The sequence below is a fragment of the Rufibacter sp. JT20002 genome (assembly GCF_056491185.1).
In genome coordinates, this window is record NZ_JBSZJY010000001.1 from 1672468 (window position 1) to 1730138 (window position 57671).

Here is a 57671-nt window from a genome sequence, read left to right on the forward strand (position 1 = left end):
ACCCAGCCCCAAAAGGAACTATCCTCCACAAAATCCTCAGAAGAGTAATGGCTATATTCCTGAAATTGATCCATCACCAAATTTAACGCCTTAGTTCTACTTACCAAGAGCGGCCTTTGGCAATAATTGGACAGCGTTTGGCAACTATTTTCAGAAAAGAGACCAAAAGCCAAGCCTTCTCCTGAAAACAGCCGCTAGTTCGCAGCACACCAGGCTTACCCCAAGTGCAGGTTCTTGACGTTTTTCCGTAGCGCCAGCAAGCCCCGGCTAACGAGTTTATAGACATTGTCAATGCTCATATCCATTGCCGCGGAGATCTCCTGAAAATTGAGGTCTTTGTAAAATTTCAACAGAATCGCTTTTCGCTGATTCACCGGCAACAAAAGCAAGCCCTTCTTGAGGGAGGCTTTCTGCTGCTCCTTGCTTTGGGCTGTGACCAACACGTCCTCCATGGAGGCATTTACCTCAGAACATAACCTGTCTATCTCCTGAAAATCGTCTACGGCCAGCTCTTTTCTTTTCTGCACCTCTTTGTGGATTCTCCGCTTGAGGGAGGCGTACAGGTAAAATCTGACCGAGGAGGGCAATGACAAGTTTTCCCGGTTTTTCCAAAGATCCAGGAACAACCCATGGATGCAATCTTCCAGCAGGGCCTCATCGTCTGAGTACTTACGCCCATAATTATAGATTACCTGGACATAGGTTTGGTAGAGCTGAGCGAAGGCATCACTGTCACCGGCCTGGAAACGTTTCCATAATTCTGTCTCAAAAGCATCTTTCGCCTGAACGGTAACCTGAAGTTGGGGGGAAGAGGTAGAAATCACTTTCATAGGTTTAATTATTCAAGTTTCTGGAAACGTTTCCATAAAGAGCTTAAAAATTAGCAATAGCTTAGTTGGCCATTGCATTTCATGAGCACCTTTGAGGATTTGATATAAAACTAGTTTTCTTTTGTCATTTATGCAATAGGTGTTAAAAAAACATTTATTCTTTTTCAGGTTTTAAATTCGGTGGGTACATCAAAGGGCTTTCACAGACTTCTGTTACTTCCAAGACCTTAGGGAATTGTAGTGATTGCCTTAAGAGAAGTAGTTTCCATAAAGGCAATCGCCTCTGTTTTGGGTCTCTCCTCTAGAGAAGGAGCCCAAAACAGAGGCGATTGCCAAGAGTACTTTCAGGTTTTTACATTACCCTAGCGTAACTAACAATTTAAAAGGAGACTTCCAACGGGGAAGAGATACGTTTGGCAAAATTGGCCAGGTAAGCATCCCATTCCTGCACGGTTTTAAACTGCCCGCTTTTAGCCCAGCCAAACCCCGCGTAATAGAGCACCTTTTCCTCTTTAGGCGAGGCCATGACGTATAAGTGGCTCATGTCTTTTGTTTTCACCCGGTGGTCTTTGAAGGACTGTACCGCCGCTGGGGTCATGACAATTCCCGTACCCAGGTAAGAGTCATCCATGGGCTCCCAGTAGCGGAACCAACCGGCCTCTTTGTTTCCATTCACTTCGCCTTTCTTGTCGTGCAGGGTGATGCCGGCGGTCACGTTAGGTAGTGGCTTGTCGCTCTTCACAGATACCTCAAAGCGAGTCATGTTGCTTCCCAGATCCAGGCTGATGGTCTTTTTCTCGGTGACGGTTTTGCCGTTGGCTTGCCAGGGAGCATAGGTTAGCTCAAACACTGTCCTGATGGGACCATCGGCTATTTTGCGGTAGCTTGTGAAGTTTCTGGAGACATACAGAGAATCGTTTTCCCAGACACCTATTCCACCAATACCCCTGCTAGGCCCCACGTGGTACGGGTCGTAGCCTTCTCCCCTGTCGGTGTGGTAGTAATTGGAATTGGTCTGATAGCCTTTGTACCAGGCATCGATAATTGAGTAATTTACGCGCTTTAACCAGGCATCCATCCCGCTGGTCAGGGTTCCGCCGGCAACGCCCTGCTCTACCATTTGTTGCGCCACGGGCCCGTAGGTCCGGAAGGCAACCCGGTCATTCTCCCAGGTATAGTCATCGGTGCGTTCCGGCACAAAGCGGGAATACGTTCTCACGTCGCTCTTCGGCTGAGAGGCGGCTCCGTTGGAGGTGCCTTGCACATAGAACTTCCGGGTGGCGTTGGCTTTGATATCGGTTTGAAACAGGATTTCATCAATGGTCCCGTCCAGGTTCTGATCCATCGGCTGGCTCACCAGAACTTTCCCAGTTTCGGCGTCCTTGATCAGGAGGTTCTCGGCCCCAAATTGTGTCACCAGAGCCTTCACCCTGGAAACAGGCACCGAGATGGTTTCGGAGGGGCGGTCCAGGTCCAGGCGGTTTTTGACGGTGATGGTATGCGCCCCGGGCATTTTCTGGCAGGACGCCAACAGACCGGTGGCCAGTAACAGCCCGGCCCAGGCGGTTTTCTGTACTTGTAAGGATATGACCATTGTCATCTAAGGTAATGTTTGCTTTGTTTCAGCGGAAAGCTATTGGAAAGAACGCTTCCCTTTCACAAGCTCCCTCGAAATAGTTAAGGTTGTATAGCCTCCTTCGGTTCCTGAAAGAAGCCCTGGGTATTGGTTTGCGCTTAGGCATTAGGGGAATCAAAGCCTGCGTTTTGAGGGTGTTTTGGGGAAAACAGGCCTAAAACGCCCCAGTGCTTGGGTGTCGCTACTCGCCCATCGGTTTCCCGATGGTAGCCAGGATGCCTCCGTCTACGTACAGGATTTGCCCGTTCACGAAGTTACTGGCCTGCGAAGCCAGGAAAACGGTGGCGCCGCCCAATTCATCGGGGTCTCCCCATTTGCCGGCGGGGGTACGGTTCACAATGAACTCATGGAAGGAATGGCCGTCTACCCTGAGGGGTGCTGTCTGCTCTGTGGCAAAGTATCCCGGCCCGATTCCGTTGATTTGTATCCCAAACTTAGCCCACTCGGTGGCCATATTTTTGGTGAGCATCTTCAGGCCTCCTTTGGCGGCGGCATACGCCCCCACGTTCTGACGGCCCAACTCACTCATCATGGAGCAGATGTTAATGATCTTGCCGCTGCGGCGCTCTATCATGCCTTTTACCACTGCCTGCGTCACAATGAAGGGTGAGGTTAAATCCACGGTGATGACTTCCTGCCAATCCTCCAAGCTTATTTCTGCCAGTGGGATGCGTTTAATGATTCCGGCGTTGTTTACCAAAATATCAATCAAACCTACCTCCTGCTCTATCTGGGTGACCAGTGCCCGAACCTGTTCCTGATTTGTGACATCGCACAGATACCCGTGCGCTGAAAGTCCATCGCTCCGATACGTTTGCACCGCCCGGTCTACTTTCTCCTGGGAAGAGTTACCGTTCACCACAATGGTGGCCCCGGCCTGACCTAATGCCCTTGCCATGGCCATGCCCAAACCGTGGGTACCACCCGTAATCCAGGCTACCTTGCCGGTCAAGTCAAATTGCTGTAAAATCATAGAAACTGGCGTTATCTTAGGTCTGTGTTAAGGCAGGCATCCATGTCTGAGTAGTCCAGGTTCTCCCCGGCCATGCCCCAGATGAAGGTGTAATTGGAGGTTCCGGCACCGGAGTGGATAGACCAGGGTGGTGAGATCACAGCTTGGTCATTCTGCATCCAGATATGGCGGGTTTCCTGGGGCTGGCCCATGAAATGGCACACCGACTGCCCTTCAGGGATATCGAAATAGACATAGACTTCCATCCGACGGTCATGGGTGTGCGCTGGCATGGTGTTCCAGACGCTGCCACTTTCCAGTTCGGTCATGCCCATCTGCAATTGGCAGGTTTGGATGACGCCGGCAATCAGTAGCTTGTTGATGGTTCTTTGGTTGGCGGTTTCCTTGGTTCCCAGTTTCACCACTTCGGCGTCTTGCCGGGAGACTTTTTTGGAAGGGTACGTCTGGTGCGCTGGCGCCGAGTTAAGGTAGAACTTGGCGGGCCTCTCTGTCTCTTGACTCTGGAACGTCACCTTCTTCACGCCTTTCCCCAGATACAGGGCCTCCTTGTACTGTAACTCATAAGTAGTCCCGTCGGCCTCCACGGTTCCTGTTCCGCCAATGTTAATGATACCCAGTTCCCTCCTTTCCAGAAAGTACTCTGATTTGAGAGGTTCTATGGTGTCTAGTAAAACCGTCTGGTTCACCGGCATAACGCCCCCGGCGATGTACCGATCATAATGGCTATAGGTCAACTGAAACTTATCTGCCTGAAAAAGATTCTCGATCAGGAAGTTCTGGCGCAGGGCTTGGGTGTCCATGGCTTTGGTTTCAGCAGGACTCACCGCATAGCGCACATCATATTCAATGTTCATAAAGATTTGGTTGAGGGAAACTATGGAAACGTTTACATAAGGAGGCGCTTCTTACGACACGCCTCTTTATGGGGTGTTTTTGGGAAATTGGTTATAAAACGAGTTGGTGGTCTGCAGAAAGCGGCGCGGGGAGGTCTTCCCCATCTTCTGCCCCGGTAGATTTGCGGGTTTTGACCTCTACCGGAGTGGTGAGGGAAATGTAGTTCTCATCATGCTTGATCTTTTTCTGTATCAAATCCATCATCAGCGCGGCTGCCTGCTCCCCTACCAAGTAAGGAAACTGCTCTACGGAGGTAATGGAGGGCTCGATGATCTCAGACCTTGGATCATTTGAATAGCCGGCCACCTTCAGCTGACCCGGAATCTCCACCTTGTGCTTCTTGGCGTACTCCACCACGGCAATGGCCGCCGTGTCATTACAAGCGAAAACGGCATCGGGCAGGGTGGCTGCCGTGAAAAGGATTTCACAGTCAAGCAGGGTGTTTTCCTTGGTCAATTCATGAAAGAACAACAGATTTTTCTCTATTTGGGCGCCAAACTCATTCATGGCGTCTCGGTAACCCGCGAACCGGTCTCGGTAGATGCTGCAACTGAGAGGACCTCCAATATGGGCGATGCGGCGTGCGCCTTTTTCCAGCAGATGCCGCGTGGTCTGGTATCCGCCCTGGTAATCATCGCCCTGGATTTTATGCACCGGATAGTTTAACGGTACCCGGTCAAAGAACAGCAAAGGGGTATTGGCGTTGGTGAAGACATCAAAATGGGAGAAATCCTCGGTATGCAAGGTGGTGGACACAATCAGCCCCTCTACCCGGGCGGCGTACATGGCATTCACCAGTTGTTTCTCCAGTTTCACCGAGTCATTGGACTGGCACACCATGAGGTTATATTCATACTCCTGCAGCTTGTTCTGGATGGCGGTAATCACCGTGGAGATGAAATACATGGAGATCTTGGGCACAATCAGCCCGATGGTGCGGGACCGGTTGTTGCGCAGGCTGGCTGCTACGGCGTTGTGCCGGTAGTTGAGTTTCTCCACCGCTTCCCGTACTCGCTGCTTGGTGCTTTCGCTTTGGTGGGGGTGGTCGTTTAAAGCCCTAGAAACGGAAGAAATAGACATCCCCAGCTCGGCAGCTATATCTTTGATTGTATATTCAGGGCGTTTTTTCATGTAATCTTCTTCAATACGTATATCTCTTTCCGGCACCTTCCCTTTCCCATCGCCAGGAATAAACTTAAAGAAAGCGAGGGACTTCTCCTTGAATTTCCCTCCGGAGATTTCAAACTAGGAGGCCTTTATCCGGTATCTCGCCTTTTTTCCTCTTCTTTCCTTACTAGCACACCTGAAATGAAGTAGAGTGTACCGCGGCCTTATCCCGAAGGTTCTTTTTGGCTTCTTCCTCTATATTTCTTGTGACCTAAGATCAGCCACGTGAATCTTAGTCTGCCCAAGACACCTTTGCCTCTTTTGGATCGGTTTAGGCAAAAGACCCACTTAATAGGATAGCCTTTCGTCCTCCTGTTACTAGAGAGGCAAAGCAGGCAGATTAGACAAAGTACTCTTAAAATTTTACTTCTCCGAACTGGATAGACCTTTAGCAGAACACACCCCTGCTGCTTAAAGGATGATGCAAATGCAACGTATAAAAAAGGAAGAATGCTGGTAAAAGCAGATGCCCCAAAACCTACATAGCAGTGGGGGCAAAAAAGATGCGGCAAAGCAAAGGCCCGCCTAAAACTTGTTTGAGAGAATGTAGAAAGCGGCAGAGAAACTGTCTTCACTTTGGGTGTTTCAGCAGGAAGACTACAGTACTAGGCTACTTACCTCATGGTCACCAGAAATGGCATAATGTCCTGATTGGTAACCAGCAGTACTGTTTCATTTTCTACTTCTGCGACCTGCGTTGCTGGGGTGAAACCCGGGAAAGGACTCAGGTTGGTTATCATCTTTTCAAACTCTCCCACATACCCTTTTTCCAGTTCGGGAAGTTTTGTTTCTTTCCTTTTCAGGACGACTCCCACTATTTCTACTGTGTTAGACAACCTCCTGCTTACATTGACACAGTCGTTGAATAGCGTCTGCTCTTCCGGCTGAAGCGGTTCTCCTTTCTTTTCTCTTGTTTCCAGAAAATACTGACAAAGGTCAAATATCAGTTTGGCAACGACAACGGCAGATTCTAACCGCCAAAACTCCCGCATCCGGTTCGCCTTTGACCCAGTGCCTATCTTGTACTTTTCATTACTGAAGTCAACTCCCACACTACTGAAGACAAATGCGTTGAGAGAGGCATCGGAGAAATTCAGAAGGAAACCCTGCTTCATTTTCAGAAGGCTTTCTAGTTTATGCTTTTCTGAGGCGGTTAAATCTGCCATACTTTTATAGATTTAGGGGGAGATCTACTTGATTTAGGTACGCTACGTTTGGTGCCCGTTTTACAAAAGTGAGCGTTAAACTGGCCTTCTTTTCACCTCCTTACTTTTTTGTTTTGAGCCGGAAAACCGAGATGGAATAAGGCTTCACGCCCACCTCAAAAGAAGGCGCCACCTGTGTAAGTTTGGAGGTCTGCGGAACATACTTTTGCGGCGACTCAAACGAGTTCTCCGCCTGGTAGCTTTCTGAGGATAGCGTCACAACTTCCCCCTCCGGCGACAAGTTGGCCACACCTTCCAGGTTGATATTGGTTTGGTAAGTTTCTGAAGAGCCGTTCACTACCTTTACAATGATGTCGCCGGTTTTCTCGTCTACGCCCGAGATGCTGTAGAACATGTCCGGGGTGGTGTAGCTCATCAGCAACTTATCGTTAAGGTAGCAGTCCACTTTGTTAAGACTTACCTCCAGCCGGATGTCGTACCACTTGCCGGTCTCAATTTTCTCAGGTAGTTTGGTGGAAGAGGATAAATTCGCTACTTCTGTGCCTTCGGTGACCTGTTCAAAAACGGCATATTGGTTCCAGTAAGAGCCTATGTGCGCCCGCATCTGCGTTTTGCCGCCATCTTTCACCGCGAACGGAATGATGAATGCGTTGTAACCGCTGAGTTTGCGGCCTTTCAGTTTGAGGGTGTAGGTGTCATAGGATTTATCTTTGAGCATGGCAAAAAGCTGCGCTCCCTCCGCGGTTTGGCCCATGGCGCCTTCCTTCACGCCCCAGGTGCCCCGCACCTTTTCCCACTCGCCTTCGACTTTGTCAAAATTGCTGCTGTAGACCACGTTTCCCTTCTGGATGACCTGAATGTCTTTGTACTCGGTCTGCGTGTCCCAAGTGCTCAAGCCGATGCCTCCGGCAAATGCCGGCTTGGTTACCTTGGCGGGCTGCACCTGAACCGAGGTAGCCAGGTTCTGGTCGGCGCGGTGTTGGTTCAGCATCTGGATGGCGTAGTAGGAAATCCGCGCGAAACTCTGCGAGTTGTTGAAGTTGATCAGGTTCACCGGCCAGTCCACGTCATTGGTATTGACCAGCAGCGGCGCGTAGCTGGACATGGTCACCAAATCGCCATTGCGCTCCATGGCCAGGATGTACACGGCATCATTGAGCGCTGCGAGCATGTTCCCGCTGCCTACGCCGGCATTGGTGGCATACTCGCCCACGTACAGTTCCCAATCACCCCGTTTGTATTTGTCAAAGTGGTCATAGTTGTTCATGGCCCAGTACGCCGATTTGTAAGCATGTTCATCGGCGATATCCAGCTTCTTCATTCCAGACAAGGTGTGCTGGTTCACATCGGCAATGCCCATGCTGGCGATCACTTTCAGGTCTGGGTACTTGGCTTTGATAGCGTCGTAGAACAGGTTGAACCGGTTGGCGTACCAAGGGCCGTGCTGCTCATTACCTACCTCCACGTACTTCAAAGGGAAAGGTGCTGGGTGTCCGTTAGCGGCTCTTACCTTCCCCCACTTGGAGGTGGCGGGCCCCACAGCATATTCAATGGCGTCCAGCACATCGGCAATGACCTCGGGCACCTGAGCATCGGGCACAAACGTCCCGCTTCTGAACTCACAGGCTACCCCAGCATTGAAGACGTACATGGCATCGGCACCAGTATCTTCGCAGAATTGCAGGAACTCATGGTACCCTAATCCGTCGCTGGACCAGTAGCCCCACGGGCTGAACGTACCCGGCCGTTTCTCCACCGGCCCAATGCTCTCTTTCCAGTTGGGCGCACTTTCTACAGTGATGCCTTCCACAAAGCAACCGCCCGGCCACCGAATGAACGAAGGCTTCAAGTCGGCTAGGTACTGCGCCAGATCGGGCCGCAAGCCGTTCTCCCGGTTCTTGTAGGTTTCAGCGGGGAAAAGCGAAACGAAGTCCAGAAACAATGTTCCAGTACTGCCGAAGCTGATAACGAATTTGGCTTTGGAATCAGCGGCATTCGCTACCAGATCACAGCTTAACTTTTGCCATTCTCCGGCTTTGAGCGGGATTTCAAATACGTGACTGGCCAGGGTTTTCCCGTCTTCGCTCTGAAGCGCCACGGTCAATGGTCCCTTGTATTTTTTCTCAGAGCGGGCGTAGAAATTAAGTTTGTAGGTTTTGCCCTGATCTACTTTAATGCCCCAAAATCCTTCATTGACCAGACTGACTTTATCCGATTTGTCCAGATCAGCAACCGTTACTTTCAAGGAATTGGGCGTAGCCTCGTTCAGAGGCTTTTCCTGAGTTAAGGTAAGCATTACCTTGGCTCCACCACTGGTCTGGCTTGACCAAGCCGGCCAATTTGATTTCAAGGTCCAGGGCATTTTCCAGTCGCTGGCCTGTCCTTTAGGCAGGTTGTAGTGCGGAGCCGAGTTAGGGACCAGGAACCCGTTCTGCAAAGTGGTGCCTTTCGGGATGCGTACTTCCTCAAACCCCCGGTTCTGGATCAGCTCGCCGTACAAACCGCCTTCGCCCCCGTGGCTGATTTCCTCAAAGAAGATCCCGTGCAGCGTAGGCGACACCTTCTTTTCCCGCTTCTGGGCATCAATAGAGATGGTAGCCTGTCTCTGCCCGAAACAGACAGAAAACGAAGCGATCCAAAGAAGAAGCGTTCCAACTCTAGCGTTCATTCGAAAACTGTCTTTTAGAATTCATTCCGGGGAGAGGTGTGGGATTACGGCATATTTTTAGGAAAGGAACCCTAAACCTGACTTGGGAAACTCAAAGTTCCTTTGAGTTTCCCAAGTCAGAATCAATTGGACGAGTTACTTCACGGCCCACTCGTGGATACCAGTGGCGGCTTCCTTGGGCAACTGGATTTCCATCCGCAAGGCAGTGGTTTTCACCGGGGCAAACTTGACCATGTTGTACTTGTCCTTGGCCACCTCGTAAGCCGTGGTATTTTTCACCGGCACCCACTTGTCGCCTTGCTTGTAGAAGATTTGGTAAGAAGCTGGAATAGTGCAACCGCCCCACGGACTGTCATCAAACCAGTACACCTGCGACTCAGACACGGTATGCTCCCCGTCAAAATCCAGCTGCACAAACTCCTTGGTATTTTTGTTCGGCCACCAGTGCAGGTAAGGGTAGTTGGAGTCGCGGGAATCCTGCGGATCATACTGGTCTACCAAAGCGGCCAGCGTCCTAGCATTTTTGAGAGAGGCTGTAATCTTGCTGGTGGACGCGATGGTGGGTGCCGGTTGTGGCTTGGCGGCCGAGGCCTCGTAAGGTACCCACACCGTCATGTCTACTGAGCCGCGGTTGGCCCAGGCGAAGTACGGGATGGCTTTTACGGTTTGGTCGGTTTGCAACAAAGCGGTGGTGTTAGTCTGACGTTTGGTACCTACCCCGTTGGTCTTGATCACCGGCACGCCTTTCAGCAGACTCGCTTCGAAGGTCTCCTCCACGGGGGCATTCTTGTCCACCAGGATGTTGTGCACCAGGTTGTCTTTGTTATCGGGTCCTTCCAAGCAGTACACCAATGGTCCGCGCTGGAACGAGAACTTGCCTAGGTCGTCTTTCACGTTCTGGTTCGCCAGCACTTTCTCGGTTTCCATGGGCAGGTCCAGCGTGATTTTGTCACCCTTTTTCCATTTCCGCTTCAAAACGGCATAGCCTTTCTCGGTGCTATATTGGATAGGCTTTCCATTCACTTTCAAGACGATCGGCTTCTTCGTAGCATCGGCGAAGGTGTACAAATCACCGGGAACGGGCTGCTGTTGAGCCCAACCTGGTATCCTTACTCTGAGGGTGAAATCCTTGTTTTTCTGAGGGTCTACTTCCAGATCTACGGTGCCTTTGTATGGGTAATTGGTGGTTTGCTTCACGTTCACAGAACCACCGGGCAGGCTGATGTCGCTGGCGCTGGTCATGAACAAGTTCACGTACAAGTCATTGTTATTCTGCGCGTACACATACCCCGGAACTGAAGGCAGGAAGCGGGTCATATTGGAAATGCAGCAGGCACAGCTGAACCACTCGCCCCGCTGGTGCTGCCCCATGGAGGCCAACGGATTTGGATAGAAGAACCGGTTACCAGTAAGCGAAATACCCGAGAGCAGTCCGTTGTACAGCGTTCTTTCCAGCACGTCTATGTACTTGGCGTCGCCGTGCAACAGGAACATGCGGTTATTCCAGTACACATTGGCGATGGAGGCGCAGGTCTCGGCGTAGGCCGACATGTTGGGTAGGTCATACGCTTTTCCGAAGGCCTCTCCATTACCCGTCGCCCCGATGCCGCCGGTGATGTACAGCTTTTTGTTCACCACATCGTTCCAGATGGCATCGATGGCTTTCAGATAGCTTTTGTCCCCAGTGAGCGCCGCGATATCAGCCATGGCCGTATACATGTAAGTTGCCCGTACGGCGTGGCCTACCGCTTCCTGCTGATCCACTACCCGGGCGTGCGCCTGGTTGTACTCAGTACCTTTAGGACCGCGTACGTCCAGGAAGAACTTAGCCAGATCCAGGTACTCTTTCTTGCCTGTGATCCGGTACAATCGGGCCAGCCCGATCTCCACCACCTGGTGGCCCGGGTACTTCTCCTCTTTGCCGTACCCAAAATCCTTCACCAGCAGGTCGGCATTCTTTAAGGCGATGTTCAACAAGGACTTCTTCCCGGTGGCCTGGTAATGCGCAACCGCCGCCTCAAACAAGTGCCCAGAGTTGTACAGCTCATGGCTTAGCTCCTCCTCCTTCTCCCATCGTTTGGACCCGATCCAGTCATGCGGCTTGGCGGCCTTCACCGTACGGAACGTGAACAAATACCCATCAGGCTCCTGCGCATCCCCAATGATGGTGATGAGGGAATCCACATAGGCGTCCAGCTTGGGATTTTTCTGCACCTGCATGGCGTAGGAAGCTCCCTCTATGACTTTGTAGATATCCGTGTCATCAAAGGTAAACTGGCTGAGTTTGTCGCCGCCCAGCTTGCCTGCAGCCCTTAGGAAGTTGTCGATGCGGCCCTGCTCCCGGCTTTTCTCCAGCGTGTGCGGGATGGTCACCGTGGCGTTCACCAGCATCTTGGGCGCCCAGAATTCGTCCTGTACGTGCACATGCGTGAACGGCACCGGCTGGATGGGGTAATCGTTGTGTTGGTGCTGCGCTACCACGGGTTTTGCCAGGAGAGCAAATCCGGTTACAGCAACGGCCATGAATCTGTTTATGAACATAGTATCAAACATTAAGGCTTTGGATAATGGAGAAGGATGGAAAACTGAAATAGGTTTGCCAGCGAAAAAGCGTATCTAACAGACACCTTTCATTAAACCAAATTTAGATTTCTCATAGCACTTCCCCTGACCGGATATTAGCCGATGCTTCCACCATATTAACATGAATCCCAACGAAGTACCTGAAATACCGGTTAAGTCTGTTTTACAGTTCTAAGCACATTTATCAGAAACGGCTTCAAAACAGCAGAAGTAACTTCGCAACGGCCTAGCAGAGGATAACTTCCAAATCCCAAAAAGTGAATAATTTAGTAAGGAAGGCTCCCTCTTTAGTCAATATTCTTAAATGCAAAACGGTCACCTACCCATGGGCAGGTGACTGTTTACGGTTCATGACTTATGTTTTGCTTTAGGCCTGTTTTATGAGAAACAGGTAGTAAACACATTCCTTAATCTCAAGAGCTCTTCTGCATAATCTAAGACAAAAACTTCTGAAAATTTCAGGGCAGAAAAGCTTTTACAGCCAAAAGGTCTCAGCTAATAGCCTTCCGGAACTCCTCCATATTTCTGGGCAGCGGATTTCCCAACAGCCTGCTGCCCTCCGGAGTAATGAGAAAATTTTCCTCAATCCTGATGCCGCCGAAGTCTTTGTAGCCTGTTACCTGTTCATAGTTGATGAAGTCTGCGTGCATCTTCTCTCCCGTCCACAGGTCAATCAAGTAGGGGTTGAAGTAGAGGCCGGGTTCCACCGTCAACACAAAGCCGGATTCCAGAGCACGGGCAAGCCGCAGAGACTTCAGCCCGAATTGGGTACTTTTTTTCTGATCCTCGGCGTAGCCCACGTATTCCTCACCCAAGTCTTCCATATCATGGGTATCCAGGCCCAGCATGTGGCCCAGACCGCAGGGGAAAAACAAGGCGTGCGCTCCCTGCGCCACCGCTTCCTGCGCGTCACCCTTCATCAGGCCGAGTCCTTTTAAACCTTCTACTAGGTGAGCACAAGCCTGCAGGTGCACATCTTTGTACCGCACACTGGGTTTGAGCATGGCCACGGCTTGCTCAAAGGAGCGCAGGATAATCTCGTACACTTCCCTTTGCCGGGCCGTGAAGGTTTGGCTTACAGGGAAAGTTCGGGTCATGTCGCCGGAGTAGTGCATATTGGTCGCAGCGCCGCAGTCCACCAGCACCAGTTGCCCTTCCTGCAGCACAGTGGAGCTGTAGTGGTTGTGCAGGATCTGGCCGTTCACCGTCAAGATGGTAGGAAACGCCAAGTTCCCGCCGTTTTTGATGGCGATGGCCTGCAACAGACCCGCCAGTTCGGCCTCGGTCATCCCTGCCCGGGCCAGTTTCGCCGCAGTAGCCTGCATCTCTACGGTGGTGTTGATGGCTTTTTCAATTTCCACCACTTCTTCCTGCGTTTTAATGGACCGCTGCGCAATCACTGCCTTGATCAACTGCATCGAGGCCATGGATTCGATGGCTGCTGGAGACGTTTGCAACCAGGCGCTTAGCTTGAGCAGGTTCTCAGGGCGGTACGGCGGCAGGAAGTGGATTTGGCGCTTTTTACTAAAAGCAGCCTGAAAATAGGAGTCTAGAGAAGCTAAGGGTTGGGTGCTGGAAACCCCTACTTCACTGGCTTGTTCTTGAATGGATTTCTGTGGTCCCATCCAGACGATATCATCCGGCGTGAGTTCATCCCCGAAGATGATCTCCGTATCTGCTTCTACATCTATCACCGCCACCAACCCGGCACGGTCAATCCCGAAGAAGTACAGAAAGGTACTGTCCTGCCTGAAAGGGTACCAGTTGTCTTTGTAGTTCATGCTGCTCTGCTCGTTGCCCAGCAGCACAATCAGCCCACTTCCTACCTGTTTTTTCAGCCGTTCTCTCCGGCCTACATACGTTTCTTTAGTAAACATTTTTTTGATTTTTTACTGTCAGACACCCGCGAGGTATTCCGCATTGGCAAGCTCAGGGAAAATCTTTTCTAAAGGCGAAGCTAAGATCGTTTTTGTGCTATTTTACAGAAAACTGCCCAAAAACAGTTCTCAAAATTACCTGTTTCTCAGCTGAGCTTGTGCTTGGGTTCTACCCTTGACAGGCTTTATCATGAACTGCATTTCATAAGAAGCATACGGCAACCGGTATTTTTCCAGTGGCCAGGAGCGCCAGCTGTCCACCCCTCCTACACCCATCTGGTCAGCATCTATGCTGAGCTGCGTTTGGGGTCTGGGTTTCAGTTCGCCGGCGTGCCGTTGCTGTTTCTCGTCACCGTCGTCTAAATCCTGATCAAAGTAATGCAGGGCACTGATGCTGAGCGGGGTCTCTGCCGTTACCAGCAACCCGTTTCCAGCACTATTGGTCACTTTGTACCAACGGATGTCAGTTTTATTCCCGGTTTCTTGCGGGCGTACATACGGGAAGTACTGCTCCGCTACGGTTTGCTTGTACACGCCTAAATGGGCGCTGTAATTCCGGTCCTGGTAGTTCTCGTGCGGACCACGGCCGTAAAACTCCACGGCGTTGAAGCCAGCCGGCAAGATCCACTGCATCCCGAACCGGGGCAGCATGGCTACTTTCTTGGAGGTATCGGCTTGCAGGTGCTGCCGAACCAGTATTTCGCCGGCACTGTTCAGAAGATACTGCACCGAAAGCTGGCCTGACACTTCCGGAAGCGTGTACACAGCCTCCACGGTCACTACCTTGTTCTTTTCTGAGGACGTGAGTTTCTGCAGTTTGGCCTGCTGCGGAACGTTTTTACAGACCTTCAGCTTGGTTTGCAATCCGGCCCCGAAGTCATTGTCGTTAGGGGCCCGCCAGAAGTTGCTTTTCAGGGCAGCGCCGGCCTCCAGGTAATTCACACCCTCTACCACATACTGGCTTAACCAACCGGTTTTCTTGTCAAAACTGATAGAACCAGATGCAAGCGGAATGGTGAGGGTGCTGGCCGAATCTTTTACTTTCAAGATTGCCTGCCCTTTTAAGGCCAGCTGTTGCGGACTGTTCTTGCGCAACAGTAATTGCTCCGTGGCCACTACATGGCTTGCAGGTAATAGTGGTTCAGCTTGCTTGAGTTTATAGGTAAGATTCAGGAAGGCTTCGCCGGCGGAAGAAAGTTTGGCGGGCACTTTCACTTGGGTTGTTTTCTGAGGCCCAACTCCAAGATTGGAGATTACACCGGATTTTTTCTTTACGCCATCTACTACCAACTCCCACTCTAGCTTTACGTTCTCCAACCCGGTAAACAGCTTCTCATTGTACACTGCAATGGTAGTAGGGTTCACCAACGTAGAGTGGATGTCCTGGTACACTTTCTTCATTTCCCAAGCGTGGGGATACGGTTGTCGGTTGGCATAAAAGATGCCATTACAAAGAAAGTTCTTGTCTGAGGGCACGCCTCTGTCTTTGGGACCGTAGTCACCGCCGTACGTGTAAATGGTATCACCCGCAGCATTCACTTCCTGAAAGGCTTGGTCTACGAAATCCCAGATAAATCCTCCCTGGAACGCGTGTTTGTTCTCCCGGATCAGCTTCCAATAGTCAGTGAAATTACCCAGGGAGTTCCCCATAGCGTGGGCATACTCACACATGATGAAGGGCCGCACGGGTGTGGGATTGGCTTTGGCGTACGCTGCCATTCCTTCGGGCGTAGGGTACATAGGCACAATCGCATCTGAGTTCCACTCCCAGGTAAAGGTCTTGTAATCTGCCACGGCACGTTCATATTGAACCGGACGGGATGCATCCCGGGCTTTCATCCAAAGGTAAGACTGGTAGAAATTGTACCCGTTCCCGGCCTCGTTCCCCATACTCCAGACAATAATGGAAGAGTGATTTTTGTCGCGTTCCATCATGCGTTGCACCCGCATCAGATGCGCATCTACCCAAGTGGGTTTATTAGCGATGGTCTTGGTGATGTCATAGCCCATGCCGTGTGACTCAATGTTGGCTTCATCTACCACGTACAGGCCGTACTCATCACAGAGCTCGTACCAGTACTCGTCGTTAGGGTAATGGCTGGCGCGCACCGCGTTAATGTTAAACTGCTTCATGATCTTGATGTCACGTAGCATGGCTTCTTTAGAGATGGTCTGCCCGGTTTTAGGATCAGTCTCGTGGCGGTTCACCCCTTTTACTAAGACCGGCTTACCGTTTACCAGCAGTTTTCCGCCTCTGATCTCCACCTCTCTAAAACCAACTCGTTGCGGAATAATCTCGGTAACGTTCCCTTGCCCATCTTTCATCCGGATAACGGCATTGTACAGATTAGGTGTCTCAGCAGACCACAACCTGGGAGCTGTTACCGCTAAATCAAAGACGGTTAAATCTGAGGTAAAGGTGATCTGCTGCTGTTTAATGAGCTTCTTGCCGTCTAGCAATTGAAAATCGGCGGAGATGGGTTGCGCGGGTTTCTGGTTAAGTTTAAGTTTCACCCGGAGCGAGGCGTCTTTATAAGCTTCGTCCAGATCAGGGGTTAGCTCCACGTCATACAGGTGCACCGGGTTACGCGCCAACAAGTAACAGTCACGCGTGATGCCGCTGACGCGCCACATGTCCTGGTCTTCCAGGTAGGTGCCGTCACACCAGCGCATGAGCTTTAGGACAACCAGGTTTTTGCCGGGTTTGAGGTAAGACGTGACATCAAAATCGGAGGGGAGTTTGCTGTCTTCGCCGTAGCCCACGTAAGTGCCGTTCACCCATACCGCCAAGTTCGATTTAGCCGCCCCGATGTGCAGCACCACCTGCTTGCCTTTCCAGTTCTGGGGCAAGGTGATCTCGCGACGGTACACGGCCGTGGGGTTTTCCTGCATAGGCACCACCGGCGGATTGGGTTGCATGAGGTAGGTAAACTCAAACCCGGCGCTGGAGTAGATAGGAAAGCCGTAGCCGTTCACTTCCCAGTTGCCCGGCACCGGAAAGGTTTTCCATTGGCTGTCGTTAAAGTCAGTCGCCTCAAAACGGGCAGGCAGATCGGCGGGGTTCTCCACCCACTTGAATTTCCAGTCGCCGTTCAGATTTAGGTAATTGTTAGACAATTTCCAATCTGCTTTCTGCAAAGCCGCCTCTGATTCATACACGTTGTACGAACTGCGCATGGCCATGCGATTCTCTTCGTTCCGGCGCTCATCCAACCACATAGGCACCTGAGCCTGAGCCGCAATAGAGGTAAGCAGCAATACAACCGGTGCAACTCTTTTTGTGACAGAGTGAAACAAAGAGGGGGAAAAGGAAATCATGGTATTGGAAATATTTGCGTCTTCGTTTTAGGCCTGATTTCAAAAAACCAGGCCTAAAACAGACAATCGTTAAAATAAAATTGTAAAGGTTAGCGTCCACCAGGAGGGCAATACTGCCTCAGGTAATTGGTGAACAAGGTGGCCAGGTGTTCTGAAGTGCCTTCACCCTCTGAAATGCTGTGCGACCGGTTGGGGTATGGCATCATCTGGAATTGCTTGTTGTGCTTGATCAACTCGTTGATGAGCTGCTCGGCGTTGTTGTAGTGCACGTTGTCGTCGCCGGTGCCGTGAATGTAGAGCAGGTTGCCTTTCAGGTTTTTGGCGTGCGTGATAGGCGATCCATTCACGAAATCCTCCAGGTTCTCCTGCGGCAGGCCCATGTAGCGCTCCTGGTAGATGTTGTCATAGGTGAGTTGGTTACCCACTGCGGCCACCGAAATGCCGGTTTTGTAGATCTGCGGATATTGGAAAAGCAGGTTAAGAGTAGCCGAGCCGCCGCCGCTCCAGCCCCACACCGCCACCCGGGAAGTATCCAGGAATGGTTGTTTCAGGATCTCCTGCGCCGCCATCGCCTGGTCTTTGATGTTCAGGACTCCCACTTTCCGGTAGATGCTTTTTCGCCAGTCTCTGCCCTTCGGCCCCGGAGTGCCCCGGTTATCCACGGACACGGACACGTAGCCATCGGCGGCCATGTTGCCATTGTACAGATTGTTCATGCCGGTGCCGTAGGAGTCCAGCACTGTTTGGCCGGCAGGCTCAGTATAGACATGGAACACGACGGGGTATTTCTTCTTCGCGTCGAAGTTCGCGGGCTTGACCATCCAGGCATCCATCTCCACGCCTTCTGAGGTTTTCACTTTGAAGAACTCTACCGGGGAATTCGCTTTGTTGGCTTGGGCCAGGGCCTGCTCTACCGCACTGGTGCCGCCCAAGGCTTTATGATCGGGCAGGGAGATGGATTCAGAGGCGGGTCTGGTGTAATGGTTGGAAAAACTGTGGAAGGCGAATTTGGCATTGGGCGACACGGTGTATTGGTGCGTACCGGGTTGAGAAGCCGGGGAAAGCTGTTCCAGTTTGCCTTTTCCGTTCAACTTCACGCGGTACAGGTATTTCTGCGTGGCGTTCTCCGGGGAGGCCATCACGTATACATAACCCTCGGGCTCGTTCACGTTCACAATGGACATCACGTCATAGTTGCCCTTTGTAATTAGAGTTTCCTTTTCCCCGTCGCGGCTCACGCGGTATAGGTGGCGCCAGCCGTCTTTCTCGCTCGCCCACAGGAACTCTTTGCCGTTGCTGAGCCAGTCCCAACCGCCGTTGTTGTAATTGCTATCCCAGGTAGAAATCACATCAATCCAGGCCTGGTCTTTCTCCGAGTGGATGTTGTTGGCTTTGCCAGAGATAGCGTTGCACAAAAACAGCTTGCTTTCATTCTGCTTGCGGTTCAGTTGCTGCAGGATGATCTCATTGGCGTTGGCGGCCCACTCCATCCGGGGCACATAATTCTGGCGGGGGTCTCCGGGCACGTCCATCCATTTGGTGGCGCCTGCGGCTACGTCAATCACCCCTATTTTGTAGGGCGACGGCGCTTCTCCGGCTGAGGGATATTCCACGGGTAAGACTTTGGAATACACGCCATCAGTGAGGTTAAACATGAAGTAATCTTTCACGTCTGAGGCATCTATCTGCCAGAACGCGATCTTCTTGCTATCAGGGCTCCAGCGGAAACCGTCCCGGCAGGCAAACTCTTCTTCATAGGCCCAATCAAACGTGCCGTTGATGCGTTTTCTAGTACCGTCAGTGGTGAGTTGTTTTACCTGTTGCGAGGCGATGTCCTCAGAATAGATATTGTTCTCGCTCACGTAGGCCACCTGCTTGCCATCGGGCGAGAACTTAGCGAACATCAGCGAGGAAACCGGACGACCCGCGCCCAATTGCTGCAGTTTCTTTGTTTGTCGGTCATACACCCAATAGTCGCCACGGGTATGGTAGCGCCAAACTTTCTGGGTGTTGGTGAACAGGAGTACTTTCTGCTCGTCCGCAGAGAAGGCGAAACTGCGTACCTGCAACGGTTCGGTTTTCCCAGCGGGCACCAACTGCCCCTTGTCCACCAGCACCTGTTTGGTTTTACTGGGCAAGGTATAGGCGGTGATGTTCCCCTCCTCCGGCACTACATAAATATTCCCGGACTTGAGCCAAAACACCCCGCCCCGCTGCTGCGCAAAACCCGGCAGCCCCAACGTCAGCCAAAGAAGAAGTAAAAGGAAAAGCGGTTTCCCGGATGTGGTATGCGACCTGTTCATATCTCTTGAGGTTGATTCACCTGCAGTATCGTGTTTTTTGAAAGAGCCTCCAAGTGCTGTTTTCGGACAAGCCCTGTTTCGGGCCTACTTTCCTGAAAACTAGCCTAAAACAGGGTTTAAAAGGAGAACTTAGGTTGAGCTTTCCGCTCTTTCTACCTATTTTTTGGAAGCGGATTTATCGTTGGTGTTGCCGTAAAAGCGCCAGTTGGAGGTAAAATCTTTGGGCAAAGGCTGGTTTAACAGAATGGCGCGCACCATCTCCACGGGCATGTTGTTTTCCTGGATAATAGCGTCATGGAACTGCTTGTTTGTCATTTTGCCGGTCTGCACCAGTTCTTTCTGCAAGGCGTAGAACTGCAAGCCCCCTATCATGTACGCCAACTGGTAAAGCGGACTGTACCGGCCTTCAAAAGAGCGGCGCACTTCGCCCTCGGCGTTCGCGCGTTCGTGGCCCACGCGGTCTACCAGAAAATCAATGCACTCTTGCGAAGTCCATTTGCCCAGGTGGTAATTGAGGGAGAAGATGATGCGGGCGCAGCGGTGCATGCGCCAGAAAAGCATGCCTACGCGGTCCTCGGCGGAACGCGGAAACTTCTGGTCCCAAAGCAACATCTCCCAGTAGAGCGACCAACCCTCGGTCCAGAAAGGCGTGAAAAAGGTACGATAGGCTTTGTAGCGGTCGTTCATGAAGCCCTGCAGGTGGTGCCCGGCGATGAGTTCATGGTGCACGGTGGCGCGGGAGAAGTGCGGGTTGTTGCCACGCATGCTCATGATTTTGTCTTCATGGGCCATGGTGCTGGTGGGGTACGAGATAATGAACGTTTCCCCGCCCAGGAAAAACGGGTTCACCAGTTGCCGTTCGGGGCTCATCATCTGCATGCGCCAGGTTTCCTCAGCCACAGGCGGAATGGTGATCAGGTCTTTCTCTTTCAGGAAGGCCACCGACTGGTTGTAGAGGTCCAGCATGGCCTCGGGCTGCTTGCCGGCGGGCACGTACAGGTTCTTGACTTTCTCCAGCGCCGCGTGCCAGTCTTTGCCGAAACCTATCTCCTGCGAGGCTTTCAACATCTCCTGGTCGCACCAGGCAAACTCCTTGTTAGCAATGTCAATCAGTTCCTCGGGGGTGTAGGGGATCATCTCATACTGCAGCTGCCGGATGAGCTCGTCTTTTCCGATAGGGTTGCCCACGATGCCGCTCTTGTCTATCTTCTGACCTTTGGCGGGAACCTTGCCTTTCTTCTCCGCCAGGGCAGCGTACTGCACCAACAGGGTATCTACCTTTTTGTAAGGCTCTTTGGTCCACCAGGAGAAGCTGGGCTCGTAGTCATAATAGAACGTGTAGACACTTTTGAGCGCATCTTTCAAGTCCAGCGTTACGCCTTGTAAGCGGTAGGCCAGTTCCCGGTCTAAACGCGGTTCAGCCTCCAAAGCGGTTTTGGAGGCGGTTAGGCTTTTCTCAATCAGGTTCAGTTCAGCGGCGATTTTCTGCCCGTCCACGTTGAGGCCGCGGCGGCGGGGTTTCTCCAGCGCATAGATCTTCTCGGCGAAGGGTACCCACTTGCTGATCTGGTTGTACTCTTTGGCGGCCACGTCCAGCAGGCGCAACTCCTCGGCCAGGTTCCGTTTGGTGAGCAGGTAGTCTACCCGGCTGCCGGTGTTCAGCTGGTCGTAGTTGAGGGTGTTGAGCTGCTGCTGGTATTCCCCGTACAGTTTCTGAAAACGGGCCGTAAACTCGGGCGAGTTCTCCATGAAATAGAAACGCCGCAAACTCCCTTCATCGGCTTTCAGTTTCACCAGCAGATTGTTCACCTCGCTTGTCTGCTCATACAAAGCATGGGGGCTCTGGGCGAACGTGGCCCCCGAACTTAGAAGGGTAAAAACAATCGGTAAACAGGAAAACGTGAGGAAACGAGGTAAGCGGCGGAACATAGCTTAGAAAGGGCTTAAAGGTCTTGGGTGAGCAGGGTAAGCGCAGTTCAAGGTTCCCCTCTTCCTGGAAGAGAGGAACCTGCAAAGAGGTTAACTGTAGCGGTCCGGCGAGAAGGCGTCTATGCCCACCGAAGATTTCCGGTTCATGATTTCTTCGGTGAGCAGCTTGCCGGTGGCGGGCGCCAGGCTGAGGCCCATCATACTGTGGCCGGTGCCAAACAGCACATTGTTCCAGCGGCTGGTCGCGCCAATGTAGGGCAAACCATCTGGCGAGCACGGACGCAGCCCGCTCCAAATTTTGTCCTTTTCCGGAAAATCGGCCTGAAAACCGCCGTAGTATTTGGAAATGGAGTTGTGGATGCCTTTTACCCGGTTCAGGTTGATGCTGGTGTTGTCATTGGTGATTTCCATGGTGCCGCCAAACCTGATCTGATCCCCGAACGGCGTCACCGCCACGCGGGCCTCAGTGAGGATAGCAGGTCGCTGGATGGCAGGCGAATTCTTCGTGAGGAAGCTGTAGCCTTTGCCACCCAGCATGGGCATGTTGATCTTGAGTTTACGGGCCACTTCACCGGCCCAGTTACCGGCGGCAATGATGACCTGGTCAGAAGCGAACTCCCCTTTGTCGGTGATGACGGAAGTCACAGAACGACTTGAGGTGGCAAAGTCCCGCACCTCGGCATGGCGTACTATTTTCACTCCCTTTTTCTCTAGGTGCCTGATCAGATAGGCGTGCAGTTGCGCCGGGTTCAGGTGGGCATCTCCGGGAAAAAAAACCCCGCCACGTACGTCCATTCCGGCATACGGCTCCATTTGCCTTACTTCATCTGGGGACATGATGTCGGTTTCCAGGCCGTGTTTGCGGGCCAGGTGCGCGAACTCTATTTCTTCGTGGGCAGCCTCCTCGGTTTTAAACAGCATCAAGAGTCCTTTTTCCTGGAAACCCACTTCCGGGGAGTTATGCTGTCCGGCAAATTCTCCGTACAGGCTTCTGCTGTAGAGGCTCAGGTTCTTTAGGTACGGAATGCTGTATTCTACGTGCTTTTTGGTGGCCGCCTTGTAGAAAAGCAAACACCACTGGGCCAGGCGGTAATCCAGCCGGGGATGGATGTAAAAAGGGCTGGTAGAGGAAAGCATCCACTTCATGCCTTTGGCGATGATGCCCGGCGAGGCCAGCGGCACGATGTGGCTGGGCACAATCATGCCGGCGTTGCCAATGGAACAGCTATTGGCCATATCCCCTTTGTCCAGGATGGTGACCTCAAAGCCTTCTTCTACTAAGTAATAAGCGGTAAAAAGGCCAATGATGCCGCCTCCTACAATGGTAACTCTACTCATATCAAATCACTTGGAATCCGTGAACATAAGGGTCTTCGTCATCAAAGAAGATGGTGTTGAGCCCTGTGACAATGGCCCAGCCTTCAATGCCGGGCAGAATGGCGGGTTTGCCGGCCACCGTAGTTTCGCCCTCAATGGTACCATTGAAGATAGACCCAATGTAGCTTTCATGCACAAACACATCGCCGGGTTTCAACTTGCCTTTGGCGTACCATTGGGCCATACGCGCCGAGGTTCCGGTGCCGCAAGGCGACCGGTCAATGGCTTTGTCGCCGTAGAACACAGCGTTGCGGGCCGTGGAAGTCGGTTGCAGGGTATCGCCGGCCCAAAGCACATGGCTCATGCCTTTGATGGTAGGATTGTCTGGGTGCACGAAGCTGTATTTTTCGTTCATACGCTCCCGAATGACCCGACTCCAAGCAATCAGCTTATCGGCGGTAAATTCCTGCAGGCCCGGAAAATTCTGCTGCGGGTCAATGATGCCGTAGAAATTTCCACCGTAGGCCACGTCAATGGTCAGTTCGCCTAGTTCCGGGCATTCCACCGTGAGACCTTCGGCCGCTAGGTAGGAGGCCACGTTGGTCAGCTTTACTGATTTTACCTTTTTGCCTTCCTGCTTATATTGAATTTTCACCAGACCAGCTGGAGCTTCCAGACGCAATTCACCGGGTGTTTTGGGTGTGATCAAGCCTTCTTCAATGGCAATAGTCACAGTCCCGATGGTGCCGTGACCGCACATAGGTAAGCAACCGCTGGTCTCAATGTATAAAACTGCGACATCGTTCTCAGGGTCATGCGGCGGATACAAAATACTCCCCGACATCATATCATGGCCACGCGGCTCAAACATGAGGCCTTTCCGAATATAATCAAATTCCTGTAAGAAGTGCTGGCGCTTTTCGCTCATGTTGGCGCCCTGCAAAACGGGTCCGCCACCGGCTACCAGGCGCACCGGGTTTCCGCAGGTATGGGCATCAATACAGAAGAAGGTTTTTCTTGCCATAGGGGGTTAAATGCTGTCTTTGGTGAGTTGTCCATCCACGGTACGCCAGATGGAAAGGGGGTTCTGATCTTTTAGTTCATCGGGCAGCAATTCCTGCGGCGCCGATTGGAACGTAATTGGTCGGGCAAAACGCTTGATGGCGTTTGTACCCACCGAGGTACTGCGGCTGTCTGAGGTAGCAGGGAATGGTCCGCCGTGGGTCATGGCTGGGCTTACCTCCACTCCAGTAGGAACACCGGCAAAAAGTAATCTTCCGCACTTCTCGCGCACAATATCCACTAGGTTTCCGGCTGCAGCTAGTTCATTTGTCGTTCCCCAGATGGTACAGGTGAGCTGGCCTTGCAGCACTTCTGCCGCTTGCTCCAACTCTGCCATATCTCCATAGGTCACCACTAAGGTAAACGGCCCAAAGATTTCTTCCTGCAAGGCAGTGTTTTTGAGCCACTCATTTACGGTAGTTCTGGCCAGGGCTGCGTTGCCGGTTAAAACATCTTCCTCCGCCGTTACTAAGGTCTCCACTCCGCTTTCGGCCAGTAGCCGGGTCAAGCCTTGATAGTAATTCTTGGAGATACCCTCGTGCAGCATTTTATCGCCGGCAGATTCGCTTAGCTTTTGGGAAAGTAAGTCTAAAAAGGCTTCCGTGGTCTGGGATTGAGGATAAAACACCAACCCCGGGCAGGTACAAAACTGCCCTACGCCCATTAATACCGAGGCTGCTGCCTGCTCTGCCAAGGCTGCTGTTTCCGCTTCCGCTTTCTCATGTAAAACCAAGATGGGGTTGATGCTTCCCATTTCGGCGTACACCGGAATGGGTTGCTCCCGCTGACAGGCCAGATCAAAGATGGCCTTGCCGCCTTTGTAGGAACCCGTGAACGCCACCGCCTTGGTTTTAGGATGCTTTACCAATTCCTGCCCAACCTCAATGCCGCCGCTTACGTGCTGGAAAACTCCAGCCGGCAAGCCGCAAGAGCCCAGCGCCTGTTGGATTGCCCCGAACACCAGTTGAGAGGTTTTTGGGTGACCCGGATGCTCCTTGTACACCACTGGGCAACCAGCAGCCAACGCTGAGGCTGAGTCACCGCCAGCCGTAGAAAAGGCTAAAGGGAAATTGCTGGCCCCAAACACTACTACCGGGCCCAACGGGAACAGCATGCGGCGCAAATCTGGTCTGGGCAAAGGTTTTCTGCCTGGCATGGCCGGGTCAATGGTGGCTTTCAGCCAATTGCCCTGGTCCAGGAGATCGGCGAAAGCCTTGAGCTGGTTCATGGTGCGGCCCCGTTCTCCCGTCAGCCGGGCCAAAGGCAGATTGGACTCTTGGCTGGCCACCTGTAGCAGTTCCTCACCTAAAGCTTCTATCTCGGTGGCAACGGCTCTCAGGAAAGTAGCTTTTACCTTTGCAGGTGTTTTTTTGTAGGTATGAAATGCTTCCTCTGATGTTTGCAGTACTTGGTCAAGCGGCATGCTTTGCATTGATTATCCTCCGTTTTAATAAATTCTCTTCCTTTCAGCGCAAGCCATCTTACCAGATGGCCCTATAACACCTAAGCCCATGTTCAATTACATGGGCTTAGGTGTTTACAAGGAGATAAGTTCTTTTTCTTTTTTGAACTCGGGCAGGGCCGGACGGTTTGCAAGGGCCTCATTGATAATGCCCAGAACTTCTTCGCGTTCTGCGCCTTCCAAAGGCAGGCGTGGCAGACGAACAGCTTCGGTTCCCAGGCCAGTGCAGACTTCGGCGAGTTTGATGTTCTGCACCAGTTTAGGGTGTATGTCTAATTCCAGCAGCGGGTAGAACCATCTGTTGATGGCTACGGCTTCTTCCAGACGTCCGGATTTCACCAGATTGTAAATGGCTACGGTCTCGCCCGGGAAAGCGCAAACTAAACCCGCTACCCAACCATCTGCACCCAGCACCAAACTTTCCAGGGCGATTGTATCCACGCCGGAAAGGACTTTGAATCTGTCTCCGAAACGGGTCTTCATCTTGGTGATATTTCCTACATCGCGGGTAGATTCTTTCACCGCCTGAATGTTGTCTTCGGAGGCCAGCTCTGCAAACATATCCAGTGTCACCAGTATGCGGTAATCAACGGGGTTGTTGTAGATCATGATAGGAAGCGGCGTTGACTGGGCTACGGCCTTGAAATAGGCTACGGTTTCCTTATCATCCGCCTTGTAACGCATGGGAGGCAACAGCATGAGTCCGCTGGCTCCGTTTTTACGAGCTTCCTCGGCCGCCTGAATGGCCTTAGCAGTAGACTGCTCGGCTACGTTCATGATCACGGGCACCTTCCCGCCTACGAAAGCAACGGTTTCTTTCACCAGAGTTGCTTTTTCTTCATCTGTTAAGGTGCTGGCTTCCCCTAAGGTGCCCCCTAAAATAATCCCGTCCACCCCGGCATTCAGCTGAGCTTCAATGTTGCTCAGAAACGCAGGTATGTCAAGTCGGTCATGCTCCGTGAACTTGGTGGTGACAGCAGGGAAAACTCCTTTCCATTGTACATTCATGGCGTGCTTTTTTAATGTTACTGTATTTGATTTTATGATTTCTAGACCTGTATAAGAGCTTAACAAAACTACCCTATCGGGTTTGAAGGCAATTCCTACATTTTACCCATTGGTGATACAGAATTATCAATTAGGTTACTTGTGCCGATTTATCAATTATGTTAGTTAAATTTAGGTAGGTTCCTACTCCTTATTTTCTTACCCGCACCATGAAACCTTTACATTTCAAAATCCCGAAAACATCAGGTGAATCCGTTAGGGTTCAGTATGATGAGCAGCGCCATTTCTACGAGAACCTGCATTTCCACCCCGAGCTGCAGATCATGGTGATCTGCGAAAGCACTGGCACCCGGTTCATTGGCGACAGCATTGGCAGTTTCAGTTCTGGGGACATTGTGGTGCTGGGTTCTAACCTGCCGCACGTGTTCCGGAACGATAAAAAGTACTATGAGCCAGACTCTGAACTACAAGCCAAGAACATCTCCGTTTTTGTAGACCTTGCGTCTTTTGAAGATAACCTTTTCTCGCTTCCCGAGGCACATGACCTGCAAAGATTCTTACTCAACAGCAAGCGCGGCCTGCTCATCAAAGGCGAAACCCGCAAAAAGGTGATGGCCCTCATTCAGGACATGCGTACCCTCAAGGGCTTTGAGCGCATCATCCAGGTGTTGATCATCTTCAATCTTCTCTCCCACTCGACTGAACTGGAGATGCTCTCCTCGGTAGGATTCAACGCCAATCTCAACGAATCTGACAACCGCAAAATCAACGATGTTTTCAACTACATCATGAACAACTTCTCTGAGGACATTAAACTCAGCGATGCCGCCAACGTGGCCAACATGAGCGTGAATGCGTTTTGCCGGTATTTTAAGCAACACACCCAAAAAACGTACTCCCAGTTTCTGAACGAGATCAGGATTGGCCATGCCTGCAAGCTCCTGATTGAGGACAAATGGAACATCCGGGAGACTGCGTTTGAATGCGGCTACGATAACATCTCCTACTTCAACCGCCAATTTAAAGACATCACCAATTTCACGCCCACTGAGTTTGTGAAGCTCCACAATACCCGGTTCACCAAAGACTTTTCGTTGGTGGAAACAGCCCAGGAGTAACGGTTGTATTCTTGGGTTGATTGAATTCAACCAGCTCTGTTTTAAGGGCTGTTTTCGGGATTTCAGGCCTAAATCAGGTTTTGGACTGTTCCTGGTTCTTCATCTCCCAAGCCGGCGGATCTACGCCCAGTAAATGCTTCACGAAGAAGTCGCGGCGTTTGTGCTCGCCGTAGTCTCCGCCGGACGAATGGCCCATGCCGGGCACCATCAGAAAGTCGAAGTTCTTGTTCGCTTTGATGAGGGCGTCCACCAATTGCAGCGTGGAAGCCGGGTCTACGTTGTCGTCCATTTCGCCCAGGATCAGCATCAGTTTGCCTTGCAGTTTATGGGCGTTGACCACGTTAGAAGAGGCGGCGTATTCAGGCCCGATGGGGAAGCCCATCCACTGCTCGTTCCACCAGATCTTGTCCATGCGGTTGTCATGGCAGCCCGCTGAAGAAACTGCTACTTTGTAGAACTCGGGGTGGAACAACAGGGCCCCGGCCGAACTCTGCCCACCGGCGGAAGTCCCGAAAATGCCCACCCGCGTCAAGTCCAGAGAAGGATATTTCTGGGCGGCGGCCTTCAACCAGGCAATACGATCCGGGAAACCCGCGTCTTTGATGTTTTTCCAGGCAACATCCTGGAAGGCTTTGGACCGGTTGGAGGTACCCATGCCGTCAATCTGCACTACCACAAAGCCTAACTCCGCGAGTTCCTGCATGTGCCTTGCTCCGGAGTTGAACGTCTTGGGCACAAACGCACTGTGCGGACCGGCGTAGATGTACTCAATCACCGGGTAAGTTTTGGCCGGATCAAAGTTGGTAGGCCGCACCACAATGCCCCAGATATCCGTCTGCCCGTCGCGGCCCTTGGCGGTAAATACCTCCGGCGCTTTCCAGCCGGCTTTAGGCAACTCAGCCGCATCGGCTTTCTCCAGTTCCATCACTACTTTCCCGTCGGTGGCGTTTCTGAGCACCGTCACGGGCGCTACATCTACCCGAGAGTAATTGTCTACGAAGTACTTGAAATCAGAGGAGAAAGTGCCGGTGTGGTGAGCGTCTTCCTTGGTGAGCGCAGTTAGGCCGGATCCGTCAAAATTCACCCGGTAATACTGCACCAGGTACGGGTCCTGCCCCGCTTCCAGACCGCTGCCTTCAAACAAGATGCTGCGGCCTTTCTCATCTACGTGGATTACCCTTCTCACTACCCAGTCTCCTTTGGTGATCTGGTTTTTGACGTTGCCGGTTGCGCCGTCGATGAGGTAGAGGTGGTTCCAGCCATCGCGCTCCGAGGCCCAGATAATCTCCTTCTCATCCCCCACATCTTGCCTAAACCGCTTGCCGCTGTAATCGATAAAGGTCTTGCTTTCTTCTTTGATCAGGTCCCGCACCTTGCCCGAGGTGGCATCAACCTCCAGCACCTTATAGGCCTGGTGCCCGCGCTGGTTATACTCCACCGTGAATGCTTGCCCATTTTTCCGCCAGCTGGGGTTAGACAGGTCATATTGTTGCCCCACCCCGAAGAGCGCCGGGTCCACCAGCACCTGCCGTTTCTCCTCCACCAGGAAAAGCTGGGGTGCCCGTTGCGGCAGCGCGTCACCGGGTTTGAGGTAATTACGCGAATGGAGCTTAGGTTGTAGTTGGTCCAACGGTGAGGACTCAATCAGATACACCAAATGCTCTTTGTTGGGCCGGACGCGATTGGTGGCCAGTTTCTTTGAGTCCGGGGACCACTCCAGAAAGGAGGAATAGTACTCCCCTGCCGAACCGTCAAAACTGAGTTGATACTCCTGCTTTTTGTCTTTAGCCGAGCGAATATAGACATTGTGGTTCTTGATAAACGCTTCCCATTGTTTATCCGGAGAAGGAACGGGTTTGTTGCCTTGGTCGCTTCCCCTATCACCCCAGTAGCGGTTCGGGCGCTCTTCGGCTTTGCCCAGGTTCTGCAATTTGTAGGAGTTCAAAGGACTGCGCCACTTCGTTCCGTAGGCGGTAAATTCCAAGGCTTTGCCGTCTTCTACAAACGTGATCTCAGTGAAAGGAAGGTTGTACGCTTCCACGGGCTTGCCCAAAGCGGCTGATAATTCCTTGGCGAGTTTCTGCTGATCGAAGGCTGGTTTTTTAGAGCGCTTCTGGGCATTGACCAGCATGAATTCCTTGCCTTTGGGCGTCTGCCGCACATACCAGAAAGACTCTTTCCCCTCCTGCCAATTGAAACGGGACGGCGCATAATACACCTTCGTATTCATGGCGACCTTCAGCTTCTCCGCGCGTTCATAATCAGCCTTGGTTCCCTGCGCCCGAAGTTGGGCCGAACTCAGGACAACGATGGCACAAACCAGCAGCTGTTTCAAGGTGACGTTGTGCCCGCTTGGCTTGGCAAAAGGAAGGCAGGGGAAGTGAAACATGTTAGGGCTGGATTTGGTGGAAATGTACTGCAATTTGTCTGTAATACCGGTAATTTCTGTTCAGCATATTAGCATCTCCTGATACAATATTAGCAGGTCTACTGTAGCTGAAACTTTATACTACCAGCTTATAAATCACTAGCAACCAGCTTCTAGCAACAGAGTCAAAACAAAATCTCTTTTCGATCTCTGCGAAATTGCTATTCCCGTTTGGAGCCTAGTTCTGGAGAATCAGCCTTAAATCAGCTGTAAGCGCATGTGGTAATAGACGCAGCTTTTTCCTCTCCCTTTCCAAGCGAAGTTCACCTTACTTTAAGCCGTATTTAAGTAAATAAGCTCAAAAACAAGTTAGGGTGGTCAAGGTCACTTAAATGCTCTCTTTACCCGCAACCTCCACGTAGAAATTAGGGTCTAAGGTAAGCTCGGCTCCGGTTTTCACACCGCTTACTTCTTTCCAGGTGGTCACGGGTTCCAGCCATTTCTCCTTGCCGTTCAGGTACACTTTCACGGGCAGGTTGAACCCGGCGACGGTGTTGCTCCAGCGGTACTTAAGGGTGTTGCCGGCGAGTTGGTATTCTAATTTGGGAATCCGGATGTCGCGGAGGTACTGGTTGAAAAAAGGTGTGAGGTCGCGGCCCACTTGCTTGCTCAGGTAGTTCTCAATCTGCTGCGTGGTCACGGTCTGGTGGTAGAACTCTTTGTTGAGCCCCCGCAGGATGTCGCGCCACTTCTTGTCGTTGTTGACTACCTGCCGAAGGGTGTGCAGCATGTTGCCGCCTTTGGGGTACATGTCGCCGGAGCCTTTGTAGTTCACGTTGTACTCGCCTATGATGGGCTGCTTGTTTCCGATACCGGCCCGGGTTCCGATCACGTACTCGCTGCCGGCCTTCTTGCCGTAATGGTACTCCACAAAAAGGTTCTCAGAGTAGTTGGTGAAACTCTCGTGGATCCACATATCCGCGATGTCTTTGTAGGTGATGTTGTTGGCGAACCACTCGTGCCCCGATTCATGGATGATGATGAAATCGAATTTCATGCCCCAACCGGTGGAGCCGCTGGGATCTTTGCCCCGATAGCCGTTTTTGTAGCCGTTGCCGTAGGTGACGGCGCTCTGGTGTTCCATGCCTGTGTAAGGCACCTCAATCAGTTTAAAGCCATCTTCATAGAACGGATACGGCCCGAACCAATGCTCAAACGCCTTGAGCATGCGGGGCGCGTCTTTGAACTGTACCTTGGCTTTCTCCAGGTTTTCTTTCAAGACGTAATAATCCAGATCTAGCAGGCCTTTCTCGCCTTTGTATTTCTCGGAAAAATGCACGTAGTCGCCAATGCTCAGGTTCACGCCGTAGTTGTTGATGGGGTTGGCCACAAACCAATGGAAGGTCTTTGTGCCGTCATTATTCTGCTTCACGCCCCGGAGCTTCCCGTTGGAAATATCCATCAGGTTCTCGGGCACGGTGACGCTGATCTGCATGCTGTCGGGTTCATCATACATGTGGTCTTTGCAGGGCCACCACAAACTGGCGCCGTCGCCCTGGTTGGAGTTCGCCACGAAAGGTTGGCCGTTGGCGTCTTTCTTCCAGGTGATGCCGCCGCTCCAGGGTGGGTTCTTGCTCACCACCGGCTTGCCACCGTAATACACTTCCACGGTGTTCACCGCGCCCTTCGTCTGTTTCTGATCTAACTGCACAAACCAGGCATTGCCATCGCGGGTGAAGGTGAGTTCTTTCCCGTTCTGCGTCACTTTCTCAATCTGCATGGGCGGCTGCAAATCTACCTGCAAACGCTGCTCAGGTTTCAAGACTTTGTAGGTGATGGCGTTCATGCCTTTGATGGTGCTGTCAGAGGGGTTCACCTTCACATTGAGGTGGTAATACGCCAGATCCCACCAGGCCCGCTCCGGGGTGATACTTCCCCGCAGGGTATCCTGACGAGTAAACGTTTTGGTCTGCGCCTGCGCGGCGGTGCCCCACAACAACAGTAAAATAACTGACAAAAAACAGGTTCTCACGCTAAGGGATTTATAATCCATACAAAAACTGATCAGGTGTTTCAGGGCTAATTATCAGAACATAGGCCCAAAACAGGTGAAGCAAAATACAGGAGTACACGCTGGCCCAGACCTCGCTAAAAAAAGGTAGGAGTCTGAGTCAGCGTGCAGCTACCTTTTATCACTGGGTATAATTCAACATGATGCCGTTGATCTTGGTGGGCAGCCAGACCTGCATGGGGCTTTTGCCGCGGTTGGCCCAGGAATAGTAAGGTATGGCGGTGATGGTTTTCCTTTGGGTAACGGTAGACAGGCCATCGGCACTCACGGAGATAACCGGTACTTCGGCTTTCAGAGCCACCACGCCGTTTAGGAGCTGTTGGTTGAAAGTAGCCTCGAAACGGGTATCCTCGGGCACCACCATGTTCCAGGCGGCATTGCCGTTGTCCACGCCTTCCACGCAATACACCAGCGGACCCCGTTGCAGGGCAATCCGGTTCTGGTTGTAGGTTAGGCTGTCTTTGGCTACTACCTTTTTCACCTCCATGGGGAAGTCCAGCTCCAGGCGATCACCTTTCTTCCACTTCCGGTCGATGACGGCGTAGCCCCGTTCCATTTTGTAAGGCACGGCTTTTCCGTTCAGTTCCAACGTGAATTTTGAAGGTGTCTTGTCAGAGAAACGGTACAGATCACCGGGCACAGGTTCTCCCTGTACCCAACCTGGAATGCGCAGGTGCAACGTCGCGTTGGTGGCTTTCGCCGGATTCACGGTCAGATCCACTTTGCCCTCCCATGGGTAATTGGTTTTCATCTCCAGCGGAAGGTTCCCGTTGGGCGTATTGAGGTTGGTCTGGCTCCCGATGTACAGATTCACCCACACCCCGTTCCCGGATTGCGCATAGACGTAATTGCCCAGCGAGGCGATCAAACGGGAAATATTGGCCGGACAGCAGGCCGTCCCGAACCATTCACTGCGTTGGTGCTGCCCCCGTGAGGCCAGCGGGTTTCCGTAAAAGAACCGATCTCCGCTCAGCGACAAACCATCCAGGGCCCCGTTGTAAAGGCTTCGTTCCAGCACGTCTACGTACTTGCTGTCGCCGGTCATGGAGCTCATGCGCTGGTTCCAGAACACCATGCCCACGGAGGCGCAGGTCTCACAGTAGGCATGCTCGTTAGGCAGGTCATAATCTTTGGAGAAACCTTCGTTGCGACCCGAGGAACCGATGCCGCCGGTGATGTACATGTTGCGGTAGACCACGTCTTCCCACACGTTTTTCATAGCTCCCATGTAGGCTTCATCGCCTTTCAGGGCCGCCACATCAGCGGCGCCGGTGTACATGTACATGGCCCGCACGGCGTGACCAGTGATTTCCTTCTGCAGTTTCACCGGCACCACATCCTGAGCGTAAGCGGTGTCCTTCCAGTCGGTCCAGGTGTAGCCTTTGGCCAGTTTACGGCCCCGCTCCTCCAGAAGCCAATCGGCTAAGTCCAGGTACTTTTTGTTTTTGGTGGTTTTGTAGAGCTTCACCAAGGCCAGTTCCAGTTCCTGGTGCCCGGTGACCCAATGCTGCTTGCCCGGCCCGAAAAGCGAGGCGAAATGATCGGCAAACTTGATGGAAACATCCAATAGTTTGCGTTTACCGGTAGCCTCATAATACGCCACGGCTGCTTCTATGAGGTGCCCGCCGTTATAATCTTCGTGCATGCTCATATCAGTCCAGCGCTTCTCGGGGAACTGGAGCGTGTAGTAGGTATTGAGGTAGCCGTCGGGTTGCTGGGCCTTGGCGATGAGGTCAATCCACTGATCAGCTTTCTTCTCCAACTCAGCCGAGGGTTTGTTTTTGATGGAATAGGCAATTGCCTCCAGGGCTTTGTAGACATCGGAGTCATCGTAGAAAATGCCTTTGAACTCACCTTTTTTCAGGCCTGCCATGATCTCGAAGTTCTGGATGCGGGGCGTTTTCACCTCGGTTTGCTCAATACAGACTGGAATCGTGACGGTGGCCACCTGATCAATGCGGGGCTTCCAGAAAGCATCGTTGATGGTGACTTTGGAGAAGTTAACCGGCGCGATGTTCCTGATGCCGCCCTGCGCGAACGCCCCTGTCTGCACGAGACAAAGGGCCAGTAGACTAAGTAGGTTTTTCTTCATTTTAGTTGTCTTTTACAAAAAACAAAGCATAAAGGCCGCATACTGCATAGCGCACGCCGACAAGTAATGCCCTAGGCTATGCCCCGCCAGAACAGGGGACTTCCAACCGCCGTACTTAGGCCCCTTAGGTTTGAGCCGGCATGAACGCGGAAATCAGAAAGAAAGCGGTCTGGCTCAATCTTCAGGAGGTAATCGGCGTCTGCTTTCATCGCCTCTTTGAAGGGACTTTCCAGCAGTTTCACGTCCTGCAGGTTGAACGCGTAAGCCTTTATCCCGACCACCGGCTTAACCTGCATCTTGGTGTTGTTCCACTCCGAACATACGACTGCGCCTGGACTGTATGGAAGGAGATCAAGCCGCCGAGGAGCATGGGCAGAATAGACCATCTTTTTCGTTTGTTCATAAATAAGGGGTTTTATTTATGGCATCTGATTTAAAACCACCGGGCACATCTTATCACTTATTTTGGCGCAGTCTGATGTTTTATTGACTCTTTCTGCGCAGGGCGGGGCATTTTTCCGAGGCTTCGGGTTTGTTTTGAGGCTATTCTCAATGAAACATGCCCAAAGCGCTCCTCTTCTGATATCTTCTTCTAATGCAATAAACATGAATACTTTCAAAAGAGACTTCAGCATGTTAGCCAATGGTAATACTATGTTAACAGCTGGGAAACAAACCGGAGGAGAAACAAAAAATCTGCTCACCCTTACCCCTTTTTCAAGGGGCATGAATGAGCAGACACTCTAACAAACAAACCAACTACTCTTTAATACCCGGGGTTTTGCGCCAATTTGGGGTTCTTGTTAATTTCCTCGGCCGGCAATGGGAACAAGGCTTTGCTGGGGCTACTTGGGCTATGGTTAAACCAGGCTTTCGTACCGAAAACCCCGAAACGGATCAAATCTTGCCGGCGGTGTGCCTCTGCGGCAAACTCCCATCCCAGTTCATCCAACATTCTCCCGAACTGGATATCGGCACCACCGCTTCCGGGGCCAGAAAGAACGTTGCCGTTTTCATCCTGAAGACCGTACTCATAGGTACTGCCTTGTTTCAGTTCATCGCCGGTCACAGTGGCTTTGGCGGGGTTGGTGTCCCGGAAAGCGCGCTGGCGCACCTGGGTCACTAACACGGCTGCTTCATCGGCGCGGCCCATGCGTAGCAGGCTTTCAGCTTTCATCATGAGCACGTCGGCATAGCGCAGCATGGGGAAGTCATTGTCCAAGGCTCCGGTGGCTCCTTCTTTGATTTTATACTTCCCAATTCGGTAACCTTCGTTTGATTCGGTGGCGGCCATGCTGGGCATCAGCTTCACGTAATCAATGGCGATAGCGCCAGTGGTCGCATTTTTCTGCGGCCCCATGATCCAGGTATCTTTCAGGCGGCCATCCTGCGCATCATAGGTGTCAATGAACTGCGGCACGGCGGCATTGCCTCCCCAGGGACCGGCCTGCATCTTGTACACGAACCTACTGGCAGGGTCCAGCGTTTTCATGTGCACAATGTTGCCCGTGCCGTAGATCTGATCATAAGGGATGGCAAAGATGATCTCCGGTGAATTCTGGTTCGTATAGGTGAAGACATCTGAATAGTTGGGATCCAGGGTATACTTTTGGCTGTTGATGATCTCATCGGCCAGCTGGATACATTTTTCCCACTGCGGGGTGCCGGTGTAAACCCCTGCGTTCAGATAGATTTTGGCCAACAGGGCCTTTACCCCCCACTTGTTCAACTGGCCGTACGTGGCTTTAGGGTCATCGCTCAGGACGTCTCCCACCTCTAACAGTTCACTCACCACGAAATCATACACCTGCTGGCGGGTTTTCTGATCAGGCAGTTGAGTGTCTTTGAAGTCGGTCACAATGGGAACATTGCCGTGGTTATCCAATAGCAGGTAATAGGCAAAGGCCCGGGTTGCCCGCAATTCTGCCACCAATATCTCTTGCCCGCTTTCCATGGCAATCACCCCATCTTCAATCTGCGCCAGCACCCGGTTGGCGGTAGTGATGCTCCGGTAGGCGCTTAACCAGGTGTTCTGGGGCTGCCACTGCAGCGGGGTCCAGGTGTGGGTGTGCATCCGCAGATAGGTGCCTCCATCATACCATCCGTTAGGACGGGCAGGAGTAGCAATGGCATCTGCGCTTTCTTCCTGCAGGTCAAAGTATCCTTGCCAACCCATCATCAACCCCCGGAAGGAGGCATACACCGGCGCGATGATGGCTGGGATGTCTTTTTCTGTAGGCTTGAAACTAGAGGCCAGTACTTCTGAATACACCTCTTCATCCAGGTTGGTACAGGAGCTGATTGCGCCCACGGCTCCTAAAGTGGTAGCCAGGGTATAGGCAATAAATTTCTTTTTCATGATCATGCTTTTAAAAACCTAGAAGGATACATTAAGACCAGCCGTGAACGTACGCGTGGTGGGGTACTTGTCGCGCTCATCATTGCCTGGTGCGAACCCAGTGAAGCTCACTCCTTCAGGATCCAGTCCTTTGTAGCCGGTGATGGTAATCAGGTTCAGGCCAGACACAAACACTCTCGCATTTCTAACCACCTTGATCAGGTCCTTCGGCAGCGTGTAACCAAAGGTGACGTTGTCAATTTTCACGTAGTCTCCTTTTTCAATGTAGTGGCTTACATATACCAGGTCGTTATTGAGCCGTTTTCCGTAAACCGGGTCATAAGCGGTTTTCAGCATGTTGTAAGCCGGGTTTTTGGGGTTCTCGTAGAACATGCGCTGGAAGTTGAGAATGTCATGGCCAAAGGCGCCTCTGATGTTGACCGTCAGGTCAAAGTTCTTGTAACGGGCAGAGTTGTTCCAGCCCAGCACGTGCTTGGGAATGGCATTACCGTAGTATTGGCGGTCTTCCTGAGTAGCGTCATTGATAGGAATGGCCTCACCTGTTTTGCTTTCTACTAACCAGCCGCCATTCGCGTCTACCCCTACTGTTTTCCAGACATAGAATCGGCCAATGGGCTCTCCAACCGCTACCCGGTGGGTGAAGTCCTGAATGGGTTCACCGGTATACCCTGCATCAAAGTAATCTACTGTGTTCTCAAACTGGTCATTGGTTAGGGAAACCAACTTAGTTTTATTTGTGGAGTACGTCACATTGGAGTTCCATGAGAAGTTTTGGGTTTCAACAGGCACAAAGTTCACCAATGCCTCAAATCCCTGGCTGCGCAGCGCACCCGCGTTGATGGTCATGAAATCAATGAGGTAAGGAGGCGACGGAACCTCAAAGTTGTACAGCAAGTCTTCAATGTCACGACGGAAGAAATCCAGGGAACCACTGATCCGGTTTTTCAGGAAACCGAAGTCAAGCCCTACGTTGTACTCCCCTTTTCTTTCCCACCGGAGGTCTGGGTTGAAGTTACGGGCTGGAGAAAAGCCTCTTACCCATCTTCCTCCAATAAATGCTCCGTTGTCCTGGCTGAAATTATAGCTGATCTGCGACAGGTACGGGCTGTTGGCAATGGTACCTGTTACCCCGTAACCAGCTCTCACTTTCAGGTCAGAAACGAACCCTAAGGTCTTCATAAAGTCCTCTTGGCTGATTCTCCAGCCCACCGACACCGCCGGGAAGGTACCCCATTGGGAGTTGACCCCGAACTTAGAGGAGCCTTCACGCCGAACACTGGCCATGAACAAGTATTTATCGTTCCAGTCATAAGTCACGCGACCGAAGAAGCCGATCAGTTTCCAGTTGTCTTTGTAGCTGTCCATGCCCGCGAGCCCCGCCTGAACCGCTTGACCTACCCCTAGATTGTTCCACCCGTAGGAATCTGTAGGGAAGTTCCAGTTATCGGCGTTGAATCCTTCGTTTGTTTCATCTTGCCAGCTATAGCCCCCCAGTACACTGAAGCTATGGGCCCCAATGGTTTTGGAGTAGTTGGAGGTAAGCTCCAATAAATTGGTTCGGCTGGAGCCGGTGCTTCTGCCCGCATTGCTGTTGCGGTTATCCAGCCATGTGTCTGAGTGATTGAACGTGGAGGCATAGCCATACAAAGAACCCCATTGAATATGGGAGCCCAGCACCTTGAAGTGCAGGTCTTTGATGGGAGAATAGTCCAGGCTACCGCTCATTCTCATTTCCTTGGTGGTATACTCCCGGTCAAATTCCTCTATCCTGGCTACCGGATTGAGGTAGAAGTATCCTCCTCGCTCTTGCCATTCACCGGTTTCAGTCCGCACGCGGTCCGTTGGGTTCCGGATGATGGCCTGCCGGTAAGCATATCCGTCCCCACCGCCTTGCACCGAAGAGCCAACCGTGTTGATCAACTGAATATTTGCCTTCAGTTTCTCATCAAACATGGCGTGGTTTATGTCTGCCCGAGCAATGAAACGCTCCTGCCCCGTCTTTTTCATGATCCCTTCCCAGTTTCTGTAGTTGAGGGAGCCGGTAAAGTTTGTGGCGGAATTGCCTCCGAAAAAAGTCAGGTTGTGGTTTTGGCTGATAGGCGTCTGCAGGATCTCATCCAGCCAGTCTGTATTCCCGCCGTAGTCCTCGTAATCAACACCTTCTTCCTGTATAAGGCGGCGGTAATCATCTCCCGTCAACAGTTCTGGTCTTCTGGCGATGGTCTGCACGCTGGAATAGGCGTTGTATTCCACCGTGGTGCGGTCGCCCTGGTTTTTGCGGGTCGTGATCAGGATTACCCCGCCTGTTGCCCGGGTACCGTAGATGGCGGCCGCTGAACCGTCTTTCAACACGTCTACTGACTCAATATCTTCTGGAGCCACCGTGTTGAGGTTCCCGGGCACTCCGTCAATGATTACCAATGGGTTGGAGCTTCCCTGGATGGAGCTGATGCCCCGCAAGTTGATCTGAGTGTTCGCAGTGGGGTCTCCACTAGGGGTGGTCACCCGCAAACCAGCTACTTTCCCTTGTATCAATTGGGCTGCATCGCGCACGGCACCTTGCACAAAGTCTTCGCGGTCAACGCCTGCCACGGCACTGGTCACATCACCCTTATTTTGGGTACCATACCCAATTACCACTACCTCATCCAGCACTTGTCTGTCTGCCGCCAACCTAAGGTTGATCTGCGACCTGTTACTAACTGCTATTTCCTGGGGAGTGTAGCCAATATAACTGAAGACCAGGACGGCATTATTTGGCACCGAAATCTGGTATTTCCCTTGGGCATCGGTCATGACGCCGGCAGTACCGCCTTTCACCGATACCGAAACCCCAATCAGAGGGGCCCCATCATCGGCGGAGGTCACCACGCCAGAGACTGGCCGGTCTTGCAGCGAACCTACTCGGTAATTCCCTACACCGGCAAATGCCACCCCCTGGTGAATACCGGGGAAAACGGTGTACAAAATCAAACTACCTGACAAAGCAAGTAGCCTATTCGTAAATTTCCATTTCATAAAGCCAATTGTTTAAATACAAATTGAAATACTTCACCAACTCTTTAGAACTGAAGAAATCCTCTACCAAAACCAGACGGCCAGGGGAAGCCAACTGAAGAAATTGACTGATAGAAGCTCTGAAACCAGCAGTCTAAGCTGGATTTCACCTATACCCACCAGCAGTGCGGGTATCAACAAGCGAGGGTGTGCTGCTGAACACAACCTACTTTCAGGAAAAATATTGATAACCTATTGTTGTAAAAATCACATTACAATAGGTAAGAGCACAAGAAGGAGTAGCGTAACTGATGCGCTCAGCTACTTCATAGAGTTTCTAATTGGAAAAATCAGAGATAATAAACCTTCTAAGAGGCAAGAGGGTAAAAGCATAATGCAATAGGCAAACAATCCACCCACCATGAATAATCCTATTATTCTGGCGAGTCGGTTTCACATAACCACTTCTAGGTTATTTGAAACATCACATGACCCCTCTCTCCAGAAGCGGTTTCATGCAGACAAAATGTGCCTTATGTCTTTATCTCTTTGCTTCTCTTCTAATGTCGTTTAAGAAAATTATCATAGTTCTTCAAATAAAAAGACAAGGTTTTCTGCTATAACCACTTGGTTAGCTTTTGTAACACCTGATTGTTGTTTTACCTAATCTGATTTTTTGAGTGCGGCACCTTTACAAATCTACTATTTACTCCTATGCAACCCCTCTTCTGGATTATCTAATACAGATACTATATTAACAACAGGTTACTAACTCTTTATCATTTGTACATCATTTGAGGCAACAGGAAAGCAGCCTTTAATAGGTAGGAAATGGGCGTATAGCCATCTGGAAAGGGTTTCTTCTTCTTAGCTCCTTGTTTTAGGATCAATCTACCCACCCAAAAGCGGTGTAAACCTCAGGATTATGGTAAAGACAGCTTTACCCTGGAAAACAGCTGGCCAACTACCGCCACAAGCAGACAGGCGCCCGCCGCCAGCCCAACAAGGGGCGGAAAGGATACCTGTAAAAGCCAGCCACTGAGCAGTGCGCCCAACACGTCTGAGAGGTTGATCAAAGCCATATAGGCAGTGAACTGCGAACCGCCTACCCTTCGGTCGCAAACCGCCATTAACAGCGGAAAGCTGCTGACGCTAAAGAGTGGATCGGCTAATCCCCAAAAGACGAGACCTGCTTGTATCCATCCTTCGCCCTCGTGCCTTAGCAGGTAAGCGTTGAACAGGACCATGAACAAGGCCAGGCACACGCAGGTGCTGTAATACATTCTTCCTAAATGCACCCTATCGGCGAGATAGCCGCCACTCAGCACCACGGCTAGGGTAAGGCCCGCTCCCCAGCTACCCTGGAAAACGGAGAGGCGCTTGTCTTCCCACCCCAGGGAATGAATTAGGTGGTACGAAAGGGATCGCGAAAACAAACTAAAGCAGAGGTAAGAGAGAAACACTAACCCAAACAAGAAAAGCGATTCGCGGCTCAACAAGCTCCGGAAAAGACGAGAGAACACCAGCCGGAACGCAGGAGCATTGGCCGGTTCTTTTGGAGAAGGGTGGGCAGGAGCCTGCCTGCTGTAGAGAGGCGTGGCTAAAAAGAGGAGGGTGAACAGCAGCAGCACCGCTGACATGGTGCCCACGGCCACTGCGAACCCATACGCGTGCAGAAGGTAAGAAAGCCCCGCCGCCCCGAAACTGATCCCAAGCAGGAGCCCGCCCCGCATAAAGCCGTTTACTCTCCCTTTCTCGTGGTCGGCCACAAGGGAGATCGCCAGGGCGTCTACGCTCGCATCCTGCACAGAGGCAAACAAGCTGTGGGTGAAGAAAAGGGCGGCGAGCAGGCCCGTTTGCTGAATAGGGTCACGGACGGTTAGCAGCAGCAGCGAGGCTCCAAAGGCAAGCAACTGCGTAAGAACTACCCAGCGCTTGTAAGGTCCCGAGGAAGAGGAACTGTAGCGGTCAATTAAGGGGCCCCAGGCCAGCTGAATTACCCAAGGGAACCCCACTGCACTGGCGAACGCCCCTACCGTAGCCGGCGGAACATCCCGCCCCACCATATAGTTCGAGAGCGCCGTCAGGGCAAAGCCGGAAGGCACCCCCTGCATGAAGTACAGGTAGAAGAAGGTGAAATACCTCAGGGGGGCGTTGTCTCTGACAGAAGGCAGCATGGCATGTAGTTGCAAAGGAAAACAGGTTGAAACTTGTTTTGTTTGCGCCTGCGCGCCTTCTACCTTTTAAACCGTCTGCTGAGCTAGGAGATTGCCTTCACCCCGGCCTCCGCTACCGTATGGTCATTCTCTACTGTGCTGCCTGACACACCTATGGCCCCAATCACCTCTCCGTTGCCACCTGTGATGGGAATACCCCCTGGAAAGGTGATCAACCCGCCGTTAGAGTGTTCTATGTTGTAAAGGGAACCACCCGGTTGCGAAGCTTGTCCCAAGTTGCCAGTGGGCATGTCAAAAAAGCGGGCTGTCCGGGCTTTCCGGATGGCGATATCTATGGAGCCGAGCCAGGCCCCGTCCATGCGGGCGAAAGCCGTCAGGTTAGCCCCGGCGTCCACCACGGCGATGTTCATCTTTAAACCCAATCTTTGTGATTCAGCGAGAGCTGCTTTTACGGCCTTGTCGGCTTGTTCCAGTGTGATTCCCATATGCTTTGCGTTTTCTGAATGAAATAAAAGAAAGGGATACTTTCCCCTCAATAGGTACTGTTACAGGCAGAAAGAGTTGACGAAACCGGTGCTACTAAGATATTTAAATGGAACACAAGCCCTTATCCTAAGCACCACCGCTTTCAGGTGTCCTTCTCCTTCTATATGAAGTTAGCGAAAACAGGCCATAAACTCAAACCTTATCTAAAAGGCGATTCTAATCGGAATGAAACGGGAAGGGAAGCAGAGCATTGGGCGGGTCTAAGGAATTTGCAGACAGTCAATTTACTGCCTACCCAAAAAGGTCGGTGCTCAGGTAGCGATCTCCTCGGTCACAGACAATGAAAACGATCACGCCTGATTCCAACTCCTGGGCCAGTTGATAGCTAGCTTGCAGGGCGCCCCCGCTACTCATACCCGCCAAGATTCCTTCTTCTTTTGCCAATCTTCTTGTCATGGTGATGGCCTGCTGCTCGCTTATGTCTATAATCCGGTCTACCCTTTCTTTTTCATAGATCTGGGGCAGGAACTCTGGGGACCAGCGACGGATGCCGGGGATGTTAGCGCCCTCGGAAGGTTGGGTACCCACAATCTGAATGCTTGGGTTCTGCTCTTTGAGGAACCTGGACACCCCCATGATGGTACCCGTAGTACCCATCGCCGAAACAAAATGCGTGACAGTGCCTTGGGTATCTTTCCATATCTCCGGACCGGTTGTCTTGTAATGGGCGCGGTAGTTATCTGGGTTGGCGAACTGGTTAAGCAAGTGATAGCCCTGGTTTGTGGCCATCTCCTCCGCCATCTCGCGGGAAAACTCTATGGTCTTGGCCGATGGCGTGAGGATTACCTCTGCCCCGTAGGCTTCCATGGCTTTCACCCGCTCTGAGGTGGAGTTATCGGGCATGATCAGAGTCATTTTCACTCCTAGTGCCTGGGCAATCATGGCCAAAGCGATGCCTGTGTTTCCGCTGGTAGCTTCCACCAACTGGTCTCCAGGTTGTATCTCGCCGCGGTCAAGGGCGCCTTTGATCATGCTATAGGCTGCCCGGTCCTTCACGCTGCCCGCGGGGTTCTGCCCCTCCAACTTCGCATAGATTTTCACCTTGTTACCAGGGTGTATATTTCGTATCTCCACCAAAGGAGTATTTCCTATCAGTTCAAATAAAGTCATGGGTTATCCCTTAAATAGAATCAGCTGCCTCCTGCCATTGATGAGAGCATAAGCCCGGGCAGGAACCTGATTTACCTCAATCTTACTTAAAGTGTTCCATAAGCGCAACCTGCCGTCACTGCCCAAGGGCATTTTCTTCCCTGTAGCCCACATACATCCGTTTGCCGGAGGCAATTAGCGATCTGTTTCTGAAGCAGTTTCATCAAACCCCTACTTACAAGGACCCAATGTTATGCGAGAGTTACAGACAAGCGGCAGATTTAACAATGGAATAAAAATGGCCTAATGAAGGGGTAACACCCGGGGTATACTTTTGATAAAGCAAACACAGCCCCGGCATATGAAACCTTTTATTACAAGAAAATCAACCTTCGCGGCGGGTTTAGCCGCACTTCTTTTCTTAGGCGCCTGTCAGGAGGATGACTCCAATGAAAACCCGGGTTCCTCGGGAGTGGAGATCAAGAACCAGTCCGTGACTCCTTCCCTGGTGAAAATGCTTTCAGGGTTTGAAAGCGTGAAGATCAATCCCCTTATCAGCAGCGATGACAAACTGGAGGGTTCTCCTTCTTTCATTTACGGCGCGCAGCCAGACGGCTCGGGCATGCTCAGAAACCCTGACGGCGAAGGATTCATCATGGTCACCAACCACGAGATCCTGCAGTCGGTGTCTCGGGTGTACCTTGACAAGAACATGAAGCCTACCAAAGGTGAGTACATTGTAGACGGTACCGGCGGACGTTGGAGACTATGCTCTGCCACGCTGGCGACCCCAGAAGAGCACGGGTTTGGCCCCACGTTCCTGACGGCTGGCGAAAGCGGCATTGAATCCATGATCCATTCCATCAATCCTCTGGGCTCCTCTACTGATAAGAGCAATCCTAACCGAGTTTTGCCTGCCCTTGGAAAATGCAGCGCAGAAAACGCTGTTCCGCTTCCTAAAGCAGCTTACCCAGGAAAAACCGCTATTTTCATTGGTGAGGACGAAAGCAACCCAGCCAACAGCATGGGTCAGGTGAATCTTTACCTTTCTAACGCCACCGGCGATCTGCAGAACGGCAAACTGTACATGCTGCGCCGGAAAAACAAGAACACCGTGGAGACTGACATGCAGGTGAATACCGCCTACGATGTGGAGTTTGTGGAATACAGCAACGTAGCCACCAGCACCGGCGCCCAGTTAGCCGCCCAAACCGTAGAGCAAGGCGCTCTGCAATTTGCCCGCGTAGAGGATTTGGACTACGGAAAAGGCAGCGCCAACGCCAACAGAACCCTTTACTTTACCTCTACCGGAGTTAGCCAGGGAGACAAAATAACGCCAGTGGCCGGACTTACCATGTGGGGACGGGTGTACAAACTGGAACTGGATGCGAACAATCCGCTGGCCGGCAAACTTACTCCTCTTATTGACGGCGAGGTAGACCCGGGCAACAGCATCGTGAACCCAGACAACATCTGCGTGACAGAAAACTTCGTCTACATCCAGGAAGACGGCGATTCTTACTACAAGAACAACAAGCATGATGGTCGTATCTGGCAGTACAGTATCGCTACCAAACAGATCAAACCTATGCTGGAGATGGATCACCGCAGATCAGACGCCACCTTCAACGCCAAATACAACCCTAGCAATGACACCCGCCTGAGTTCATGGGAATACGGTGCTATGTATGACATCTCGGATCTGGTAGGCGTACCCGGCACCTTTGTCGTGAACATTCACCCGCACACCTGGACCAGCGACAGCTTCTTGCCCGGCGGCAAAGGAGCCGACGGTAGCGGGGTAGTCAACAACAAAGAGGGCGGCCAAACCGTGATTCTGACCGGGGTAGCCCGATAAACAAAACTAAACACAACAACTTTTCAACTTCCATTACCATTTCGTCTGTCATGCTACAAAAGCCTTCCGATCATCGGTAAGGCTTTTGTCTTTTCCTTTCCAAGCCTTATGAAACCAAAGTATAACCCGCTACTATTTCTGTTGCTAAGCGTTCTGTTTTCCGGCTGTTTTTCTGAAAAGAAGCTGCAAGCGCCTGATCAGGTAAAAGCCCATCTACAGGTTCAGTTTGATTCTTTGCAGCAGACAGGAGAGAGATTGCTTCTGAGCGCCCAGAAAGAAAACGGACCGGCGGTAATGCAGGCTTTTCTGCAGACCCGGCGCGCGTACAAGAAGGTGGAATGGTTCACGGAGTATTACGCGCCTACTGCCAGCAAAGAACTGAATGGCGCACCTCTGCCCGAGATTGAGATTGAGGAAACTCGGGTATTCCCGCCCTCGGGGCTGCAGGTGATAGAAGAATACGTGTACCCGGAGCTGCAGGAAGCAAACCGCCCGGATTTGGAGCGAGAAATAAAGGCGTTTCTCTCTACGCTGAAAAGAACCCGTGTCATTCTGGAGGAGACGGTGTTCACCGAGAGCCACCTTCTGGATGCCACCAAGCAGGAAGTCTTTAGAACCATGATTCTGGGCATCTCCGGCTTTGACACTCCTTTGGTAAAAACAGGCGTAAAAGAGTCTGCCGTGGCTTTGATGTCGGTAAAGGAAGTGCTTTCCTTTCTGGGAGAAAACCCGTCGCTGCAGGAACTTCTAGCGCAAGCCATAGCCTTCACAAACCAAAGCCAGGACTTTGACGGATTTGACCGGATGCGGTTCATTAAGCAGTACGCCAACCCCATCACCAGAGGCATCGTGGCCTGGCAGAAAGAACTCGGGATTCCGTTTGTTCCGGCGGCGCTTGCGCTCAACCCGCAGGCGGCTACGTTGTTTGAGCCCGATGCCCTCAACACCAACTACTTTGTAGGCAACCTGGAGGCCCGACCAACTCCCCAGAAGATTGCTCTGGGAAAAGCCTTGTTTCACAATCCCATCCTGTCTTCGGGTACCCGCACCTGCGGCAGCTGCCACCAACCAGAGTTAGCTTTCACCGATGGCCTACCTAAAAGCAACGCGCTGCATACCGGTAAGTTTGTGAGCAGAAACGCCCCTACCTTGTTGTATGCTGGTTTTCAGCACGCCCAGTTCTATGACATGCGCTCCCCCACCCTGGAAAACCAAGCCATGGACGTCATCGCGAACAAAGACGAAATGCATGCCTCCGTAGAGGAAGCGGCCACCAGGCTCAATAAAGAACCAACGTACACCAAAGCCTTTAAAGAAGCATTTCCTACCCTGGAAAAGGAGATTCTGCCCCGGCACGTGATGATGGCGCTGGCGGCCTACGTCAGGTCTCTCTCTCCTTTCAGCTCCCGGTTTGACTTGCACGTGCGGGGCGAGGAAAGTCATATGACCCGTCAGGAGATTACCGGTTTCAACCTGTTCATGGGAAAAGCGAAATGTGGCACTTGCCATTTCATGCCCGTCTTCAATGGCACCGCAGGCCCTTCTTTCTCCAATACCGAAGGTGAGGTCTTGGGGGTGCTGCAATCTCCGCAGGGCAAAAAGCCTGTCCTTGACCCAGATGAGGGAAGATACGCCCACAACAAGATAGAGGAACTGAAGTTTGCCTTCAAAACTCCCACCGTCCGGAACATTGCCCACACCGCCCCTTACATGCACAACGGAGCCTACAAAACTCTGGAAGAGGTGATTGACTTTTACAACCAGGGAGGTGGTGTAGGACTGGGCCTCATGCTAGAACACCAGACCCTACCCAGTGACCAATTGCAGTTAAGCCCCCAGGAACAGAAAGCGCTTGTGGCGTTTCTCCGCACCCTGTCTGATCCCCTGTAAGAAAGAAGTCCTGAATAGGTTTAACGCCCGTTTTCACGTAAACCACCGCTAACCAGAATCCCATAATTTTAATATCTTCTTCTTTAGCTTCCCTCGTATAGGGATTGGGTCGCAAATCCTTTCCTTTCCAGGTTTTTGGGTTTGAAAAGCACCTGATAGGCTTAGGGCATAAGCAGCTATATTGCACGCTCTTTCTATAGAAGACTGATGAAACAAGACCTTACCAACTCTATTTCCACAACGCACGCGCCCAAGCTAAAAGAGCTGCCCGCCACCGCCATTTGTGGGAACGATATCACCTCCTCGTGCCTGTATGTCTCGGCGCTGGCTATCATTTACGCGGGCCAGTATGCCTGGGTGGCTCTTTTGCTGGTGGGTGGGGTCTTGTACCTCTTCCGGAGCATTTACGCTGAGGTGGTGGGGGCGCTTCCGCTCAACGGAGGGGCTTACAACGCGTTGCTCAACACGACCAGTAAGAGTACGGCCTCGTTGGCGGCGTGCCTCACCTTGCTGTCTTACATGGCCACTGCCGTGATCTCGGCCAGCGAGGCCATGCACTACGTGCACCACTTATGGGAAGGGCTCCCCATTATCTACGCCACCATTGGGTTGCTGGCCCTTTTCATGGGCTTAACCATTATGGGCATTGGCGAGTCTTCCATTGTGGCGGTCATCATCTTCATCACCCACATCACTACCCTCACGCTGCTGGTGATAGTAGGCCTTATTTACCTGTTCAACCATGGGTTTGACACGCTGGCCCTCAACTACAGCCAACCCATTCAAGGAAGTATCTGGCGGGCTTTGTTTTTTGGGTTTGCGGCAGCCATGCTGGGGATCTCGGGATTCGAGAGCTCGGCCAATTTCGTGGAGGAGCAGGCGCCGGGGGTCTTCATGAAAACCCTCCGGAACATGTGGCTGGCCGTTACCATCTTCAACCCCTTAACTGCTTTCCTGGCCATTGCCATCTTACCCATGGCCGAGGTAACCGAACACCAAACCGCTTTGCTGGCCCACCTGGGCGAAGTGGCAGGCGGGCACTGGCTGGCCCTGCTGGTCTCCGTGAACGCGGCCATGGTGTTGAGCGGGGCGGTATTGACGTCGTACGTGGGGGTTACGGGCTTGGTGCACCGCATGACCCTTGACCGTTGCCTTCCGCAGTTCCTATTGATCACCAACAAGAAAGGCTCTGCGTTTCTGATCATGATCAGTTTCTTCCTGCTGTGCGTCTCTATTCTGCTGATCACGGGCGGCGACATAGGAGCCTTGGCGGGTGTGTACACCATTTCCTTCCTGTCTGTGATGGCCTTGTTTGGGGTGGGCAACGTTTTGCTCAAAATGCGCCGGAATCGCCTGCCTCGCCCGGTAAGGGCATCCGGTATTGTGCTGTTTGTGGCTATCTCTGCGGTGTTGGCAGCCTTGTTAGGGAATGCTATTTTGAATCCGGCCTACGTGTGGGTTTTCCTGAAATATTTCATTCCAACCGTTTCGGTGGTATTCATCATGCTCTTCCGGATCAGGCTGCTCCGCCTTTTCACGTATTTGCTGCAGCAGATAGAAAAGCCTCTGGCAAAGATCCTTCCCCTGACCTCCTACACCATCATGCGCCTGATCAACACTATCCGGTCACAGGAATTCGTGTTCTTTACCCGAGGCGATAACATCGCCAATATCAACCAGGTGATGCGCTACGTGGTGGAAAATGAGCAAACCAGCCGCATCAAAATTGTAAACGTGTTGCGCGAAGGGGAAGAGCCGCCCAAGAAACTGATGCACGAGGTAGAGGTACTGGACCGGGCCTATCCTGAGCTGGTGGTAGACTTTGTCATCATTAGAGGGCACTTCGGACCAGAATTGATTCAGGAACTCTCCACCAAGTGGAAGATACCGAAAAACTTTATGTTCATCGGCTCGCCCGGAGACCGCTTCATTTACGGCTTACAGGAACTGGGCGGCGTTCGCTTGGTCATCTAACCATTTCTTGGCTTTCCTTCTAAATTCTGCCCAGAAACGCATGTGCCGCAGATTATGTAGTTTTGCGTTTCTTAGCCCCACCCGCGTATGCACCTACTTGAAGTAAAAAACGCTGCCACTGTCAGAGCCTTTTTAGATCTTCCAAGCGCTATTTACAAAGATCACCCCAACTGGATTCGTCCGCTGGACAAAGACATTGAGCAGGTTTTTGATCCGCAGCAGAACCCCAATTTCAAAAATGGCACGGCCATCCGGTGGATCCTCCAGGATAACCAAGGCCAGGCCATTGGCCGGGTGGCGGCATTTGTGAACAACAAAACCAAAGGCGCGTCTGAGTACATGACCGGTGGCATGGGCTTTTTTGAGTGCATCAATGACCAAGCTGCGGCCAATACGCTGTTTGATGCGTGCAAGAACTGGCTGGCCACGCAAGGCATGGAAGCCATGGACGGGCCTATCAATTTTGGGGAGCGCGACCGGTGGTGGGGTCTGCTGGTGCAAGGGTTCACTGAACCTAACTTTGGGATGTTCTACCATGCCCCCTACTACCAGCAGCTTTTTGAGAACTACGGCTTTCAGGTGTATTTCAAGCAGTACACCTATTACATGGATACGCACGCGCGGTTCAGTGACAAGGTCTACCAGCGGTCAGAGGCGCTAGATGCTACCCCGGGGTACAGTTTTGGGCATCCTTCCAAAAACAACCTCGAAAAACTAGCCCAGGACTTTCTGGAAGTCTACAACAAAGCGTGGGCGGGGCACTCGGGCATCAATGAGATGACGTTTGACAAAGCCCTGAAGATGGTGAAGAGCATGAAACCTGTGATGGAGGAGCGGCTTATCAACTTCGTGTATTTTGAAGGGAAGCCCATCGCTTTCTTCATCATGCTGCCCGAGCTGAACCAGATTTTCAAACACCTGAACGGCAAATTCAACTTGCCCGCCAAGCTTAAGTTCCTTTACCATCGCTGGCGCTACAACAAGCGTTCTGATAAAAAGGTGTTTGGGGTCATCTTTGGCGTGGTCCCTGAATTTCAGGCGAAGGGGGTAGATTCTTATTTGATCTGCCACGCGCAAGGTCCTCTGAATGCCTATGGTGCCCGCGAGATAGAAATGAACTGGGTAGGTGATTTCAACCCGAAGATGATGATGGTGACCCGCGGCTTAGGGGCCCGCATTTACAAAACCCACGTTACCTACCGGAAAATCTTTGACCCTGCCAAACCATTCACCCGCTACCCGATCATCAGATAAGTGCTTTCTGCCTTTTTTCTAGAAAAGGAGCTAAAAGCCTACTGTGCTAGTTGAAGGAACTTTTGGTGCAGCTGGGCTACCTGGGGCAGCACTAACTGGGCATCGTCATTGTACAAGACGAACTGGGCCCGGCTTACCCGCTCTTCTTCTGACAATTGCTTGGCCATGATGGCTTCCACCTCAGTGGCACTACGGTGCGGATCGCGCTGCAGTGTGCGGGTCAACCGAAGCGCCAGCGGGGCTGATACGGTGAGCACGTGGTCTACCTGCGTGTAGGCATTGGATTCAAACATGAGAGCCGCTTCTTTGAGCACATAGGGCGCCTGCTGCTGCTCTAGCCAACGGTAAAAGTCTTTGCGCACCTGCGGATGCACTAAACCGTTCAATTTGGCTAACTCGGTGGTGTTATGGAAGACCTTTTGGCTTAGGTATGCCCGGTTCAGGTTCTGTTGGGCATCAAAGGTCTCTGGCCCGAAAGCGGAGATAAGTTGTTCACGCAGCTCTGGGTCATGGTTCATCACCCATTTGGCGCGGGTGTCAGAATCGTACACCGGTACGCCCAGCAACTGAAAACATTTGCAGACAATGCTTTTGCCAGACCCGATTCCGCCGGTGATGCCAATCTTCAGCATAGCTTATTGGGGTGTTAAGGAAATTTGCACCTTACCCGGCAGTATCGCTACATTTCTTGTGTAAGGAGCCTTCTGTAAGATGGTAGGCACAATGGTAGAATCTGCCGCGTTGAACTTCTGGAAATCCAGCACTACCTGAAACTGCTCTACCCTGATGGAATCCCGGAAACGGGGCAGGTATGAATACTGCACCACCACCGGTCCGTTCACCAACCGCAACTGGTGCTGCGGCGGGAAGTTCTGCAAGGAGGGCTGCACCGTCACTTCTTTCCGTTCCAGGGGCATGATGTTGAACTGCACTTCGGCCTCACTTACGTCTGCTTTCACCAAAGAAGTGAAATCATGCACTAAGGGCACATCTCCTTTGAAAGGAGTCGCAAAGTTCTGTTCAGGCAATTCCAAAAGGAAAGGATTGGGAAATTGGTTCAAGATCAGTTCTGGCCCGGTGAAGGTAACTGAGTCTGGTAAGATTTTAACCCCTCCCATAAACGCCTGCCCTGGGGCAACTTTTATCTGGGTGGTGTCAATAGCTAATGGGAACTTACGGGAAACCAGGCGGTCAAAATCAAAGCTGATGGTGTCCGTCACCACAAAATTCAGGTTCAGGCCGTCCAGCACATTGGAGATGGCCGGGCGCAGAGCTTGTCCTGGTAAGCGCTTGACAAAAGGTAATCCCCTGATGGTAAGCTCGGCCGGTTTTACGTTGAAGAACAGGTTTTTCCGGAGCAATTTCCAGCCTTTGCCAGTCACGTTGATAACCACCTCCTCGGGCAGGGGCTTGACGGGGACTAAGGCTTTGGGGTCGTACTTGAATTGGATGGGATAGGTGACTTGCGTGGTGTAGCTCTTGTTGAGCGCATTCAGGAGCCAAAATGTGGCCGCCGTAAAAAAACAAAGCAACACCACCCTCCAGTACTGTTTCTGCTTGGGCGAGAATGGCCTCAGTAACCAGAGAAGGGCGTGCTTTGTCCTGTTTAATGGCAAGGTAACTTTTACGTGGTAGTAGTCTCTGCGGAGGTGTTGGCATTCACCCGGCTAGTGGCTTCAACCGCAATGGCTACTTTGTCAAACTTCAATTTAATTCCTTTATCTACTTCAATCCAGACAGTGTCATCGTCTACGCTTAGTAAACGGCCGTGCAGTCCGCCAATAGTGACTACGTTCATGCCGCGCTTCAGCTCCTCCCTGAACTTCTTCTGGTCTTTGGCTTTCTTCTGTTGCGGCCGCACCATGAAGAAGTAAAACACCAGAATGATTAACCCGATGAACAGGAAATTAGAGTAAAGGTTTGCCCCCTCTGGGGTGGCTTGCAATAATACAGTTAACATAAGGTTGTTCTAAAATTACATTCGAACAGGTCCTTCTGCTCCTGCCTGCGGCACTGTGCCTATGATGTTGGTTTTGATGCTTACCTGGTTGATCTGCGGATCAGTGTTGGCCGTGATGGTGATTTGTTTTGATTGCTGGCCAGATTTACCTGCCGGGTCAAACACCACCTTGATTTTACCTGTCTCACCTGGGGCAACTGGCTCATGAGGCCACTCCGGAACGGTACATCCGCAGGTTGCAGAAGCGTTCTCAATGATCAACGGAGCTTTACCAGTGTTGGTGAACGTGAAAGTATGCTCTACTTTCTTGTCAGCCTTGATGTCACCAAAGTCAAACTCAGTCTCCTTGAACGTCATTACTGGCTTAGGAGCATTTGGGTTCACGGCTTCCTGACCAGTTACGTTAGGGTTGGTAGCAGGATCATTGGCAGCAACCGGGGCGCTGCCTTCTGAAGAGTTTTGCTCAGTGGCAGTGGCGGTTTCTTCTGTGTTTGCTTTTTTCTCGCAGCTAGAAGTCCAAAGACCACCAGCCAACAGCAACGCGATTATAAATTGCTTTTTCATAATACATTAAGCCTATTAAAGAATAGGACAAGTTACAAATTAGAAATGATATGCTGCGCAAATTCTGACGTAGAAGCAGTACCTCCTAAATCGCGGGTACAGCAGCTCTTGTCAAGCAGGGTAATCTCCAGGGCGTTCTCAATGCGGTCTGCGTGCTCATGCAAGCCCATGTGCTGCAACATCATAAGGGCAGAACGCAACAGCGCCGTTGGGTTTGCAAGACCTTGACCGGCAATATCTGGGGCAGAGCCGTGTACGGCCTCAAAGATGGCCATGTCATCGCCGATGTTAGCACCAGATACCACACCTAAACCACCTACTAAACCAGCGCACAGGTCAGACAAGATATCACCGAAAAGGTTGGTGGTCACAATCACTTCAAACTGCTCTGGCTTGCTTACCAGCTGCATGCACATGTTGTCAATGATCTTCTCATCCCACTGCACCTGCGGGAACTCCTTAGACACGTTCGCGGCCGCCTCCAGAATCAACCTTCCGGCAGATTTCAAGATGTTGGCTTTGTGGGCAACGGTTACCTTAGGGCGGTTGTGCTTAGCGGCGTACTGGAATGCGGCTCTTACAATTTTATGGCAACCTTCCACAGTGACACGGGCGATGGAATCAGAGATGCCCAAGCGCTCATCATACGTTTCCAGACCAGAGTAAAGGCCTTCTGTGTTCTCCCGGAACAAGACCAGGTCTACGTTCTCAAAGCGGGTTTTCACGCCAGCCGTGGTTTTGGCCGGACGCACATTGGAGTATAAATCAAACTTCTGGCGTAACTGCACATTGATGCTTTTGAAGCCTTTGCCCACCGGGGTGGTGATAGGTCCCTTCAAAGCGATTCTGTTACGCTCCAATGATTCAATAAGAGATTGAGGAATCAGCTCGCCCTTGGAGTCAAAGGTGGTTTGTCCGGCGTTTTCTTCTTCCCAGGTGATGGGCACTTCTGCGGCTGCAAAGATCGCCTTTACGGCTTCTGTGATCTCAGGACCTATCCCGTCGCCGGGAATAAGGGTAACGGTTGTCATGGTCAGGGGCTTATATTTCCTTTTTACTGTTTATTTCGTTGATGAGGGAGTCCACGTCCATCAAAAGGCGCTCAGCTTTGTCACGGGCGTCTTTGATCACGCGCTGTCCTTCGGTTTTAGCGGCAGAACCCTGCTCTTCTCTTCCAGTGATCAGGTCATTGGACAGTTCCAACAGCCTGGCACGGTATTTCTCTAATTGAAAACTCAGTTTGTCACGGGTCTCACGGCCTTTCTCCGGCGCAAACAGGATACCTAATACCGCGCCTGTCGCGATACCAGAGGAAAAGGCAAGGATAGCATTGGTTTTTTTGCCCATAGTTTAGGTAGTGTTATATAAGATTGTTGTTTTGAATGTCCCGTGCCGCGTTTTAGCCTTGTTTCTCTCAAAACCTGCCCAAAACGCTGCACGGTACACGCATTATATCCATACGAACGAAAGACCGCCAGGATTATTTGTTATCCAGCAACCCTCTTCCCGATTTCCGGATGGCCCCGCTCGCAATCAGGTCTTGTGATATTCTGTCCAGCACACCGTTGACAAACTGCTTGCTCTTAGGCGTGCTGTATACCTTGGAGATGTCAATGTACTCATTGATGGTCACCTTCACGGGGATGCTTCTGAAAATGTGCATCTCGCAGAGCGCCATTTTCAGGATGATCTTGTCTAGCTGCGCTACCCGCTCCACATCCCAGTTCTGCACGCTTTCAGAGATCATGGCCTCGTACTTCTCGTCATCTTTCAGGGTCTCGTTGTAAAGGTCCTCAAAGAAGGCTTTGTCGTCTTCCCAGCTGGCCGACAAGTCTAACAGAGCAAGGTTTTCATCCGTGTTCTCCTCCAGCATCTTGATGGATTTGTTCACCAGGTTCTTCACCACTGATTTATTTTCTACCCAGTTTAGGTCTTTCTCCTCAAACAGGTTCTGCAGGTTCTCGTCCTTAAAGATAACGTTTTTGAAGATATGTTTCAGCAATTCGTGGTCTTGCTCGTAGGTTGGGTCCTGGATCTGCAGGTAGGCCAACACCTCCTCGTCATTCTTGAGGCCGTTGCGGTAAATCTTCTGGATCACTTCCATCTCTCCGGCCCAGGAAAGGTTCCGGCGGATGACGCGCTGCTCCAGGAATTTGTTGCTAAGCAGCTTCTGCAAGGCTTTGTTCCGCAACAGTGGCCGTAGGGTAACGTCCTTGCGCTCGGTGAAACGGGTGGCGGCTTTCTGCTCTTCGCTCTCAACGAGGTTCACCAGTTCCTGGGCTACCAAGAGGGTAAGCAGATACCGGTCATAGATTTCCTCAGCAGCGGTCAGCATCTGGTTACCGAAGTATTTTAAGTCTTTGCGCAGGGAATTCTGGTAGAAATTAACGGCTGCCTGGGCGGCGTCTAAGATTTCACGGTCTTTTTCTTCCGTATCAAATTTGCGGGTCTCGTACCACTCTTTGAACAGCAGGCTGGCGATCTGCTTCTGGCCCTCCAGTTTTTTACGGTCCTGCGCCTCAATGGCCATCAGGTCTGGGGCAAATCTATCCGAGATCAAATCCAGGGCTAACTGGTAGTTAGATCCCTCCGCCTGCACGTAGGCGTAAATAGCTTGCATCGCTTTGATTCGGAGTATTCTGCGGTTGAGCATGATAATAAGGAAAGAACGTGGTGAACGTGAAAATAAGGGTAAAAGTTGGATTGAAGCGGGTAGCCGTAAAGGCTTATACGACCCGGCCCCCAATTCAGCCGCAAAGGTCCGAAGGAAAGGAGCAAGAAGCAAACCGGAGTTCTTTTAATTTAGTTTCTATAAGGGATACCTTATTCCCTGGTGCAACGGGCGCGTGTGCTAGGGCGCAAAAGACTAAAAAGCAGAATGCGTCTCCGGCCCGGTTTCTTCAAACCAGTCCGAAAACGCATTCACTGTCTTTATTCCTCCAGAAGGAGGCGGCAATTAGTAGGTCTGCTTAATCTTAGCCATGTCATCAATGCGCTTCTGCGCGATTTCAGTAGCAGCTCTTTGCGTGTGCGTACCGTCAGCCTCCGCTTTCGCGAAGATGTTGAGCGTGGTGTTGTAGATCTGCTCGGTTTGCTGCATGGCCCACTCGCGATTCAGCTTCTTCACTTCTGAATACACGTTGATGATACCACCGGCGTTGATCAGGAAGTCTGGGGCGTACACGATGCCCATGTCTACCAGCGCTGGTCCGTGGATGTCTTCGTTCTTCAGCTGGTTGTTCGCGCAGCCGGCAATTACCTGGCACTTCAGGCGAGACAGGGTGTTGTCATTGATGGTGGCTCCCATGGCGCAAGGTGAATAGATATCCACGTCCACGTCATAGATCTCGTCCAAACCAACTACGGTAGCACCGGTAGCCGCCGAGATGCGCTTTAAACGCTCCTGGTCAATGTCAGTGATGAACAACTGGGCGTTTTCTTTCACCAGGTAGTCAATCAGGTAACCACCTACGTGGCCGGTTCCCTGCACGGAGATTTTCTTTCCGGCTAGGCTGTCATTGCCCCAAGCTCTTTTAGCCGCGGCTTTCATACCCATGTAGGTTCCGTAAGCTGTAACCGGTGATGGGTCACCGCTGCCGCCCTGTGATTCTGGCAAACCGGCTACGTACTTGGTTTCCATCCCGATGTACGCCATGTCTTGGGTAGTCATACCCATATCCTCGGCGGTGATGTACTTGCCGTTCAGGTTGTTCACGAACCGCCCGAACTTGCGCATCATGGCTTCGGTCTTGTCTTTTTTGGAGTCGCCGATGATCACGGCTTTTCCGCCACCCAGGTTCAAACCCGAGATAGCCGATTTAAACGTCATGCCGCGGGAAAGACGCAGCACATCGCGCAGCGCTTCTGCCTCCGTTGCGTATGTCCACATACGGGTACCACCCAGGGCAGGCCCCAGTACGGTGTTATGCACGCCAATGATCGCCTTTAAGCCGGTGTCATGGTCGTGGCAGAAAACCACTTGCTCATGGTTGTATTCGCTTATTTGGCTGAAAACCGAGGTTTCCTGCTCAGTGGTTAGATCTTTAACTTCTATCATGTTTTGTTTTTACCTTGAATACCAACTAGTCTTTGTTAGATATTGGGGAAGCGAATTGGTAATTTTGACACAAAATTAATTTTATATTTTTGAAGACCAAGAAAATCCTAACAAGTGTTAGTACGTATTTTCTTTAAATGTAGCCTGTGAAATCTCTTAAATACCTCAATAAATATCTGCTCAAATACAAGTTCCGGTTCTTCTGGGGCATTGTGTTTGTGATTGTCTCTAACATCTTCGCCATTATTCCGGCGCAGGTGGTGCGCCACGCCTTTGACTTGGTGCGCGAGGGCATTACCATGTACAACCTCCACGAAGGGTTTGCGCAGCAGGAGCAAGTGTATGACTCCTTCGCCCGAAGCACCTTGTTCTATGGTGCCGTGATTGTGCTCATGGCCCTCTTGCGCGGCATTTTCCTGTTTTTCATGCGGCAGACCATCATTGTGATGAGCCGGTTAATTGAAAACGACCTCAAAAACGAAATCTACGCTCACTACCAGACCTTGCCCCTCTCCTTCTACCGGAAGAACAACACCGGCGATTTAATGGCGCGGATTTCAGAGGACGTGAGCCGCGTGCGCATGTATTTGGGGCCGGCCATTATGTATGGCGTAAACTTGATTGTGCTTTTCCTGATGGTGATCCCGTACATGCTGACCGTGAACGTGGAATTGACCATTTACACGCTGTTGCCGCTGCCCATTCTCTCAGTGAGCATTTACTATGTGAACAACATCATTGAGAAGAAATCAGACGAGATCCAGAAAAGCCTTAGCGGTATCACCACGTTTGTGCAGGAGGCGTTCTCGGGCATTAGGGTGTTGAAGTCCTTTGTGCGGGAGCAGGACTCACATGCCAACTTCACCACTGCCAGCAACACCTACAAAGACAAATCGCTGGAGCTGAACTTCGTGAACTCACTGTTCTTCCCGCTCATTCTATTCTTGATTGGCTTGAGCACTATCATCACGGTGTGGTTGGGCGGAAAACAGGTCATCAACGGCAGCATCACGCCAGGCGTAATTGCCGAGTTCCTGATTTACGTGAACATGCTGACCTGGCCCGTGACGGCCCTGGGCTGGACAACTTCTTTGGTGCAGCGCG

40 protein-coding genes (2 of these 40 only partly in view) are annotated in these 57671 nt (G+C 51.7%); 6 read left to right on the top strand and 34 right to left on the bottom strand.

The features are described from left to right. The 17 genes from ACW9SV_RS06575 to ACW9SV_RS06655 all read right to left on the bottom strand — a co-directional run. Window positions 1-74 carry the 5' end (the start) of a hypothetical protein gene (locus ACW9SV_RS06575; RefSeq protein WP_479555942.1) on the bottom strand. Its footprint begins 229 nt before the window's first position, so only the first 74 of its 303 coding nucleotides appear in the window; the start codon lies at window positions 72-74; the stop codon falls past the left edge of the window. Between the two features lie 141 nt (window positions 75-215). After that, the gene (locus tag ACW9SV_RS06580; RefSeq protein WP_479555943.1) at window positions 216-830 is read right to left on the bottom strand and encodes an RNA polymerase sigma factor; all 615 of its coding nucleotides are present in this window, start codon (window positions 828-830) and stop codon (window positions 216-218) included. Between the two features lie 379 nt (window positions 831-1209). Next, the gene (locus tag ACW9SV_RS06585) at window positions 1210-2424 is read right to left on the bottom strand and encodes a DUF4861 domain-containing protein (protein WP_479555944.1); all 1215 of its coding nucleotides are present in this window, start codon (window positions 2422-2424) and stop codon (window positions 1210-1212) included. Window positions 2425-2647: 223 nt separating this feature from the next. Then, window positions 2648-3439, bottom strand: a complete 792-nt coding sequence (locus ACW9SV_RS06590; RefSeq protein ID WP_479555945.1) for a gluconate 5-dehydrogenase — start codon at window positions 3437-3439, stop codon at window positions 2648-2650. Between the two features lie 11 nt (window positions 3440-3450). Continuing rightward, window positions 3451-4293, bottom strand: coding sequence for a 5-dehydro-4-deoxy-D-glucuronate isomerase (kduI, locus tag ACW9SV_RS06595; RefSeq protein ID WP_479555946.1), 843 nt, complete (start codon window positions 4291-4293; stop codon window positions 3451-3453). 91 nt (window positions 4294-4384) lie between these two features. After that, a complete protein-coding gene (locus ACW9SV_RS06600) occupies window positions 4385-5464 on the bottom strand; it encodes a LacI family DNA-binding transcriptional regulator (protein WP_479555947.1) in 1080 nt (359 codons plus the stop codon). A 650-nt stretch (window positions 5465-6114) separates the two neighbouring features. Beyond that, window positions 6115-6666 (bottom strand): hypothetical protein, encoded by a 552-nt coding sequence (locus ACW9SV_RS06605; protein WP_479555948.1) that lies wholly within the window; start codon window positions 6664-6666, stop codon window positions 6115-6117. Between the two features lie 100 nt (window positions 6667-6766). After that, window positions 6767-9334: an alpha-L-arabinofuranosidase C-terminal domain-containing protein gene (locus tag ACW9SV_RS06610; protein ID WP_479555949.1), complete on the bottom strand. Its 2568-nt coding sequence runs from the start codon at window positions 9332-9334 to the stop codon at window positions 6767-6769. 135 nt (window positions 9335-9469) lie between these two features. Next, window positions 9470-11857 carry a glycoside hydrolase family 127 protein gene (locus tag ACW9SV_RS06615; protein ID WP_479555950.1) on the bottom strand — a complete coding sequence of 796 codons (2388 nt, stop codon included), beginning with the start codon at window positions 11855-11857 and terminating at the stop codon, window positions 9470-9472. 551 nt (window positions 11858-12408) lie between these two features. After that, window positions 12409-13794 carry an aminopeptidase P family protein gene (locus ACW9SV_RS06620; RefSeq protein ID WP_479555951.1) on the bottom strand — a complete coding sequence of 462 codons (1386 nt, stop codon included), beginning with the start codon at window positions 13792-13794 and terminating at the stop codon, window positions 12409-12411. 135 nt (window positions 13795-13929) lie between these two features. Continuing rightward, window positions 13930-17112 carry a beta-galactosidase, LacZ type gene (lacZ, locus tag ACW9SV_RS06625; protein WP_479555952.1) on the bottom strand — a complete coding sequence of 1061 codons (3183 nt, stop codon included), beginning with the start codon at window positions 17110-17112 and terminating at the stop codon, window positions 13930-13932. Window positions 17113-17201: 89 nt separating this feature from the next. Continuing rightward, entirely contained in the window at window positions 17202-19415 is a 2214-nt protein-coding gene (locus ACW9SV_RS06630; RefSeq protein WP_479555953.1) for a S9 family peptidase, read from the bottom strand. 156 nt (window positions 19416-19571) lie between these two features. After that, window positions 19572-21344 (bottom strand): DUF885 family protein, encoded by a 1773-nt coding sequence (locus ACW9SV_RS06635; RefSeq protein ID WP_479555954.1) that lies wholly within the window; start codon window positions 21342-21344, stop codon window positions 19572-19574. Between the two features lie 90 nt (window positions 21345-21434). Continuing rightward, window positions 21435-22682 carry an NAD(P)/FAD-dependent oxidoreductase gene (locus ACW9SV_RS06640; RefSeq protein WP_479555955.1) on the bottom strand — a complete coding sequence of 416 codons (1248 nt, stop codon included), beginning with the start codon at window positions 22680-22682 and terminating at the stop codon, window positions 21435-21437. 1 nt (window position 22683) lies between these two features. Further along, on the bottom strand, window positions 22684-23685 hold the full coding sequence (locus ACW9SV_RS06645; RefSeq protein WP_479555956.1) for a 4-hydroxyproline epimerase: 1002 nt from the start codon (window positions 23683-23685) through the stop codon (window positions 22684-22686). A gap of 6 nt (window positions 23686-23691) precedes the next feature. Continuing rightward, window positions 23692-25146 (bottom strand): aldehyde dehydrogenase (NADP(+)), encoded by a 1455-nt coding sequence (locus tag ACW9SV_RS06650; RefSeq protein WP_479555957.1) that lies wholly within the window; start codon window positions 25144-25146, stop codon window positions 23692-23694. A 114-nt stretch (window positions 25147-25260) separates the two neighbouring features. Further along, window positions 25261-26193 (bottom strand): dihydrodipicolinate synthase family protein, encoded by a 933-nt coding sequence (locus tag ACW9SV_RS06655; RefSeq protein ID WP_479555958.1) that lies wholly within the window; start codon window positions 26191-26193, stop codon window positions 25261-25263. 209 nt (window positions 26194-26402) lie between these two features. On the opposite strand from ACW9SV_RS06655, the gene ACW9SV_RS06660 reads away from it, so the two are divergent. Next, entirely contained in the window at window positions 26403-27311 is a 909-nt protein-coding gene (locus tag ACW9SV_RS06660; protein ID WP_479555959.1) for an AraC family transcriptional regulator, read from the top strand. 73 nt (window positions 27312-27384) lie between these two features. Here ACW9SV_RS06660 and ACW9SV_RS06665 read toward each other — a convergent pair whose 3' ends face one another. The 9 genes from ACW9SV_RS06665 to cysM all read right to left on the bottom strand — a co-directional run bounded on the left by ACW9SV_RS06665 (window position 27385) and on the right by cysM (window position 43031). Beyond that, window positions 27385-29700 (bottom strand): S9 family peptidase, encoded by a 2316-nt coding sequence (locus tag ACW9SV_RS06665; protein WP_479555960.1) that lies wholly within the window; start codon window positions 29698-29700, stop codon window positions 27385-27387. Window positions 29701-30067: 367 nt separating this feature from the next. After that, on the bottom strand, window positions 30068-31732 hold the full coding sequence (locus tag ACW9SV_RS06670; RefSeq protein ID WP_479555961.1) for a M1 family metallopeptidase: 1665 nt from the start codon (window positions 31730-31732) through the stop codon (window positions 30068-30070). A 139-nt stretch (window positions 31733-31871) separates the two neighbouring features. Continuing rightward, window positions 31872-33842, bottom strand: a complete 1971-nt coding sequence (locus ACW9SV_RS06675; protein ID WP_479555962.1) for a glycoside hydrolase family 127 protein — start codon at window positions 33840-33842, stop codon at window positions 31872-31874. A 71-nt stretch (window positions 33843-33913) separates the two neighbouring features. Beyond that, window positions 33914-34138, bottom strand: a complete 225-nt coding sequence (locus tag ACW9SV_RS06680; RefSeq protein ID WP_479555963.1) for a hypothetical protein — start codon at window positions 34136-34138, stop codon at window positions 33914-33916. Window positions 34139-34608: 470 nt separating this feature from the next. After that, window positions 34609-36201, bottom strand: coding sequence for a RagB/SusD family nutrient uptake outer membrane protein (locus tag ACW9SV_RS06685; RefSeq protein ID WP_479555964.1), 1593 nt, complete (start codon window positions 36199-36201; stop codon window positions 34609-34611). Between the two features lie 18 nt (window positions 36202-36219). Then, window positions 36220-39219 carry a SusC/RagA family TonB-linked outer membrane protein gene (locus ACW9SV_RS06690; protein WP_479555965.1) on the bottom strand — a complete coding sequence of 1000 codons (3000 nt, stop codon included), beginning with the start codon at window positions 39217-39219 and terminating at the stop codon, window positions 36220-36222. A gap of 902 nt (window positions 39220-40121) precedes the next feature. Continuing rightward, window positions 40122-41375 (bottom strand): MFS transporter, encoded by a 1254-nt coding sequence (locus ACW9SV_RS06695; protein WP_479555966.1) that lies wholly within the window; start codon window positions 41373-41375, stop codon window positions 40122-40124. A gap of 83 nt (window positions 41376-41458) precedes the next feature. Beyond that, window positions 41459-41860, bottom strand: a complete 402-nt coding sequence (locus tag ACW9SV_RS06700; RefSeq protein WP_479555967.1) for a GlcG/HbpS family heme-binding protein — start codon at window positions 41858-41860, stop codon at window positions 41459-41461. A 292-nt stretch (window positions 41861-42152) separates the two neighbouring features. Continuing rightward, entirely contained in the window at window positions 42153-43031 is an 879-nt protein-coding gene (cysM, locus tag ACW9SV_RS06705) for a cysteine synthase CysM (RefSeq protein ID WP_479555968.1), read from the bottom strand. Between the two features lie 340 nt (window positions 43032-43371). Here cysM and ACW9SV_RS06710 point away from each other — a divergent pair, with 340 nt between their 5' ends. The 4 genes from ACW9SV_RS06710 (at window position 43372) to ACW9SV_RS06725 (ending at window position 49986) form a co-directional block, all read left to right on the top strand. Next, a complete protein-coding gene (locus tag ACW9SV_RS06710; protein ID WP_479555969.1) occupies window positions 43372-44868 on the top strand; it encodes a PhoX family protein in 1497 nt (498 codons plus the stop codon). 108 nt (window positions 44869-44976) lie between these two features. Continuing rightward, complete coding sequence (locus tag ACW9SV_RS06715) at window positions 44977-46758, top strand: cytochrome-c peroxidase (RefSeq protein WP_479555970.1); 1782 nt, start codon at window positions 44977-44979, stop codon at window positions 46756-46758. A gap of 207 nt (window positions 46759-46965) precedes the next feature. Beyond that, window positions 46966-48732 (top strand): APC family permease, encoded by a 1767-nt coding sequence (locus tag ACW9SV_RS06720; RefSeq protein WP_479555971.1) that lies wholly within the window; start codon window positions 46966-46968, stop codon window positions 48730-48732. 87 nt (window positions 48733-48819) lie between these two features. Next, a complete protein-coding gene (locus ACW9SV_RS06725; RefSeq protein ID WP_479555972.1) occupies window positions 48820-49986 on the top strand; it encodes a hypothetical protein in 1167 nt (388 codons plus the stop codon). Window positions 49987-50024: 38 nt separating this feature from the next. On the opposite strand, the gene coaE is transcribed toward ACW9SV_RS06725, so the two are convergent. The 8 genes from coaE to ACW9SV_RS06765 form a co-directional block, all read right to left on the bottom strand. Beyond that, the gene (gene coaE, locus ACW9SV_RS06730; RefSeq protein ID WP_479555973.1) at window positions 50025-50618 is read right to left on the bottom strand and encodes a dephospho-CoA kinase; all 594 of its coding nucleotides are present in this window, start codon (window positions 50616-50618) and stop codon (window positions 50025-50027) included. A gap of 3 nt (window positions 50619-50621) precedes the next feature. Continuing rightward, window positions 50622-51521, bottom strand: coding sequence for a YbbR-like domain-containing protein (locus tag ACW9SV_RS06735; RefSeq protein ID WP_479555974.1), 900 nt, complete (start codon window positions 51519-51521; stop codon window positions 50622-50624). Between the two features lie 89 nt (window positions 51522-51610). Then, window positions 51611-51946 (bottom strand): preprotein translocase subunit YajC, encoded by a 336-nt coding sequence (yajC, locus tag ACW9SV_RS06740; protein WP_479555975.1) that lies wholly within the window; start codon window positions 51944-51946, stop codon window positions 51611-51613. 15 nt (window positions 51947-51961) lie between these two features. Further along, entirely contained in the window at window positions 51962-52510 is a 549-nt protein-coding gene (locus ACW9SV_RS06745) for a DUF1573 domain-containing protein (RefSeq protein WP_479555976.1), read from the bottom strand. Window positions 52511-52542: 32 nt separating this feature from the next. Continuing rightward, a complete protein-coding gene (locus tag ACW9SV_RS06750) occupies window positions 52543-53541 on the bottom strand; it encodes an isocitrate/isopropylmalate dehydrogenase family protein (RefSeq protein ID WP_479555977.1) in 999 nt (332 codons plus the stop codon). 10 nt (window positions 53542-53551) lie between these two features. After that, on the bottom strand, window positions 53552-53857 hold the full coding sequence (locus ACW9SV_RS06755; protein WP_479555978.1) for a YtxH domain-containing protein: 306 nt from the start codon (window positions 53855-53857) through the stop codon (window positions 53552-53554). Between the two features lie 133 nt (window positions 53858-53990). Then, entirely contained in the window at window positions 53991-55130 is a 1140-nt protein-coding gene (gene nusB, locus ACW9SV_RS06760) for a transcription antitermination factor NusB (protein WP_479555979.1), read from the bottom strand. A gap of 336 nt (window positions 55131-55466) precedes the next feature. After that, entirely contained in the window at window positions 55467-56567 is a 1101-nt protein-coding gene (locus tag ACW9SV_RS06765) for a Glu/Leu/Phe/Val dehydrogenase dimerization domain-containing protein (RefSeq protein WP_479555980.1), read from the bottom strand. A 146-nt stretch (window positions 56568-56713) separates the two neighbouring features. Between ACW9SV_RS06765 and ACW9SV_RS06770 the strand changes: the two genes are divergently transcribed. Continuing rightward, window positions 56714-57671 carry the 5' portion of an ABC transporter ATP-binding protein gene (locus ACW9SV_RS06770; RefSeq protein WP_479555981.1) on the top strand. 830 nt of this gene lie beyond the right edge of the window, so only the first 958 of its 1788 coding nucleotides appear in the window; the start codon lies at window positions 56714-56716; its stop codon lies off the right edge, out of view.

What these genes read in the sequence shown, in the direction of transcription:
- ACW9SV_RS06580 (WP_479555943.1), bottom strand. Translation starts at nt 830, where the DNA reads ATGAAAGTGATTTCTACCTCTTCCCCCCAACTTCAGGTTACCGTTCAG.
- ACW9SV_RS06585 (WP_479555944.1), bottom strand. Translation starts at nt 2,424, where the DNA reads ATGGTCATATCCTTACAAGTACAGAAAACCGCCTGGGCCGGGCTGTTA.
- ACW9SV_RS06590 (WP_479555945.1), bottom strand. Translation starts at nt 3,439, where the DNA reads ATGATTTTACAGCAATTTGACTTGACCGGCAAGGTAGCCTGGATTACG.
- kduI (WP_479555946.1), bottom strand. Translation starts at nt 4,293, where the DNA reads ATGAACATTGAATATGATGTGCGCTATGCGGTGAGTCCTGCTGAAACC.
- ACW9SV_RS06600 (WP_479555947.1), bottom strand. Translation starts at nt 5,464, where the DNA reads ATGAAAAAACGCCCTGAATATACAATCAAAGATATAGCTGCCGAGCTG.
- ACW9SV_RS06605 (WP_479555948.1), bottom strand. Translation starts at nt 6,666, where the DNA reads ATGGCAGATTTAACCGCCTCAGAAAAGCATAAACTAGAAAGCCTTCTG.
- ACW9SV_RS06610 (WP_479555949.1), bottom strand. Translation starts at nt 9,334, where the DNA reads ATGAACGCTAGAGTTGGAACGCTTCTTCTTTGGATCGCTTCGTTTTCT.
- ACW9SV_RS06615 (WP_479555950.1), bottom strand. Translation starts at nt 11,857, where the DNA reads ATGGCCGTTGCTGTAACCGGATTTGCTCTCCTGGCAAAACCCGTGGTA.
- ACW9SV_RS06620 (WP_479555951.1), bottom strand. Translation starts at nt 13,794, where the DNA reads ATGTTTACTAAAGAAACGTATGTAGGCCGGAGAGAACGGCTGAAAAAA.
- lacZ (WP_479555952.1), bottom strand. Translation starts at nt 17,112, where the DNA reads ATGATTTCCTTTTCCCCCTCTTTGTTTCACTCTGTCACAAAAAGAGTT.
- ACW9SV_RS06630 (WP_479555953.1), bottom strand. Translation starts at nt 19,415, where the DNA reads ATGAACAGGTCGCATACCACATCCGGGAAACCGCTTTTCCTTTTACTT.
- ACW9SV_RS06635 (WP_479555954.1), bottom strand. Translation starts at nt 21,344, where the DNA reads ATGTTCCGCCGCTTACCTCGTTTCCTCACGTTTTCCTGTTTACCGATT.
- ACW9SV_RS06640 (WP_479555955.1), bottom strand. Translation starts at nt 22,682, where the DNA reads ATGAGTAGAGTTACCATTGTAGGAGGCGGCATCATTGGCCTTTTTACC.
- ACW9SV_RS06645 (WP_479555956.1), bottom strand. Translation starts at nt 23,685, where the DNA reads ATGGCAAGAAAAACCTTCTTCTGTATTGATGCCCATACCTGCGGAAAC.
- ACW9SV_RS06650 (WP_479555957.1), bottom strand. Translation starts at nt 25,146, where the DNA reads ATGCCGCTTGACCAAGTACTGCAAACATCAGAGGAAGCATTTCATACC.
- ACW9SV_RS06655 (WP_479555958.1), bottom strand. Translation starts at nt 26,193, where the DNA reads ATGAATGTACAATGGAAAGGAGTTTTCCCTGCTGTCACCACCAAGTTC.
- ACW9SV_RS06660 (WP_479555959.1), top strand. Translation starts at nt 26,403, where the DNA reads ATGAAACCTTTACATTTCAAAATCCCGAAAACATCAGGTGAATCCGTT.
- ACW9SV_RS06665 (WP_479555960.1), bottom strand. Translation starts at nt 29,700, where the DNA reads ATGTTTCACTTCCCCTGCCTTCCTTTTGCCAAGCCAAGCGGGCACAAC.
- ACW9SV_RS06670 (WP_479555961.1), bottom strand. Translation starts at nt 31,732, where the DNA reads ATGGATTATAAATCCCTTAGCGTGAGAACCTGTTTTTTGTCAGTTATT.
- ACW9SV_RS06675 (WP_479555962.1), bottom strand. Translation starts at nt 33,842, where the DNA reads ATGAAGAAAAACCTACTTAGTCTACTGGCCCTTTGTCTCGTGCAGACA.
- ACW9SV_RS06680 (WP_479555963.1), bottom strand. Translation starts at nt 34,138, where the DNA reads ATGCAGGTTAAGCCGGTGGTCGGGATAAAGGCTTACGCGTTCAACCTG.
- ACW9SV_RS06685 (WP_479555964.1), bottom strand. Translation starts at nt 36,201, where the DNA reads ATGAAAAAGAAATTTATTGCCTATACCCTGGCTACCACTTTAGGAGCC.
- ACW9SV_RS06690 (WP_479555965.1), bottom strand. Translation starts at nt 39,219, where the DNA reads ATGAAATGGAAATTTACGAATAGGCTACTTGCTTTGTCAGGTAGTTTG.
- ACW9SV_RS06695 (WP_479555966.1), bottom strand. Translation starts at nt 41,375, where the DNA reads ATGCTGCCTTCTGTCAGAGACAACGCCCCCCTGAGGTATTTCACCTTC.
- ACW9SV_RS06700 (WP_479555967.1), bottom strand. Translation starts at nt 41,860, where the DNA reads ATGGGAATCACACTGGAACAAGCCGACAAGGCCGTAAAAGCAGCTCTC.
- cysM (WP_479555968.1), bottom strand. Translation starts at nt 43,031, where the DNA reads ATGACTTTATTTGAACTGATAGGAAATACTCCTTTGGTGGAGATACGA.
- ACW9SV_RS06710 (WP_479555969.1), top strand. Translation starts at nt 43,372, where the DNA reads ATGAAACCTTTTATTACAAGAAAATCAACCTTCGCGGCGGGTTTAGCC.
- ACW9SV_RS06715 (WP_479555970.1), top strand. Translation starts at nt 44,977, where the DNA reads ATGAAACCAAAGTATAACCCGCTACTATTTCTGTTGCTAAGCGTTCTG.
- ACW9SV_RS06720 (WP_479555971.1), top strand. Translation starts at nt 46,966, where the DNA reads ATGAAACAAGACCTTACCAACTCTATTTCCACAACGCACGCGCCCAAG.
- ACW9SV_RS06725 (WP_479555972.1), top strand. Translation starts at nt 48,820, where the DNA reads ATGCACCTACTTGAAGTAAAAAACGCTGCCACTGTCAGAGCCTTTTTA.
- coaE (WP_479555973.1), bottom strand. Translation starts at nt 50,618, where the DNA reads ATGCTGAAGATTGGCATCACCGGCGGAATCGGGTCTGGCAAAAGCATT.
- yajC (WP_479555975.1), bottom strand. Translation starts at nt 51,946, where the DNA reads ATGTTAACTGTATTATTGCAAGCCACCCCAGAGGGGGCAAACCTTTAC.
- ACW9SV_RS06745 (WP_479555976.1), bottom strand. Translation starts at nt 52,510, where the DNA reads ATGAAAAAGCAATTTATAATCGCGTTGCTGTTGGCTGGTGGTCTTTGG.
- ACW9SV_RS06750 (WP_479555977.1), bottom strand. Translation starts at nt 53,541, where the DNA reads ATGACAACCGTTACCCTTATTCCCGGCGACGGGATAGGTCCTGAGATC.
- ACW9SV_RS06755 (WP_479555978.1), bottom strand. Translation starts at nt 53,857, where the DNA reads ATGGGCAAAAAAACCAATGCTATCCTTGCCTTTTCCTCTGGTATCGCG.
- nusB (WP_479555979.1), bottom strand. Translation starts at nt 55,130, where the DNA reads ATGCAAGCTATTTACGCCTACGTGCAGGCGGAGGGATCTAACTACCAG.
- ACW9SV_RS06765 (WP_479555980.1), bottom strand. Translation starts at nt 56,567, where the DNA reads ATGATAGAAGTTAAAGATCTAACCACTGAGCAGGAAACCTCGGTTTTC.